Raw genomic sequence first — 55,712 nt, 5'->3', positions numbered from 1 at the left:
CGGGCCTTCAAGCGCAAGGCGCGATTCCGCGAACGTCTGCAAGACCGGGGTGGGCTCGACTGGGGCATCGCCACCGAAGATCTGTCCATCGCGCGCCACTATCGCATGCGTCCCACGGGGATCGAGAGTCAGCGCGGACTGCCGGTGGATCTCGATCTGGAACTACGCTTCCAGGACAGTCAGACCGCGATCAAGGTACTCCGGCGCCCCTCCCAGCGCACCTTCCTCGATGCCATGATGGCCGGCCAGCTTCGACTGGTGGGCGACGCCCAGGATCTTGATCGGCTGCAGCGCCTGCTCAAGCACCTGTGAGGCACACCTGATTCATACCCGGCCCACGCCTGGCCCACACCCGGTTCACACCTGGCCATAGCGGCCGGCTTCCTCGCCCAGCCAGCGCCTGATCAGTGGCCTGCTGGCCTCTGCTGCCTGCTCGAGCAGGGCATCGGCCAGTGGAGTGATGCGCGGCAACAGGTCGGCATCGCGCTCCAAGTCGGCGATCTTCATCTGGGCCAGCCCCGTCTGGCGGGTGCCCAGAACCTCTCCGGGGCCGCGAATCTCGAGGTCGCGCTCGGCGATGCGGAAGCCGTCGGTGGTCTCGCGCATGACCGCCAGGCGCTGCTTGGAAGACTCCGACAGCGGCGGATGGTAGAGCAGCACGCAGTAGCTCTCGGTACTGCCGCGCCCCACCCGGCCACGTAGCTGATGCAGCTGCGACAGCCCCAGGCGTTCGGGGTTCTCGATGATCATCAAACTGGCGTTGGGCACGTCGACACCGACCTCGATGACCGTGGTGGCGACCAGCAGGTCCAGCTCACCGCTCTTGAAGGCGGCCATCGTCTCGGCCTTCTCGGCTGCCTTCATGCGCCCGTGGACCAGGCCGACGGCCAGGCCCGGCAGAGCCTCGGTCAGCTCCTCGTGGGTCACCTCGGCGGCCTGGCAGGTCATCGCCTCGGACTCCTCGATCAGGGTGCAGACCCAGTAGGCCTGGCGGCCCTCGTCGCAGGCCGAGCGGATGCGCTGAATCACCTCGGGCCGACGTTCGTCCGGCACCACCGCGGTGGTCACCGGGGTACGCCCGGGGGGCAGCTCATCGATGACCGAGACGTCCAGATCAGCGTAGGCGCTCATCGCCAGGGTGCGCGGGATCGGGGTGGCGGTCATCACCAGCTGGTGGGGCGTCAGCCCGCCCTGTTCGCCCTTCTCGCGTAGCGCCAGACGCTGATGCACGCCAAAACGGTGCTGTTCGTCGATGATCGCCAGACCCAGGCGAGAAAACACCACATCATCCTGGAAGATGGCGTGGGTGCCGACGATCATGCGCGCTCGACCGTCGGCGATGGCGGCCTTGGTGTCCAGGCGCGCCTTGCCCTTGAGCTTGCCCGACAGCCAGGCCACGTCGATGTCCAGCGGCGCAAACCAGTCGCGGAAGGCGCGGTAGTGCTGCTCGGCCAGCAGTTCGGTGGGGGCCATGATGGCCGCCTGGCAGCCGCCGGCGATGGCCGTCAGTGCCGCCATCGCCGCCACCACGGTCTTGCCCGAACCGACGTCGCCCTGGACCAGACGCAGCATGGGCGCGGGCCGGGCCAGGTCGGCTCCGATCTCGTCGAGTACGCGGCGCTGGGCGCCGGTCAACGAAAATGGCAGCTGGGCCAGAAAGCGAGTCTTCAGGCTGCGACCGCTGGGCAGCTCCGGCGCGCCATCCGACTGAATGCGCAGGCGCACCTCGCGCAGGCTCAGCTGGTGGGCCAGCAGCTCTTCCATGGCCAAGCGGCGAGTCGCCGGGTGATGCCCGTCACTCAGTGCCTCGACGTCGCTGTCGGGGGGCGGATGGTGCAGGGTGGCGAGGCTATCGTACAGCGAGGCCAGGCCGAAGCGCTGGCGCAGGTTTTCCGGCAGGTAGTCCGGCAGCGCCTCGGGGGTCTCTTCGAGCAGCGTCATGGCCTGGTCGATCAGCGCCCGCAGACGTGCCTGGGCCAGACCCTCGGTGGTGGGGTAGATCGGTGTCAGGTGGTCTTCCACCGGCGGTTCACTGCCACCGATCAGACGATATTCCGGGTGGTAGATCTCCAGACCGGTCGCGCCGGCGCGGGCCTCGCCGAAGGCGCGCACCCGCACGCCGGGGCGAAACTGCTGCTGCTGCGCCGGCGAGAAGTGGAAGAAGCGCAGGCTGAGGATGCCGCTGCCGTCACGCAGGCGTACCAGCAGGCTGCGGCGGCGACCCCGGACCACGTCGGCGGCGGATATCTCGCCCTCGACCACCGCCTCGTGTCCCCCTCGCAGGGTGGCGATGGGGGTGATCCGGGTGCGGTCCTGGTAGCGCAACGGCAGGTGAAACAGCAGGTCCTCGATTCGCTCTACCTTGAGCCTGGCCAGCTTCAGGGCCAGCGCCTCGCCGACCCCCTTGAGCGTCGTGACCGGGTCCGCAAGCCCGCTCACGGAGTCTCCGATTCGGCGGCGCGGCAGCGCGCGATGGCCTCGGTCACCGCATCGATGGCCTTGGGCCGGGGGAAGCTGGCGCGCCAGGCGATCGCCACGGTACGGCCGGGCGGCTCGGAGAAGGGGCGACTGATCAGCATGCCGCTTTCGTAGTGGCTGGTGCCGATGGCCGAGCGTGGCAGCACCGTGATGCCGAGTCCCGACGCCACCATATGGCGGATGGTCTCGAGCGACCCACCCTCGGCGGTGAGGGTATTGTTGGGGCTGTTGAGCTTGTGACTGATCGCCGGGCAGGCCTCGAGGATCTGGTCGCGGAAGCAGTGGCCTTCGCCCAGCAACAGCAGGCGTTCGTCGAGCAGGTCTTCCTTGGCGATGGTCTCGCGCTCGGCCCAGGGATGTTCCGCTGGCAGCAGCACCTCGAAGTCTTCCTTGTAGAGCGGCTTGGTGACGACGTCGGTCTCGGTGAACGGCAGCGCTACGATGATGGCGTCGAGCTCGCCATTTCTGAGCTTGCGGCGCAATCCGCCAGTAAAGCCTTCCTCGATGTACAGCGGCATCTGGGGCGCGCCGCGGGTCAGCTCCGGGATCAGGTGCGGGAACAGGTAGGGCCCGATGGTATAGATCGCACCGATACGCAAGGGACTGGCCAACTGGTCACGGCCGGCGGTGGCCAGTTCCTTGATGGCACTGCTTTGCTCCAGTACGCGCTGGGCCTGTTCGACGATCTTTTCTCCGAGGGGCGTGACCTGTACCGTGGACTTGGAGCGCTCGAACAGGGCAACCTCCAGCTCCTCTTCCAGCTTCTTTACCGCCACCGAGAGGGTCGGCTGGGAGACGAAACAGCGCTCGGCGGCGCGGCCAAAGTGGCGCTCCTGAGCCAAGGTTACGATATAGCGGAGTTCTGTTAGAGTCATGATGGTGCCGATCGGCATCCTCTATCCGGGGTATTGATCGAGGCGCCAGACGCTGGACGCGCGGGTCTCCGGGCCGGAGCCTCATAGGGATTTTATATCAGGGGGACGCGGTAAAGGTGAAGACAACGACACTGATTGTTGGTTGTGGCGACATTGGCATAACGCTGGGACGCGAGCTGCTCGCCAGTGGACACCGGGTGATCGGCGCGCGTCGCCGGCCCGAGCGTCTGGCGGATTCGGGTATCGAAGGCGTCAAGGTCGATCTTGCCGACCCCGAAACGCTGGCTGAACTGCCCGATGCCGACATCCTGGTCTACGTGGTCAGCGCCGACCGCTTCGAGGAGGAAGCCTATCGCGGCGCCTACCCCGAGGGCCTGAAGGCGGTACTGGCGACCATGGCCACCCGTGACAAGGCGCCTCGCCACGTGTTCTTCGTGTCCTCCACCAGCGTCTACGCCCAGCGCGACGGCGAGGTGGTGGACGAGACCAGCCCGGCAGAACCCACCGGCTTCTCCGGTGTGCTGATGCGAGAGGCCGAGCAGGCGTTGATCGAACATGACCTGCCCGGCAGCGTGGTGCGTTTCTCCGGCATCTACGGCCCGGGTCGCGATCGTCTGATCCGCCAGGTGGGCGAGGGCCGCATCGCGCCGGCGTCGCCGACGATGTACTCCAACCGCATCCACCGCGATGACTGCGCCGGGGTGCTTTCCCATCTGATCGGCAAGGCGCTGGAGGGCGCCACCCTCGAGCCCCTTTACCTGGCCAGTGACACCGAGCCAGCCCCGCTCAACGAGGTAATGACCTGGCTGGCGAAACAGCTCAAGGTGGAATGTACCGAAACCATCCAGTCGCCCTTGCGGCGCAGGGCCAGCAAGCGCTGCGACTCCAGCCTGCTGATCGACAGCGGGTATCGCTTCCGTTACCCGACCTTCCGTGACGGCTATACCCAGGTGCTGAAGGAAGGCGGTTTTCTCAAGGCTGGCGTGGTGGAGTAAGGCCGGCGTCGAGCACAGGATCGATGAGTTTTTCGCAAGGTCCGACAGTGCAAGGTCCGCCAGCGTAAGGTCGGCAACGGAAATTGCCGGCCAGGTAGCAGAAAAAGCCCGCAACAAGGTTGCGGGCTTTTTCTTGCAGGCTTTGTCTTGCGGACTTTTTTTTGCGGTAGTGGCAACGCGGGGGCGATCCCTTGCCCCGTGTTATGCAAGATGAACGGGGTGTCACCGCTAAAAACGACAAAACAAGATCGTGCAGCGCACGGTTTACCCGGTAGAAGCGTATTCGCTTTCGTGTCGCGAGTGCGCCGAATGCATCGCCAGGGTCTGGCCCTTGTCGGTCACATCCCGCAAGGCTTCAGTAGGCAAGGCGCCAGTTGAGCGCATACAGCTCGAAGCCGTCGTTGGGCTCCTTGATACTGGCATTGGAGTAGTGGGTGGCACTGATCGACAGATCGCCGTAGGGGCCCATCCGTAGCCCCAGGGCGAGACGATCCTCGAACTGGAAGGAGCTCCCCAGATCCCGGTCCTCGATATGGGTATCGATAAAGGCCGAGGCACCGATGCCGCCTTCCACGAAGACGTGGTCCCAGCTATAGCGCAGCGCCGGGCGCAGGTAGAAGGCCTGGTTGTCGCTGCGGTCGTCGCCCTCGAACAGGATCACTCCGGTGCCCAGGCGCAGATCCAGCGAGGGGTGATAGCGGCTCAGGTCGAAGGTCCAGTCGTAGCCCAGGTCCAGCGCCCCGGTGCCCTCGCTGGTGGAGCCGAGGCCGAGGGTGGGGCCCGCCGTGGCGGTAGAGGCGAGTCCCATGAGCAGGCAGCAGGCCAGCGGGCGGGCGAGTGAGGTAGGCATGGCGATTCCCCTATCCTTGTTGTGTCCCCGGGTCGTGGATCCAGCTGGCCCGAGCGCTGTTCGTTATTGTCTTTTGCAAATGGCTTTCGACACTGGCATTCGCACTTGTGCAACTGTTGCGTCTTGCCCGGATATCGGTGACGCAGCTGTGCTGCAATACGCTAGTCCCGGGTCCCACCATCGTTCGTGATTCAGGTCACATTCTTCTGCATAGCCGTGAGGTTTCTGCACAGCGGAAAAGCTCTTGTCGATAGGCTTGCCCCAGGTAGATCGGTCAACAGGCAGACCCACCGGTGTACGAAAGGTGGTGTTCCTGTGCCTGGCCGGAGCCTACGCTCAAGGGTGTCACTATCGGTCCGATGGCAGAGCTACCTATACCGAGTTATCGACTGGTTGCCAGCGTGGTATATCGGCTTCCTTCGTGACTAATTGATGACTGTATTAGTTGAATTGAAGTATAAGGCCAGCAGTAATAATCTTCTGATAAAGGTTGTGCTGATTGAGTCATCGCACTACGCAGTAACGATACATGGGGTCGAAATTGCTGCGGTTGGTGGGGCAGGCCCCATAGCGTGAGCTGACACGACAGGTCGCTCTGCAGCTTGAGAAGGGAGTCAGGGGGAGAGGAAGGACCGATCCAGACGATACCGGGCCGGTGGAAGTAGCCTACGTGGTCGAGGGTCAGTTGACCGGGCGCGCAGGGGTAGCGCTGGACCCAGCGACGCAGCTTCGAGGCGGTGGTGTCATCCTGCTCACCGAGGAAGGCCAGCGTCAGGTGGAGGTTGTCGTCGGAGATGCGGCGTCCGCCCCGTTCGGCGTGCAGCCGGTCGGCCAGCCCGCCGAGGCGTTGGCGCAGCGCAGCAGGCGGCGTGAGCGCAAGAAACAGTCGCATCCCCGGATTGCCCAGGCCGGGAGCGAGGTCCGGGTCCCAGTGGCCTCGGACCCCGATCTCAGACTCTGACCTCAGGCTCTTACCATCAGTCGCCGATGACCATCACCGCCTCGGCTTCGAACTGGGCGCCCTTGGGCAGGGCCTTGACGCCGACGGCGGCACGCGCCGGGTACGGCTTGGTGAAGACCTCTTCCATCACCTTGTTGACGGTGGCGAAGTTGTCCAGGTCGACCAGGTAGAGATTGAGCTTGACGATGTCCTGCAGCGAGCCTGCGGCCTCTTCACACACCGCCTTGAGGTTGGTGAAGACCTGGCGTGCCTGGGCCTCGAAGTCGTCGGAAACCAGCTCCATGGTGGCCGGGTCCAGCGGAATCTGGCCAGACATGTAGACGGTGTTGCCGGCCTTGATGGCCTGGGCGTAGGGGCCGATGGCGGCGGGTGCCTGGTCGGTGTTGATGACAGCCTTGTTGCTCATTATTGACTCCTGATGTCGTGTCAGCGGCAAATAGCAACACCACCACCAGGGCCGTCATCGGGATGACGGCCCTGGCGTTGGGGCTCAATTGCCAAGTCGAGATATCTTGCCGATATGCGAAAGGTTACGCAGTCGTTTGATGATGCGTGCCAGATGGGTCCGATTGCGCACAGAAAGCGTCAGATTGACGATCGAGAGCCGGGCGTCACGCTCTTCGATGCCGATGCGCTCGATATTGGCGTCGGCGTCGGTGATCAGGCCGGCCAGTTCGGCCACCAGGCCGCGACGGCTTTCGACCTCGAGGCGCAGCGCCACGGGGAAGTCCTCGTCGATGGTATCCGACCAGTTGAGCGTCAGCAGCTTCTCCGGGTCGCTCTTCAATTCCTGGAGGTTACGGCACTCTGCGCGGTGGACCACGATGCCCTTGCCCACCGACAGATGGCCGATGATCGGGTCTCCCGGCAACGGGTGGCAGCAGCGGGCAAACTTGATCACCATGCCTTCGACGCCGCTGATGGTGACCCTGGAGCTGTCCTCGGCGGCCTCGCTATGGGAGATTCGCTCGCCACGGTGCAGTTCCACCAGACGACGGGCGATCACCTGGGTCATGCGATTGCCAAGGCCGATGGCTTCGAGCAGGGCGGATTCGCTCTGCAGCTCCATCTCCTTGAGCAGCCGTGCCATGACGTCTTCGCCGACGTCCTCCAGATGCACGCCGAACTCGCCCAGCGCCTTGGTCAGCAGACGGCGTCCCAGCTGTACCGCTTCGGTATGCTGCTGATGCTTGAGCGCATGGCGGATCGCCGAACGCGCCTTGGCGGTAACGACGAAATTGAGCCAGGCCAGGTTCGGCTTGCCCCCCGGAGAGGTGATGATCTCCAGCGTCTGGCCGCTCTCCAGGCGCGATGACAGCGGGGCCAGATGGCGGTCGATGCGACAGGCGATGCAGGTGTTGCCGATCTCGGTGTGCACGGCGTAGGCGAAGTCGATCACGGTGGCGCCCTGCGGCAGCTCCATGATGTCGCCTTTCGGCGTGAACACGTAGATATCATCGGGGAACAGGTCGTTCTTGACGTGTTCGATGAACTCCAGCGAATCGCCGGCATGGCGCTGCATCTCGAGCAGCCCCTTGACCCATTCCCGGGCCCTGGCGCGGCTGCCTTCGGCGATCGGGTGGGAGGTCTGCCCGGCCTTGTACAGCCAGTGGGCGGCGATACCGTTGTTGGCCATCGCCTCCATCTCCCGGGTACGGATCTGGACCTCGATGGGCATGCCGCTGTTGCCGAACAGGGTGGTATGCAGGCTCTGGTAGCCGTTGGCCTTGGGGATGGCGATGTAGTCCTTGAAGCGCCCCGGGACCGGCTTGTAGAGATTGTGCACCATGCCGAGGATGCGATAGCAGCTGTCGACGTCGTCGGCGATGATGCGAAAGCCGAACACGTCCATGATCTCGGCGAACGACTTTCGCTGGTCGCGCATCTTGCGATAGATCGACAGCAGGTGCTTCTGACGCCCGATCACCGTGCCCTTCAGCTCGTGCTCGTCGAGCCGGGTCTGCAGTGCGTTCTGGACCTGACGGATGGCCGAGCGACGGTTGCCTCTGGCGCTGGCCACGGCGCGCTTGATGCGTTCGGCACGCATCGGGTGGATGGCCTGGAACGACAGGTCCTCGAGCTCGACCCTGATGGTATTGATGCCGAGGCGGCTGGCTACCCGGGCATAGATCTCGAGGGTCTCTCGGGCGATGCGACGCTTCTTGTCCGGGCGCAGCGCGCCCAGGGTGCGCATGTTGTGCAGCCGGTCGGCCAGCTTGACGATGATCACCCGGATATCCCGGGACATCGCCATGACCATCTTCTGGAAGTTTTCCGCCTGGGCGACGGCCTTGTCCTCGAAGGTGATCTGGGTGAGCTTCGAGACGCCGTCGACCAGCTCGGCCACGGCGTCGCCGAATTGCCCCGCCAGCGCGTCCTTGGAGACCCCGGTATCCTCGATGACGTCGTGCAGCATGGCCGCCATCAGACTCTGATGGTCCATGTGCATGTTGGCGAGGATGTTGGCCACCGCCAGTGGGTGGGTCACATAGGGTTCGCCGGAGCGACGACGCTGGCCGTCGTGGGCCTGTTCGGCATAATAGAAGGCACGCCTGACCTGCTGGATTTCCTCGGCGGGCAGATAGCCTCCGAGTCGGTCAGACAGATCGTCGATCGTGAACATGTGGCGTGCCCTGACTGCGTGATGAGAAGCCCTAAGGGCGACCAGTGGCCGCCTTCGGCGCGATCATTCCTCGGAGGGCGAGGCCTGGTACTCGGGACGGAAGCGGCTGGGTGCCTCGACCGGCTCGTCCAGCACGCTGTGGTCGATCAGGCCTTCGGCGATCTCGCGCAGCGCCATGACCGTGGGCTTGTCGTTTTCCCAGGGAAGCAGCGCGTCGCGTGAGCCACGGGCCAGCTGCCGGGAGCGCTGGGTGGAAATCATCACCAGCTTGAAACGGTTCTCGACGTGTTCCAGACAATCTTCGACAGTAACTCGCGCCATTGGGCCCTTCCTGATCTGACAGACGGTGTGTCGGGCAGGTGCTGGCCTTTCGCGGTCGGCGAGACGGACTGTGCCCCCGTCGACGATTGCGCCCGGGGGTTGCACCTGCGAAGTGACAGGCTAGATTACTCGAGTCACGCCGCCTGTGACAAGACGCCAGGGCCTGGTTGCAGCGCCGAAAAGCGAACCGTGGGAGGCGTGGGTTGCCCGCGCTCCTCGGCGACTTGCCTTTGGTGACGTTCTAGTCGGACAGCAGCGCCTCGAGCAGTGGGGCATGGCGCTGGCCAAGGCGCGGTGTGGCCAGGCGCTGGCTGACCACCAGGGCGCGCAGTTCGTCCAGGGCGGTGGTGAAGTCGTCGTTGATGACCAGGAAGTCATATTCGCTGTAGTGCGACATTTCGCTGACCGCTTCACGCATGCGCGCGCTGACCACCTGATGATCGTCGGTGCCGCGGCTCGACAGACGGCGTTCGAGCTCTTCCCGCGATGGCGGCAGGATGAACACCGAGACAGCCTCTGGTAGCTGTTCACGCACCTGGCGGGCGCCTTGCCAGTCGATCTCCAGGATCACGTCCTGGCCGGCGGCCAGCAGTGTCTCCACTGCGCTGCGCGAGGTGCCGTAGCAGTTGTCGAAGACCCGGGCATGCTCGAAGAAGTCACCTTGCTCGATCATCGCCTCGAAGGTGGCCATGTCGACGAAGTGGTAGTTCACGCCGTCGACCTCGCCTGGACGCATGGGGCGGGTAGTGTGGGAGACCGAGACCTGAATGCCGTCGAGACCCTCGATCAATTCACGCACCAGGCTGGTCTTGCCGGCACCGGAAGGGGCAGAAACGATAAACAGCGTACCTTGGGACATGGGCGGGGTCTTCACTTGGAGGCCTTGGGGATCGTGCGCCGTTCGCGGGCGACTTCGCGGGCGACAAGGTGGCGAAGTATGGCACAGTTGGGCCTGGGCCTGCATCCGCCCAGGCTGACCCGCGACGTCGCTCGGTGGGGCCATCGCTCCCCCTGGACTCTCCGTGAATTCCCCCTGAACTCCCGTGAAAAAGCGCCGTGGAGAGGGAAACGGGACCGCCTGGACGTGCGGCGAGATCGAAAAAAGGCAAGCCGATGGCGGCGGGGAATCCGGGGAGCGTCATTCAGCCGGGGCGGAACAACGTCCGAGCATGGGCAAGGGAGCAAAAGACATGAAAGGAACAGCCTGGCGGGCGGCGTTGACGGGGGTGCTGATCCGGCTGGTGGCACGGCTGGTGACGGCGCCCAGGCCGATCTGGTCGGGAGTCGCGCCGGTGGCACGTCAGCGGCTGTACTTTGCCAATCACTCGAGTCATGGCGACTTCGTGCTGATCTGGACCACCCTGCCGCCGCGCCTGCGGGCGCGCACCCGCCCCGTGGCGGGTGCCGACTACTGGCTGGCGTCACGGCTGCGGCGCTTTCTGATCCACGACGTCTTCAAGGGGGTGCTGGTCGACCGTCAGCGCAAGCCCGGCCAACCTGACCCCCTGGCGGTGCTGCGTGAAGCGCTCGACGGCGGCGACTCGCTGATTCTGTTTCCCGAGGGCACCCGCAATACCGATGACAAGGGCCTTTTGCCGTTCAAGCCGGGGCTCTACCACCTGGCCTGCGACTATCCCGAGGTAGAACTGGTGCCGGTATGGATCGATAACCTCAATCGGGTGCTGCCCAAGGGCGAGGTGGTACCGCTGCCGCTGTTATGCACGCTCAACTACGGCGAGCCGCTGGCTCGGATAGAGGGCGAGGCCAAGACCGATTTTCTGGCCCGGGCCCAGCGAGCGCTGCAGGCGCTGGCGCCGGCCGGGGCCAGCGTTCCCAGCGACCCCGTGTCACCCGTCACCGCTCATCCAGGTTCTACCACCCCTGGCGCTACCACCCCTGCTAACACCACCCCAGCTAACAGCACCCCAGGCTCCGCCACCGAGGCATCTGGCCCCAGGGAGGGGGCGCCGAATGACTGATATCGTGATTCCCGCCGGTCTCGGCACCCTGCTCGCCGCCATCGTCGGGATCTTGCTGGTGGCCAGTAGCGTTGGCTTCGTACTGGCCCGCCGCTATTCGCCCGAGGGCGAAAACGAGGTGATCGAAAACCTCAACCAGCGCATCCGCTCCTGGTGGATCATGACGCTGTTGATGGGTATCGCCCTGCTCGGCGGCAGGACCGGGGTGGTGCTGCTGTTTGCCTTCGCCTCGTTTTCCGCGTTGCGCGAGTTCATCGGCCTGGTGCCGTCACGACGGGCCGATCACTGGGCCCTGGCGCTGGTGTTCTTCGTGGTGCTGCCGGTGCAGTACCTGTTCATCTGGCACCAGTACTACGGCATGTACTCGATCTTCATTCCGGTCTACGCGTTCCTGCTGTTGCCGGTGGTGGCGGCCCTGAGAGGGGATAGTCAGGGCTTTCTCGAGCGGGTCAGCGAGGTCCAGTGGGCGCTGATGGTGTGCGTCTTCTGCGTATCCCACGTGCCTGCGCTGTTGAGCCTGGAAATCCCCGGCTATGAGGGGCGCAACGTGCTGCTGATAGCCTTTCTGATCGTGGTGGTGCAGCTCAGCGATGTCCTGCAGTACGTCTGGGGCAAGCTGCTCGGGCGCCGGCGTATCGCCCCCAGGCTATCGCCCTCCAAGACCCTGGAAGGCTTCCTCGGCGGGGTGGCCAGTGCCACCCTGGTCGGGGCCGGATTGGCCTGGATGACCCCCTTTTCCATGGGCCAGGCGGCGCTGCTGGCGCTGATGATCGCGCTGCTCGGCTTCGTCGGGGGACTGGTGATGTCGGCGATCAAGCGCGATCGCGGGATCAAGGACTGGGGTCACCTGATCGAGGGACATGGCGGCTTTATCGATCGTCTGGATTCGGTGATCTTCTCGGCACCGATCTTCTTCCACGTGGTGCGCTACTTCTGGTCGGTGGCATGAGGCCCTGGTGGCGTCATAACGCAATGCATGGACTGGTGGGCTTCGTCGCCATGGGCGGTTGGGCGGCGCTGGCCAATCGGGCTTTCGGCCCGACGGAGATGGTTCAGGCGGGGCTGATTCAGGGGGCCTTGTCGGCGTTGCTGACGCTCTATCTGAAGCGCGTGGTGGAGCACCTCAATCGACGCCTCGCCGGCCCCGCTCGCTGGTGGTGTCCACCGCTGGTGGCGGTGAGCGGCTCTGCTACCCTGTTGACCGCCATTCACTGGTGGGCCGGTACCCCGGCCCTGCTGACCACGCTGGCCCTGCCACTGGCGGTGTCGTCGAGCTATGTAGTGATCTACAACCTGTTGCTGATACGCCAGCACCCCACCTCACCTCACGACAAGGATGCAACACCATGACCGAGCCCGAACGTCGCCCGTTGGCCAGTCGCCAGACGTCCTGGGCGCGCGGTATCAGCCGTCGCCTGGCGGCGAGCCGCGTCACGCCCAATCAGGTCTCTCGCGTCAGCATGCTGATGGCGCTGGTCGCCGGCGTCAGTCTGGCAGCGAGTGCCGAATTCGATGGCCTGGCGCGGGCCGGCTGGATGGTGCTGGCGGCGCTGGGGATTCAGGGGCGTCTGTTGTGCAACCTGTTCGACGGCATGATTGCCATCGAATCGGGCCAGGCGTTGCCGACCGGTGCCCTGTGGAACGAGGTGCCGGATCGAATCTCGGATGCCCTGGTGCTGGTGGGTCTGGGTCTTGCCATCGATACCCCTTCCCTCGGCTGGGCGGCGGCGGCACTGGCCATCCTGACGGCCTACGTCAGGGCCTTCGCCGACAGTCTCGGCCATCGTGGTGATTTTGGCGGGGTCATGGCCAAACCCCAGCGCATGGCCGTGGTCACAATAGCGGCACTGATCGCTGCGCTGGCGCCGTTGTGGGGCTGGCGCGATGAACCGTTGATCGTTGCCGTCTGGCTGGTCATCCTGGGCAGCGGCTGGACCGCCTGGGCAAGGGCGCGGCGCCTGCATCGTTTCCTTGCCGAAGGCGGCGCCTGAGTCCGGGGCGAACGATCAGCTCTCGCTGGCGCAGTCGGTGGCCGCGGCGCGGCGCCTGTCGCTGCGCTTCTCGGCGCGCAGGCCGATATAGAACACCACCAGGCCGCCAAGGGCGAGCCCGGCGCCGACCAGGCCACTGGAGGACCAGGGCGCACCGGCCTTGATCGTCACCCCGGCCAGATAGGCGCCCAGCGCATTGGCGCAGTTGAAGGCGGCGTGATTCATCGAGGCGGCCATGGTCTGGGCGTCGCCAGCCACGTCCATCAGGCGTGTCTGCAGCGCAGGACCCAGCGCCATGCTGGTGCCGACCAGGCCGACGAAGAGGATGCCGGTGTAGAGGTTGTCGGCGGCAAAGTAGAAGGCGCCCTGGACCACCAGGCACCACAGCAGGATGCGTGGCACCGCCTTCATCAGGTTCTTGTCTGCTGCCCGGGCACCCACCAGATTGCCGATGATGCCGCCGATGCCGAAGATCGCCAGCACCCAGGGGCCGACCATCTCGGGCATATCGGCCTGGGCGCGCAGGGTCGGTACCACATAGCTGAACACCGAGAATATGCCGCCAAAGCCGATGCTGGCCACGCCCAGGGTGTAGAGCACCCGCTGTTTGACCAGGGCGGTCAGTTCGCGCTTGGGGCTGGCCTTGACGTCATGCGGCTGGCGCGGCACGAACAGCTTGATCAGGCCCATGGTGACAAAGGCCACGACGCCCACCGCGAAGAAGGCGAACTGCCAGCCGAACCACTGGCCGGCCCAGGTGGCCAGCGGCGCGCCGATCACGATGGCGCTGGTCAGCCCCAGCATGACCCGGCTGATGGCTCGGGCGCGTTCTTCCACCGGTACCGCTGCTGCGGCCACCAGGGCGGCCACGCCGAAGTAGGCGCCGTGGGGCAGGCCGGCAAGAAAACGCAGACCGACAAAGGGCCAGAAGCTGGTCGCCAGGGCGCTGGCGATGTTGCCCACGGCGAACACCAGCATCAGGCAGATCAGCAGGGTGCGCCGAGGTACCCGCGCGGCCAGCGCGGAGATCAGCGGCGCACCGACCACTACCCCCAGGGCATAGGCGGAGATGGCGTAGCCGACGTCGGCGGCGCTGACCGACAGGTCCTGGGCGACACGCTCCATCAAGCCCATGATCACGAACTCGCTGGTACCGATGCCAAAGCCACCGAGGGCCAGGGCGAGCTCCGCCAGGCGAGGATGACGAGCTCTGAGATGGGTGATGGAGATTGCCATCGGGCCTCCTGGAAAACGAAAACGATCCCGACGGGTGTCGAGATCGTAAATTTACGACAAAAGTATAAGGCATCCGAAAGGTGGGTTCTAGCGCCGAAAACGTCAATCTTGTCGATTAGATAGGGCTAAAATGCGGGTAAGTGACGGTTGTGAGTCGTCGAGCCGGGGCGCTCTCCAGCGCCACGGCGAGCTATCGTGTTGTTAATTTTACCACTGTGAAAAAGCGCTCAGCTTTAGCGCATTTCTGTTGAAGAAGTTTCACCTATACGCAGTGTACTGTTTTTCTGTGCTCTTTTTTTGACACGACCAGCAGGCTGATCTCTTCAATATTCTCCACTGCGCTTAATGTTTGATTGAAAATCAATAGCCTGGCATGTGTGCACCGGCAAGTGACCATGCCGATGTCGACGCGTGATTGTCGTGACGAGTGATGGCGGCGAGTGAGGAACGAACTACCTTAGTAGTTCAGTACCACCCGACTAAGTCCGTTGAGCCCCATTCCTCGGCTCAGCGGCGGTCGTCGTGGCGACGCCGAAACCGATGGTTCGGCGCACGCGTTGACGGCAGGGAGTCGACATGAAGGTCGAACTGCATCAGGCAAGGAGCGGCGACGCGACGCTGACCGAGCGCGTCGAGAAAGCCGGTGGCTGGCTGGTGGAGGCTGGACGCAAACGGCTGCTGGTCGCCGCCAACGCCCGCTGGCGGGCCGTCCGCGAGGCCACCAGCCTGCATGACGCCGATGACACGATGGTGCAGGACCTGGGCCAGGGAAGGCTGCACGGTGTCTGCCAGAAGGGACGGCTGTTCCAGCAGGCCCATCCCGAGGTCCCGGTGCTGCTGGATGCGGGGCGCTATCTGGTGGTGGACCTGCCCAGGTCCGAGGCCAACAGGATCAACAAACCCCTTGAGCAAAGTGAAGCGCCCTGCTTTCGCCTGTTCCCTTTAAGCGAATCGACCCGCCTGTTTCACCAGGTTGCGCCTCGTCGCGACGCTACAGGGTCCCGGGTCGTCGACGCTGTCGTCGCGTCGGCCTCGCAGGCGCGCTACGTCGCCCTGCTGAGTCAGCTGGTGTCCTATCCGACGCGCCTATCATCGAGCGCCGAGTACGTTCAGGCGGTGGATTGGGCCGAGTCACAGCTGACGGCGGCGGGGCTGGCCGTGGATCGCCAGCAAGTATCGCTGCCTGGCGGCGCCAGCAGCATCAACCTGCTGGCGCGGCTGCCGGGGCAGGCCACCAGCCCCCGTCACTGGCTGGTGGTCGCTCACCTGGACAGCGTCAACCATCAGGGCGGTCCGTCCGCACCGGCGCCGGGCGCCGACGACAACGCCAGTGGCTCGGCGGCGCTGATGCTGATGGCGGAGGTGCTGGCCGGGCAGCGTTTCGACGATGACCTAAGCTTTGTGCTGTTCGGCGGCGAGGAGCAGGGGCTGCACGGTAGCCGCCAGTTCGTGGCGGGACTCTCCGCTGCCGAGCGGGGGCGCATCGCCGGGGTGCTCAATATGGACATGATCGGCTCGATCAACGCCACACCGGCGGCGGTACTGCTGGAAGGCGCGCCCCTCAGCCAGGACATGATCGATGGCCTGAGTGCGGCGGGAGGCCGCTTCACCGATCTCGAACTGCAGGTCTCGCTCAACCCCTTTGCCAGTGATCATGTGCCCTTTATCGACGCCGGCATCCCCGCCGTGCTGACCATCGAAGGGGCCGACGGCGCCAATGACGCCATCCATGGACCGAACGATGTCCTGGCCACGGTGGATCCGTCCTACGCCATGGAGATCGTGGCAATGAACCTGGGGTTTGTGGCCACCAGCGCCGGCCTGCACGCGGTTGACGCCCCGCCCCTGCCGGAATGCCACTGTCGTGGCGACGAGCGCCACCACCTGGGCGACCCCTGGCGCCAGCTCGAGGCCCACCATGAAGCACTGCTGGCCCAGTATCGTCGCTGGCAGGGCCAAGGCGTCTGGTCGGCGCAGCTGGACGCCGGCTGGCGTCAGGCCTGGCAGCGGTTGGAGTTGCTGCGCTCGCGCAGGGAATGGGAGCGACGGTCTCGGTCAACGGGCCGTTGAACGAGCCAGTGGCAAGGCCGCTCACCCAGCCACTCACCCAGCCAGCCATTAAGCCAGCCTGTGATCGAGTGACGCCCCGGCGAGACGAGAACAGGCAAGACAAGATCAGGTAAAGCAAGACAAGACCGATCAGGAGGATGTGATGCCAAAGGACCTGTGCGGAGACTGGATCGAGATGCGCGAGGAAGGCATCGGCGACTGCACGGTGCTGCGGCACCCGGATTCGCCGGCTGTCACCCCCTCGCGGATGCCGCGAAGGCGCCTGTGTCTGCACCAGGACGGCGCCGTCGAGCTCCACACCGGAGACGCCGCCGACCGCCTTGCCTGCGATGCCCGTGGCCAGTGGCGGCGTGATGGCGATCAACTGCACCTGACACTGCCCGGTTGGGACGGTGACTACGATATCGATGCGCTGGAGGACGATCTTCTGATCATTACCCGTCATTGAGGCCACCAACGCCGCCAATACCGTGCGTTGTGGGGCCACTTGAGGCCAGTTGCTGGCCATTGAACCCGTACTCACGACGCCGACCGGCTGGCCGGCGGGGAGGCTTGCATGTCCGATAACACCACCCATCCGGAACGGTGTCGCTGTTGTGGCACCATGGCGGTTCACCGGCGACTGCTGGACCAGGACCCCGGTTATGCCAGGCGGCGATCGCGCATCGAGGAACACGCCTTTCGTGCCATGCGCGGCACCATCGTCCAGCGTCCGGGGTGCACCCGCATCCCGGTGGTCGTCCACGTGGTCTACAACACCGACGAGCAGAACATCTCGCGGGAGCAGATCGACAGCCAGATCGAGATCCTCAATGAGGACTTTCGCAAGGCCAATGCCGACGTCTCGACGGTACCTGCGCCCTTCGCGCCGGTGGCCGCCGATGCCAGGCTATTGTTTGCGCTGGCCACCAGCGATCCCGACGGCAACCCCACCGATGGCATCACCCGCACCCGCACCGACGTCAGCGGTTTTGTCGATGACGACAAGGTCAAGGCCGACGCCAGCGGCGGCAAGGATGCCTGGCCCGCAGACGAATACCTCAATATCTGGGTCTGCCCGCTTTCCGGTGGCCTGCTCGGCTACGCCCAGTTCCCCGGCGGTCCCGCCGCCACCGACGGCGTGGTGGTGACCTACACCGGCTTCGGCAACATGGGCACCGCCCGGGCACCGTTCGACCTGGGGCGCACCACCACCCACGAGATAGGCCACTGGCTCAATCTCTTTCATATCTGGGGAGACGACGGCACCGGCTGCTCCGGCTCGGACTTTGTCGACGACACCCCCAACCAGGGTGGCGCCAACCTGGGCAAGCCGACCTTTCCCAAGGTGTCCTGCGACAACGGCCCCGATGGCGACATGTTCATGAACTACATGGACTACGTCGACGACGACACCATGGTGATGTTCACCGAGGGCCAGGTGGCACGGATGCAGGCCTGCCTGGATGGCCCCCGCAGCGCCATTGGCGAGATGGTGTCGTGCACGCCGTTGCACCCCAAGGCGCTGCCGAAGGACACCCCCAAGGAGTTCACCAAGGAACCGATCAAGGAACCGCCAAAAGAGCGGCCCAAGGATAACCCCAAGGAGTTCGTCAAGGAGCCGGTCAAGGAGAGCGTCAAGGAGGGACCGAAGGACCTGATCAAGGATGGCATCAAGGATGGGATCAAGGACGGCGGCAAAGACGGGATCAAGGACGGGATCAAGGACGGCGGCAAGGAGTTGCCCAAGGACAACCCCAAGGACTTTGGCAAGGATCCAGGCCTGGAGCCGGGCAAATGGAAGCCGCTTGACCCGCCTCCCAAGCAGATCTTCGAAGTGCCGACCAAGCAACTGGTGGAAGGCCCCGTGGGCGGCAAGCAGGCCTTCGAGAATCCGCTACCGGGGGGCTGGGGCAACCAGCCCGTCCAGCCCATGCAACCGATGCAGCCAGCCCAGCCGCTGCAGCCCTTTGTGCTGGCCACCGGTCAGGCGCCGTCGAGCGCCTCGCTCAAGCCGCCGGTGGCGGACGGCGGAGGCGAGCAGGATCAGAGCCAGGCGTTGCTTGGCGAGTACGCTCAACTGCTGGCGCAGTACGCCCAGCTCTACCAGCAGGGCATGCTCGATCAGCAGGGGATGCTGGCCTGGCAGCAGGCCTGGGCGGCCTACGTGCAGCTTGGTGGACGGTGAGCGATGACAGGACCCGCGGGCACCCTGTCGGTGCCCGCCTTTTTCGAGGGAGCCGAGCATGATCCTGATCCTGTCGTTTGCAGACAATGCCCATGTCGAGCGGGTACTGCCCCATCTTCACTCGCCGGTGGAGGTGATCGACGTCGCCGACTTCCCCCGGCGCCTGGGAATCCTGGCCTACGCAGGTGCCAGCGGTGACAGCCTTTGGCTGGAACTTGGCGACGGGCGCCGGCTGGCGCTGGACGAGGTGCGCTCGGTATGGAACCGGCGCATCCGTTCCTTTGACCTGGACCCCGGCCTGGGCGACGGCACCGAACGGCTGTTTGCCTGGTCCGAGACCCAGGAGGCGGTGCTTGGTCTGTGGTATGCCCTGGATAGCTTCTGGATGAACCATCCGCTGGCCGACGAACGCGCCCAGCGCAAGCTGACCCAGCATCGTCTGGCCCACCGGCTGGGGCTCGAGATTCCCGATACCCTGATCACCAATCGCCCGGACGCCGCTGCCGAGTTTATCGCCCGCCACGGCGACGGTGGAGTGGTACGCAAGGCCTTTCGCAATATCGTCGAGGCGCCGCGAGAGACCCTCAAGGTCGGCCAGGACGAGATGGCCAGGCTCGAGGCGGTTCGTCTGGCGCCGGTGATCTTTCAGGAATACATCCCGCTGGCGCTGGACCTGCGCGTCACCGCGGTGGCCGGCGAGATGTTCGCGACCGCCTTCAGGAGCGAGCCGCAGTACGAGGTCGACTACCGCAGTGGCGTGGGCAGCGCCGAGGTCTTCCCCTATACCCTGCCGGATGAGGTGGAGACCGGACTGCGCGCGCTGATGAGAGAGCTTGGACTGGCCTACGGCGCCATCGATCTAAGGGTCACACCCGAGGGGCGTCATGTGTTCTTCGAGGTCAATCCGGCCGGCGAGTACCTGTTCGCCAGCGAGCGCAGCGGCCAGCCGATTCCCCAGGCCATCGCCGCCGCCCTGGAGCGCGGCGGCGGCGAGTGGTGACGTCCCCGGCCGGTGGCAGCAGGGCCCCGGTCGGTGTGATCAGGGCCCCCGGCCGGCGGCCGGTATCAGGTCAGTAAGGTCCCTGGGACCCGGGGCCAGCGCTGGAGGATGAGTCTTCCTGCGAATCGGCCGCCTGCGGGCCAAGCGCAAACTCCGATGCACGCTGGCGCACCGCCTGCATCATCAGGCTGACGTCGAGCCCCACCGCCACGAAGCTGGCACCAAGGGAGAGATAGTGTCTGGCAAGCTCCGGGTCACCGGTGAGCACGCCGGCGGCCTTGCCGCTGGCAACGATGCGGGCGATGGCCTCGTCGATGGCGGCCTGGACCTCGGGATGGCCCGCGTCACCGAGATGGCCCATGGAAGCGGCCAGGTCGGCGGGCCCGACAAAGACCCCGTCGACGCCTTCCACCGCGCAGATCGCCTCGAGGTTATCCAGCGCGGTCACGCTCTCCGCCTGGACCAGCAGGCAGATCTCGTCGTTGGCTCTATGCACATAGTCAGGCCGTGCATTCCAGCGTGACGCCCGGACGATGGCGGAGGCTTCACCTCGCACCCCGTCTGGTGGGTAGCGGGTGGCGGCGACCATGGCGCGGGCCTGCTCCGGGGTGTCGATCATCGGCACCAGCAGGGTCTGGGCGCCGATGTCCAGCAGTTGCTTGATCCGCGCCGTCTCGCCGTTCACCACCCGCACCACCGGGTGGCTGGCGTAGGCGGCGACCGCCTGCAGCTGGGCGAGCATGGAGCGCACATCATTGGGGCCGTGTTCGCCGTCGATCAGCAGCCAGTCGAAGCCGGCGCTGGCGCACATCTCGGCGCAGTAGGGGTCGCCCAGCGACAGCCACAGGCCGATTCTGGCCTGGCCACTGGCCATGGCGGTCTTGAAGGGATTGCCGGCGGGGACACCCGCGCAGTGGGAAGGGATCATGGGCAGCGTCCTTGATGAGAGTCAATCGTCCAGCATCGCCTTGAGCCGGCGGAACACTCCGGGGTCCTGGCGCAGCCCGTCGTGCTCGTACTCGTTGGTGATCCAGTAGGTTAGCCGCGGGATCGCCTCGGCGGTGGCCAGCGACAGCTCGGCGTCCACGTACATGTCATCGAAGTAGATCAGCGCCGCCACCGGCACCCGGTTGGCGGCGAGCTGTCTGGCGTCGTAGAAGGGGCTGGCCAGAGGTCGCCGGGCCAGCTGGTGTACCGCCCCACGGAAGGGCTTGAGGGCACGGATCTCGTCGAACATCCAGGGGTAGATCATCTCGCCGGTCAGCCTGAGCGGGCGATGACGCTCGTCGAACTGTGGCCCCTGCTGGCGCTCGGCGGCCCAGTCGCACAGGCGCTCAGGGTTGGCGTAGATGTTCTCGTGGATGGCGCCGAACAGCGGATTCTCGTCGAAGCCGGTCAGCGTCATCACCTCCACCAGGAAGTGATGGTTGAGCGCGCTTCGCGTGTCGTCGCTGAAGGCCTCCTCGAGCAGCCAGTGCAGCTGCTCGGCGCCGTCACCCATGCCCAGCATCAGTCCCAGGCTCTGGAAGCGGCGCACGCTCAGTCGGTCGCCGTCGGGCAGGCGGACATCGTGGTCCAGCAGATGGTCGGCGATGGCGTCGATCCGCTCGCGATCATCGGGAAAGCGCGCCAGATACGCCTCAAGCTTGCGCTCCACTCGACGGTGGGTGCGCCGATAGACCTCGTCGGGGTCGGCGTCGAGCGCCGGCAAGCCGCCGGTGATATAGCAGCGGCTCAGTCCCTGGGGCGCGTAGGACAGGTAGGTCAGGGTCAGAAAGCCGCCGTAGCTCTGGCCCAGCGTGGTCCAGGGGACACCCTGGTAGCGGGTCTTGCGCAGGTGCTCGAAGTCCGCGACCACCGCATGGGCGTCGAAGCAGGCCAGGTAGTCACCGCCGGCCTCGTCACTGTCGAAGGCGGCCATGGTGGCCTCGGTGATGCGCGAACTGCGCCCGGTGCCACGCTGGTCGGGCAGGATCACCCGATAGTGCTTGAGCGCCTCATGCAGCCATCCCGGTCCATTGGCGGTGGGGCGTGGCGACTTGCCGCCGGGGCCACCCTGCAGGAACAGCAACAGCGGTAGCTCCTCGTCGACACGGTCTGACGCGCAGACCTCGCGGTAGAACAGGCTCAGGGTCTCGCCGCTGTCCGGGAGGGACCAGTCCAGCGGCACCTCGAGGCGATGGTCGCTGATGGAAAGGCCCGGGATGGCGTGGTCGGAAGGCATGCCTACATCCTGTATCGAAAGAGTGACGAGAGAGCGTCGAAAGAGTGCCGAAAGAGACAAGGTCGGCCAGCTTCTTGTTGCCAGCGCTGGCCGACCCTGGCGGTAGCTCAGTCCGCGCCGCGCATGGCCCGGCGAATGAACGGCAGGCAGGCCGCCAGCAGCAGGGCGCTGACACCACCGATAGCCGCCATGGCAATAAAGTAGCCGACTTCGGTGTCCTCGGTATAGAAGGCGCCGAGCTTGCCGCCGGCGGCGAAGCCGAGCGCCAGCGAGAGAAAGAACAGCGCCATCATCTGGGTCTGGAAGGCCCGCGGCGCGAGCTTGGTGGTCACCGACAGCCCGATCGGCGACAGGCACAGCTCCGAGGCGGTGAAGCCCAGCAGCAACAGCACCAGCATGGCCAGCGGCATGCTCGCCCCTTCGCTGCCGAGAAACGGCAGGTAGCCGAGGAAGGTGGCGCCGATGATCGCCATGGCGATCACGAACTTGCCGGCCGACGACGGCTGGCGCTTGCCCAGCGTCGTCCACAGCCAGGCGAACACCCCCGAGAACAGGATGATGGTCAGCGCCTGCACCGACACCAGCCAGCCCACCGGGATCTCCCAGCCGAACAGGCTGCGATCCACGCGCTGATCGAAGAAGGCGGTGATCACGGTGTAGGACTGGCTGTAAAGCGCCCAGTAGGCGGCACTGGTCAGAAACAGCGGAATGAACGCCAGCACCCGGCTGCGCTCCTCGGGACTTACGTGGGTGGAGCGCAGGATCACCGCAAAGTAGCAGAGCGCCGCTACAGCGATGATGCCAAGCATCACCCCGGACAGATTGTCGGCACGGATCCAGCCCGCCAGGGCCGCGCCGACCACTAGGGCGAGCACCACCAGGGCGATACCCAGGTAGCGCTTGAGGGTCGCCGGCGCGATGGGGTCCGGCGCGGCCTTCTGATCATCGGGCAGCCCCTTGCGTCCCGCCGTGTACTGGGCCAGACCGATCGCCATGCCCACGGCGGCGATGCCGAAGCCATAGTGGAAGCCGGCGTTCTGCTGCAGCAGACCGGTCAGCAGCGGGCCGACAAAGCCGCCGATATTGATACCCAGATAGAAGATCGAGAAGCCGGCGTCGCGCCGGGGGCTGCCGGGCTCGTACAGGGACCCCACCAGCGCCGAGCAGGTGGCCTTGACCCCGCCGCTGCCCAGCGCCACCAGGATCAGGCCGGCGGTGACGCCGTAGACACCGGGCAGGATGGCCAGGGCGATATGCCCGAGCATGACCACGATGCCCGAATAGAACAGGGTGCGTTCGGCGCCGAACACCCGGTCGGCGAACCAGCCGCCGAGGATGGTGGCCAGATAGACCGAACTGCCGTAGGCACCGACGATACCGATGGCCACCGACTGGTCGATCGCCAGGCCCCCGCGGCTGGCCTCGTAGTACAGGTAGATCAACAGGATCGCCTGCATGCCATAGAACGAAAAGCGCTCCCACACCTCCATGCCGAACAGGGTGGCGAGAGGCCAGGGATGGCCGAAGAAGCGGCGTTTGCCGCTGTCGCCGTGCTGGCGGGCGGCGGCCTCGGTGGTTTTCATCGGGAGCTCCTGCTTTGACGAGAAAATCGGAACGAAAAATACATTTTCCGCCCATGAAAACCCTAAAGCGTTGCGAATTACAGGGCAAAACCCATGTCCGCGATCGGAAAGGCCACGACGAAAAACGACAAGCGGGAGCGAGGACGTTGGCTCGCAGAAAAGCGGGATCTACTGCTGGATAGCCGGCCCATACCCCACCATTGGCTAAGACTTCTCCGAAAAGTGCCTGCGCTCGGTGATACGGCGTTAAAAATCGGCTGGTGCGCCAGCCCGGTCAAAATGCTCATTTACACCCCGTAAACTGCGCTTTCTCACCGATTTTTGCCTTGTCTAACCATCGCTCGCCGGCTTTTCGTACAAAGTCTAGTTGCCATTTGCGCTGCGAGTACGGTTGTGCTTTATTGTTCACATCGCACGCAGAATTGCGTGCAATCCTGACAAGGCCGTCAGACGGTCGATAACAACACCAACAATCAGGGTCGTCACTTGTTTGGCGACCTCAGGAGAAACGGGATGCTCCCGCAGCGTGATCTGGTCGGCTACGCCGATACTCCCCCCACCGGGGCCTGGCCCAACGGCGCCCGCCTGGCGGTCAATATCGTGGTCAACTACGAGGAGGGCTCTGAAAGGTCCTTCGCCATGGGCGACGACGACCAGGAGTCGATGACCGAGTGGGGGAGTTACGTAACTCCCGCCGGCACCCGTAATCTGGCGATGGAGTCGATGTACGAGTACGGCTCGCGGGTCGGCATCTGGCGCATCCTCGACATCCTGCGCGAGGCCGACGTGCGTTCGACCTTCTTTGCCTGCGCGGTGGCGCTGGAGCAGAACCCCCGCGTTGCCCGTGTCGCCAGCGCCGATGGCCACGAATTCTGCAGCCATGGCTATCGCTGGGAGGAGGTCTTTCGCCTCAGCGAAGACGAGGAACGCGAGCATATCCGCCTGGCCATCGAGTCGATCACCGCCACCACCGGCAAGCGCCCGGTGGGCTGGTACTGCCGCTACGGACCCAGCGTGCGCACCCGGCGCCTTTTGGTGGAAGAGGGTGGCTTCCTCTACGACTCCGATGCCTACAACGACGACGTACCCTACTTCACCGAGGTGGCGGGCAGTCGTCAGCTGGTGGTGCCCTACACCACCGACATGAATGACTTCCGCTTCTGGCTTTCTCCTGGGCTTACCTCGGGGCGCGAGTTTCTCGACAACCTCAAGGAAGGCTTCGACGTGCTGTTCGAGGAGTCGGCCCGCGGCCCCAGGATGATGTCCGTCGGCCTGCATCCGCGCATGGTCGGGCGCCCCGGCAAGATTCGCGCGCTCAAGGACTTTATCGCCTACGCCCAGGCCCACGAGGGCGTATGGTTCGCCACCCGTGAAGAGATCGCCCGGGCCTGGCTTGCCCGGGAAGGTGAAGCGACCGGCGTCGTCTGACGTCGCCGATGAACCCCGTGTTTTCTGCTGTACCCGCAACAACGACAATAACCAGAGGAAATATCCCATGAGCCTTTCCTACAAGACCTTCTCCAAGCGTTCCCTGGTGCTGGCCACCGCCCTTTCCGCCGGCCTGGCAGCAGGCGGCGTGATGGCAGAGACCCTCAAGGTCGGTGCCAACATCGGCAACCTGCCCTGGGAGTTCCAGGACGACAGCGGTGACTACGTTGGCTTCGAGATCGACCTGGTCAACGAGGTCGGCAGCCGCCTGGGTTACGACGAGGTCGAGATCAGCAACATTCCGTTCAATGGCCTGTTCTCGGCGGTACAGTCCGGGCGCATCGACGTGGCGGTGTCCTCCATCACCATCACCGACGAGCGTCTGGAGTCGGTGTCCTTCGCCCAGCCCTACTACGACAGCGACCAGTCCCTGGCGACCCACACCAGCAAGGGCATCAGCGGGCTCGAGGATCTGGACGGCAAGGTGGTCGGCGTCGATACCGGCTCCACCGGCGACATCTGGACCAGCGAGAACCAGGAGCAGTACGGCATCAAGGAAATCCGTCGTTATGAAGGCCTGCAGCCGGCCATGCTGGACCTGTCCAGCGGCCGCCTGGACGCCTACATCTCCGACATTCCGGCGGTGCAGTACTACGTGCGTGACAAGCCCAGCCTCGAGGTGGTCAGCCGCATCCCCAGCGGTGAGCAGTACTCGATGATGTTTGCCAAGGACGCCGAGCTTGCCACCAAGGCCAGCGAAGTGATCAGCGAACTCAAGCAGGAAGGCTTTGTCGCCGAGCTGCACGAGACCTGGTTCGGCACCGCTCCGGATGCCGGCACCAGCACCGTCGAAGTGCGCGATATGCCTTCCGCCCAGTAAACCTGGCCCAGCAAGTCCCGTGGCCGCGGCGGTGACCGCCGCGGCCAGCGTATTACCCTCGATCGTGGAGACGATCCATGGACCTGGTCCAGACATTCTTCAACTGGGAGGTGCTGGTGCGCACCTTCCCGATGCTCCTGCAGGGGCTCGGCATGACCCTGATGCTGGGCTTTCTGAGCATCCTGCTGGGGCTGATCGGCGGGCTGGGGCTGGCGCTGTTGCGCCTCTACGGCCCCAAGCCGCTGCGTTTTCTCACCATCGCCTACATCGACGTCTTTCGCTCACTGCCGGTGCTGGTGTGGCTGGTCATCGTCTACTACGCGCTGCCGTTCGTCGGCATCACCCTGTCACCGTTCGCCGCGGCCTGTACCGCCCTGACCATGATCTCCAGCGCCTACGCCGCCGAGATCTACCGCGCCGGTATCGAGGCGGTGCCACGGGGCCAGTTCGAGGCCGCCCAGTCGATCGGCCTTAGCCAGTATCGGGTGATGTGCGACGTGGTCCTGCCCCAGGCGATCCGGCTGATCATTCCGCCGCTGACCAGCAACTGCATCAACGTGATGAAGGACACCGCCCTGGCCTCGGTGGTGGCCATGCCCGACCTGCTCAAGCAGGCCACCCAGGCCCAGGCGCTGGCGGCCAACCCGACACCGCTGATCGGCGCGGCGCTACTCTACCTGGCGGTGCTGCTGCCACTGGTGCGCCTGGTCGGTCTGCTCGAGAAACGCTTCGCCCAGGGCCGGGCCTGACAGGAGAACTGCCATGATCAATGAAACCCGGACAACCCAGGGCACTACCCAGGGCACTACCCTTCCCCCGCTCGAGGCTGGTCTGCCCGAGGCGCCCAGAGCGATCATCTCGCTCGAAGGGGTCAACAAGTACTACGGCGACTTCCACGCCCTCAAGAACATCGACCTCAAGGTACGCGAAGGCGAGGTGGTGGCGATCCTGGGCCCGTCGGGCTCCGGCAAGTCAACGCTGATCCGCTGCATCAATCATCTGGAGGCCTACAGCGCCGGTGACATCTACGTCGACAGCGTGCGGGTCCAGCCCGGCCCCGAGCTGATCGAAGTGCGCAAGGACGTCGGCATGGTGTTCCAGAGCTTCAACCTGTTTCCCAACATGACGGTGCTGGAGAACGTGACCCTGGGACCGATCCGGGTGCGTGGCATGAGCCCGGGGGATGCCCAGGCGCGGGCCAAGGAGTTGCTGGAAAAGGTCGGCATCGCCGAGCAGATGTACAAGTATCCAAGCGCCCTGTCCGGCGGTCAGCAGCAGCGGGTCGGCATCGCCCGGGCGCTGGCCAATGAACCGCGCGTGTTGCTGTTCGATGAGCCCACCTCGGCGCTGGACCCGGAGATGGTCGGCGAGGTGCTCGACGTCATCAAGACCCTGGCCGGCACCGGCGTGACCATGCTGCTGGTGACCCACGAGATGGGCTTCGCCCGCCATGTCGCCGACCGGGTGATCTTTATGGAGGCCGGCCAGATCGTCGAGGAAGGCGCTCCCGAACAGATCTTCTCGGCGCCGCAGGAAGACCGAACCCGCGCCTTTTTCCAGTCGGTGCTGGCTCACTGAGTCGTGGCGCCTGTTCGACGGCTGGCTCGGCGCTTGTTTCGCTCCTGCCTTGTCTCTCGACGTCCATGTATCGCCTCTCGACCCCTATTCAAGGACTTCCCATGTCACTCGATTCATCCTCAGACGCTCGCCTTGATCTGACACACGTCAGAGCCCAGTTTCCCTCGCTTGAAAGCGACTGGGTGTTCATGGACAACGCCGGCGGTGCCCAGGTGCCGAAGATGGTGGTGGAGCGCATCAGCGACTACCTGCTGGGCGACAACGTGCAGCTCGGCGCGAGCTACGCCCCCAGCCAGAATTCCAAGGCCAAGGTCGACGCCGGCCGTCAGGCGGTGGCGACGCTGGTCAATGCACGCCACGTGGAAGAGCTGGTGTTCGGCCCCAGTTCGACCATCCAGTTCCGCCTGCTGGCCGACGCCATGGCCAGCCAGTTTGCCCCGGGTGACGAGATCATCGTCACCAACACCGACCACGAGAGCCACGTCGGCCCCTGGATGCGCCTCGAGCAGCGCGGCGTCAAGCTGCGCTTCTGGAACTGCAATCCCGAGACCCTGGAGCTGGAGCTGGATACCCTGGCGGAACTGCTCAACGAGCGCACCCGCCTGGTCTGCGTGACCCACGTCTCCAACCTGCTCGGCACCATCAATCCGATCAAGCGGATCGCCGCCATGGCCCACGACGCCGGTGCTCGCATCTGTGTCGATGGGGTGGCCTTCGCCCCCCACCGGGCCATCGACGTCCAGGACTGGGATGTCGACTACTACGGCTTCAGTCTGTACAAGGTATTTGGCCCCCATCACGCGGTGCTCTATGTGAAAAAGGAGTGCCTGCTGGAGTTGGATAATATCTACCATCACTTCTTCACGCGTGAGCAGATTCCAGGAAAGATGGAGCCTGGAAACCCCAACTACGAGCTGACCTACGCTGTCACCGGTATCCTGGATTATCTGACCTCGCTGACGGGCGATAATGGTGAAGGTGACAAGCGGAAAAAGCTGGAAACATCCTTCGATGCCATCGCCAAGCATGAAGCAATATTGAGCAAGAAACTGCTCGATTATCTCTCTGGAAAAGAAGGCGTTCGCATCATCGGAAGGCGGGATGCCGATATCGAACATCGCGTCGCGACCATCAGCTTTACCGTGGAAGGGCATCAGTCTGACGAGATCGTGCGCAAGATCGACGAGGCCAAGGTAGGAATCCGCTACGGCGACTTCTACGCCCGCCGCCTGACCGAGGACCTCGGTCTGATGGACATCCAGGGCGTGGTGCGGGTGTCCATGGTGCACTACAACACCGAGGCCGAGGTGGATCGACTGATCGAGGCGCTGGACGCAGCGCTCTGAGGGTGTGGGCCAGAAGCTGGCAATGACGTCGTGGAAATGCAGAAAAGGGGCTTCTGGCCCCTTTTTTGCTACGCATGTCCCAGGCTCAGGGCCGGCCTTGTCTCCTGCTTACGCGGGTTTTTCGGTCTGGCCGGCCCTTTAGCCCAGCGGATCGTCGATGTCGATATCGTAGATGTTGGCCTCGGCGCGGCGGCGCTCGGACAGGTCCAGGCTGTAGAAGATGTGGCGACAGTGCTCCATCATCGACGCGGCGGCGCCCTCGGCGTCGCGCTTCTCGATCAGATCGACCAGGGTCTGGTGCTCATGGGTCAGGCACAGCACGCCGGTGGAGCGTTCGTAGAGCGACTGGATGATGCAGAAGCGTCGAATGATCGGGCGCACGATGGCGATCAGCTCGTCATTGCCGGTCAGCTCCGCCAGCATCAGGTGAAAGTCGCCGGAGATGCGATTGACGCTGGGCTGGTGCTCCTCGAACACCTGATGCTCCAGCGCCAGGTGGCGGCGCAGGGTGGCGATACCCTCGGCGTCGATGCGCTCGCAGGCGATCCGCGCTACCGCGCCCTCGATATGCAGCCGCGTCTCGAAGATATCGTAGGCTTCCTTCACCGATGGCAGCGAGACGAAGGCGCCCCGGTGCATCTCGAAGCGTACCAGGCGTTCCGCCGTCAACCGATTTAGTGCGCGACGTACCCGGCTACGCGGCGTCTTGAAGGCGCTGGCGAGCTTGGCCTCGTTCAAACGCTCGCCGGGACGCAGACGCTTGTCGATCAGGGCGTCGACGATGCGATCATAGACGAGTTCCTCGGCCAGGGCTTCCGGCTTGGATGGTGCAGCGGAGGTGGCGTCACTCGTCATGGCATTGTCTCGCCAGAAGGCTCGCCCATCATCAGGGAAAAATCACCGGGATGGTTGAGCATTGTGAAAGGTGAAATAGCGTCAATTTACGGCCGTCGTTCAAGGGACAGATTATCACGATGTCACTCGAACGGTAACGTTGGATCGACCAAAGTTCAGGCGCCCAGTGTGCTGCATTTTTGCCATCCGGTCAGCCAGGGCGTACTACTATGAGCAAGCTTCTCGATAACTCCGGACGAACCAGGAAGGATCGGGTAGCGTCCCTTGCCTCGTTCTGGCGCCCGGCTGGGGGTGAGGTTTGCTGTTCCGCTGCCACCAAGGAACGATCAGATGCAGACATTGAAGCCTTCCATCAAGGCGAGCGTGGCGGTATTTGACGACGCCCTGATGAGTCAGGTGCGCGCTCGCTTTCACCACGTCGACCGCTGCCCCTACACCGGCCCCCGGATATTCTTCGAAAACGCCGGCGGATCTCTGACGCTCAAGGCCGTGGTGGCACGCATGGCCGAGGTCGCCGCACTACCGGACAACGAGCATCGCGACAATGACGCTTCCTGGGCTATTTCGCGCATGGTCGATGACGGCCGCCACGCAATGGCCAGCCTGCTGGGGGTAGAGGATGGCATTGTGTTTGGCGGCGAGACCGGCACCGAGTGCCTGTTCCGGGTGATTCGCGCCGCCGCCAATGCCGCGCCAGCGGGGGGCGACATCGTTGCTTGTGAGCTCGAGCATCCCGCCACCTTTGATGCCACCGCGCAGTGGGCGAGGCGCACCGGCAGGCAGCGGCTGACGGTGCCCTTCGATCCGCATCAGGGGCGCGCCACCGCCGAGGACTATGCCCGCGTCGTGACGCCGGAGACCCGTGTGGCCACCATTTTGCACACCAGCCCGGTGACCGGCATGACCCAGGACGTGGCCGCCATCGCCGAGGCGATTCGCGCCATCGCACCGGACTGCTACAACATCGTCGACGGCATCCAGCATGCCCCCCATGGTGCGTTGGCGGTATCGCACTACGGCGTCGATGCCTACGCGGTGTCGCTGTACAAGGTGTTCTGCCCGTTCAACGACGGCTACGCCTGGGTCTCGCCGCGACTGGGTTGCGTCGATCACGATCGCCTGGCGGGCAAGCCGGACGACGCCTGGGAGCTGGGTAGCCGCGATCCTGCCGCCTGGGCCGGCGCCCGCGAGATGGTCCGCTATCTCGAGTGGTTGGGAGGACATTTCACTGACAAGAGCGAGCGCCGGCAGCGGCTGCTGGCCGCCGGCCAGGCCATGCACGATCAGGAGGCCGCGCTGATGCGTCGGCTGATCGACGGAGCCGATGGTGTCACCGGACTCAGGGACCTGCCCGGAGTGACCCTGATCGGCGAGGCGGATTCGCCCTGGCGGGAAGGCGCGGTCTCGTTTTGCGTGAAGGACCGAGACGCACTGGAGATCGTCGCCGAGCTTGGCGAGCGTGGCATTCGCGTCCACGCCCGCAAGGACGACGCCTACTCCGGCAATATCCTGCGCCCGCTGGGCTTGCCCTCGGTCACCCGGGTGTCATTGGCCCACTACAACACCCTGGAGGAAGTGGACGCCTGTCTGGCGGCGCTGAAGGACGTCCTCGGAGCCTGAATCTAGCGGCCCCGCCGAATTGCCCACCTGGGGCGCCGCTTGTCAGACCTGGCTTGCCAGGACACCGTGTTCAGGCGATGGCTTCGACGCGCACTCGCCGAAGACGCGCTTGGCGCAGCACTGGCAGACGTCTGGATTCAGTGACGGAGCAATCGAGGTGATGGCCGCCTCGGTGGTCTCGAAGAAGCGCGCTTCGCCGATTCTCTTCAGATCCCCGCGGCGGCGCAGCTCGTCCATCACCGTACCCTTGAGCGAGCTGATCATCAGCTCGCCCCCCTGGTCCGTCAGGCGACGGACCTCCTGCAGCAGCATCTCCACGCCCGCCGTATCGATGAAGTTGATGCCCTTGCCGATGATCAGCGCACGGGAGCCCGGCTCTGCGGTGAAGGCGCGAAGACGACGTTGCACGTGGTCGGTGGCACCGAAGAACAGCGAGCCGTCGATGCGCAGTATCTTGAGCTGTGGGCACTGCTCGAGCTGGTAGCGCCTGACGTTGCGGATGAGTCGCCGGGGATGATCCTGGCGCGGCGCCACTTCAAGGACGGTGGGACGCGAGGTGCGCTTTAAATAGAGCACCAGTGACAGCAGCACGCCGATATAGATGGCGAACTCCAGTGCCACCAGCAGGGTAGCGGAGACGGTGGCGACCAGCACCATCGCCTCGTGGCGACTGACGCGTACCAGATGGACGATGTGCGGGACGTCGATCAGGTTCCAGGCGATCAACAGGATACCGCCGGCCATGGCGGGTAGCGGCAGGTAGGCGGTGATGCCCGGGGCGAAGACCAGGATCAGCGACAGCAGCAGGGCGGCGAACACCGAGGCCAGCGGGGTGCGGGCGCCTGCGTCATAGTTGGCACCGGAGCGGGTGAAGGAGCCCGAACTGGCGTAGCAGGAGAAGAAGCCGCCCACGATATTGGACAGGCCCTGGCCGATGAATTCCTGATTGCCGTCGATCACCTGACGCGAGCGCAGGGCAATGGCGCGGGCGATGGATACCGCTTCGATCAGCCCCAGCAGGGCGATGGCGAAGGCGCCGGAGGTCAGCACACGCAGACTGTCCGGCGTCAGTTCGGGCAGCGTAACGGGTGGCAGGGTCCCGGGCAGGGTGCCGACCAGCGCCACACCGTGGGCGGCGCCATCCATCAACCAGCAGGCCAGGCTGCCGGCGGCCAGGCCCAGCAGCAGGTGAGGACTACGACGATGGAGGCGTCGTGCTACCAGCGAGGTGATCAGCGAGATCAGCCCGATGGCCAATGCGTAGAGGTTGATATCCGGCAGCGCCCGGAACAGCGCTGACAGCTCGGCCAGGAATCCCTGAGCGTCGATGGACACGCCAAGCAGGTGCTCCATCTGACTGGTGGCGATCAGGATGGCCGCACCAGAGGTGAAGCCGATGACCACCGTGTGGGAGATGAAACTCACCAGATTGCCGAGGCGCAAGAGCCCCATGGCCAGCTGGATTAGCCCGACCAGGAGCGTGATGGTCAGCGCCGCTCCCAGGTATTGGTCGGGTGTCAGCGTGCCGAGGCTGCCGATCACGCTGGCCAGCACGATGGAGAGCGCCGCGGTGGGGCCTGAGATCATATGCCAGGAACTGCCGAACAGCGCCGCCACCGTGGCCGCGACGATCGCCGTGTAGAGCCCGACCTCCGGTGGCAGCCCGGCGATGAAGGCATAGGCCACGCCCTGTGGCAGTACCAGGATGGCGCCGGTAAGGCCCGCCATCATGTCCGCCGACAGGGTGCGGCGGTCGAGGCCTCGTCCCCAGCGCAGGAAGGGCAGATAACGCTTGGGGGACGACGCCATGGCGGAACCTCAGGTGGGCAGAAGTAGGGGGTCGGGCAAGCCTAGAGAAATGCGGGTATCCTGAAAAACAAAATTTTTTGTGCTTCACGAACAAAAAAACCGCATAGGTGAGCCGTGGATACCCAACTGCTGAAGACCTTTCTCGAGGTCAGCCGGCTGCGCAATTTCGGCAAGGCCGCCGAGAGCCTCTGTGTCTCGCCGTCGACGGTCAGCGCACGCATTCGTCAACTCGAGGCGCAGCTGGGGTTGTCGCTGTTCAGCCGCGGCCATCACCACATCGGTTTGACCCCCGCCGGTGAGCGTATGGAGCGTCACGCCCGCTTTCTGCTCGACGCCTGGGAGCGAGCCTACGAGGACACCGCCCTGAGCGAGCGGCACCAGCGGCGTCTGGTGGTGGCGGGGGTCGCCAGCCTCTGGGATATCTTCCTGCAGGACTGGCTCGCCACCATCTACCGCGCCTACCCGACCCTGGGCGTTCGCGCCGAAGAGAGCACCCCGCTGCGGGTGGTCGAGAAACTGGAGCGCAACATGATCGACGTCGGTTTCCTCTACGACACCCCGCGCATCAGTGGCGTCGGGGTCGAGGAGGTGGCGACCATCCCGCTGGTGATGGTCTCCAGCCAGCCGGATAGACGCGCCGAGCAGGCGGTGGGCGAAGGCTACATCCGGGTCGAGTGGGGCACGGCGTTTGCCAGCATCCACGAGAGCAGCTTTCCGCAGCGCCAACTGGCGCGAGGCAGGGTCAACAGCGGTCGAATCGCCCTCGGCCTGCTGCTCGAGTGTGGCGGCGCCGCCTACCTGCCCCAGGACATCGTCGCCCCCTGGTGTGACCGGCAGCGGCTGTTCGTGGTCAAGGGCGCGCCCGTCATCGAGCTAAAGGCCTATGTGGCCTACCACTGGCACGGCGAGCACCGCGAATTGATCGGCGAGTTGATCGAGCATCTGGGGTGAAGAAACTTCAGTGAGCCGGCGGCCTTCTCGGCCCTTAAGGTCAAGACAGCAAAGCGCAAGGCTATCGTCCGCCGGCAACGAGCCACGTCTTCTCTCAAGGACTGAATGCGCTGAGTCGCTCTGGGTTCTGCTTCACGTGGACGACGGCAGAGCCTGGGTGAGACAAGGCTTGCTGAATCACGTCCTCGACCTGAGAGTCTTCGCTGATGGTCCAGCCACGGACGCCAAAGGATTCGGCCCAGGCGGCAAAGTCAGGGCTGGTGAGAGAGGTCCCTACTGGCCTTCCGGGGAAGATCTTTTCCTGGAAGCTGCGGATCGTTCCGTACAGTGAATTGTCGGCAATGATGATCTTGATGTTGGCGCCATAGTGCACCGCTGTAGCCAGCTCGTTGCAGGTCATCAAGGCGCCGCCATCCCCGAGGAAGGCGACAGCCGTACGGTCTTTGTTGTGCAGTCCCGCCGCAACAGCGTAAGGGACGCCGCTACCCATGGCCCCGGACGCACTGCCCAGGAGTCGCTGCCCAGGGCGCAGTACCAGGTAGCGATGGACCCAGGTCGCGAAATTGCCAGAGTCGAGGCAGAAGGTGGCATCTGCACAGGACAGCCGGTTGACGGCGTCCACGACGCCGCCAAAGTCGACGCCCTTTTCACTAGACCGGGGAGCAGGTGTGTAGGCGGCCAGCGAACGATAGTTCTCTCTCAGCTGTGCAACCCACGCCCCACGCCCGTCGGAGGGCTTGGGCGCTTCGCTTGCCGCCATGGCAGCAAGAAAGCGTTCACTGTCCGCGACGATACCGAGATGAGGTGAGATGTTGCGGCCGATGTGATCTGCACAGGGATAGACCTGAATGACGTCCTGGTCCGGCACCGGCGCCTTGGGAAAGCGGAAGCCCTGGGTGGTGATGTCGCCCAGGCGAGTTCCCACAGCCAGAATCAGGTCGGCCTGCTGCAAACTCTCCGACAGGCTGGCAGGCATGGTAAATCCGACCTGGCCGACCCAATGCTCGTGTTCGTTGGTCATTACCTCTTGCTGCTTGAAGGTCCCCAGTACGGGCAAGTTCCAGCGTTCGGCGACTTGCTCTAGTGCCTGGCGGGCTCCCTTGGTGTTGATCTGGCCCCCGGCCAGCAAAAGGGGACGCTTGGCTTCGGCCAGACGCTGCCGAACAAGATCCAGCTGCGCAAGGGAAGGTTCCGGTCGGGAAGAGGCTGCGTGAGGGATGATGTCGGAGGCCACGCGGTCCTGCAGCATATCCTCCGGAAGCACGATCACCACTGGTCCCGGTGACCCCGACATTGCCAGGTTCCAGGCGCGGGCAACGGTATCCACCACGCGGTCGCCTTCACGGATCTCGAAGACCGCCTTGGCGATATCCCCGAAGGTCTGACGGTATTCAACTTCCTGAAATGCGGCCCGATCCGACTCCTGCCGGGTAACATGACCGACGAATACCAGCAGCGGTACGCCATCCTGCTGTGCTGCATGCAGTGAGATGGCGGCATTCATGGTCCCAGGCCCCCGGCTGGTAAACAGGATGCCGGGGCGCTCCGCCAATCTGGCGTCTGCCACCGCCATGAAGCCCGCGCCGCCCTCGTGGCGGCATGAAATGACGCCAATGTCTCGATGCTCGTACATGGCATCGAGGGCTGACAGATAGCTCTCGCCTGGGACACAGAACACCCTGTCTGCACCAAGAGTAGAGAGCTGGTTGACCAACGCCTCCGCTGCAGATATTTCCATGTTGTCGCCTTTGTCGTTATCACTGCTGAAAGCCTGGTGGCGGCGTTGTCATCGCCACCACCAGGCTACTGGCCCAAGGTTGGTGCCAGGGCGTTAGAAGGAAATGTTCTCGGCCACCTTTTCGAGAGCTTCCTGGTTGGCTGTCAGGAACTCCTGATATTCCTCGCCAGCAAGGAAATTCGGTTCTGACCCCAGTTCTGTAATGAGCTTTTCTCTCAGCTCTTCGTTTTCGAGAGCTTTCTCGAACGCATCCGCCAGGATATCGATACGTTCCTGTGGTGTGCCCTGTGGCGCAAAAATCCCTCGGCTGGTCGCCGACTCCATCTGGATGCCCATCTCGTTGAACGTCGGGATGTCCTTCAGCGCCTCGCCACTCAGGCGTTCAGAATGCGCCACGCCAAGTGGGCGAAAGGTGCCGTCTGCATAGAACGATGAACAGCAAGCGGCATTGGTAATGGTGAAGTCGATTTCCTCCGCCATCAGCGCTGACATCTGCTCGGTAGTATCCGGATAGCTGATGAGTTTCACATCGTCGAGGTCAATGTCCATCGCATCGAACATTTGCATCCAGAAGAAATGGTCAGTTGAGGTCGGGATCATGCTGAACTTGACCTCGCCCGGATGATCCTCGATATATTGAGGGATCTCGCTGGCGTCTTGAACGGGGTGGCCAGGGTAGGTGGTGGGCATGTTGAATGTCTGGGTGACCCTAGCTACCGGAGAAAACGCGTCGTAGGAGTAGTCCACCATCCCGGCAATATAGGAAAGAGCAATATTGTCATGCCCACCTAGGATAGTGTAGCCGTCCGGATCCGAGTCCTTGACGTTTCGAGAACCGAGGGTGGCGCCGGCACCTGTCATGTTGACGGGAACAATCGATACGCCAAGCTCCTTTTCCGCCTCACGTGCAATTTGACGGAAGATGATGTCGGTTGGACCGCCGGCACCGTAGGGAATCACCAGGCGAATGTCGCGCTCGGGATAGTCGTCTGCGACAGCGGAAAACGAAACCATGGATGCCGTGGCGGCGATGGCGCTAGCGAGGGCAAGGGCTAGATGTTTCTTATGATACATGGATCGACTCCAGTCTTGTGGTTGTGGTTTTTTCAACTTGCTTTTGATGAAGACGCTTTTATGTTGCCTTGCTGTCACTGGATTGTGACTTCATCTTTTTGTTCTGCATGATGGAAAGTACGATCGAGGCGATGGATAGCGCGATGAAGAGAGCAGAAAGCGGACGAGTAAGGAAGGTGAGAAGGTTGCTATCCAGCTCGAGTGCCCGAAAGAGCTGCTGCTCCAGGTTTTGTCCGAGGACGACGCCCAGAATGAGTGGCGCAAGGGGTACGTCCGCCTTCCAGAGCAGATAACCGAAGATGCCAAAGCCGAACAGAACCCAGATATCAAAAAGGTTGTTGTTCAAGGCATAGGCGCCGATGGCGCAGAGCATCAGTACAATGGGCACGAGTATCTGCTGTGGAATCAGGGCAATACGTGCAAACCAGCGAACCAGCAGCAACTGGCAGAGAACCATCGCGACGGCAGCCATCAGCAGGCTGACGTAAACGGCGCCGACCAGCACCGGATTTTGCTCAAACATCAGGGGGCCCGGGGTAATACCATGCAGAATCAGCACCCCCATCATGATCGCCATGGGAAGATCACCGGGAATACCCAACGCCAGGGTGGGAACGAAGGCCCCACCGGCCACGGCGCTGTTGGACGCCTCCGATGCGATGATGCCTGCCGGGACCCCGGTACCAAACTTCTGAGGCTGAGACGAGAATTTCTTGGCCTGATCGTAGCTGATGAAGTTGGCGACTGTTCCGCCAGTTCCAGGGAGAGCACCGACAAAACTCCCGATAAGTGACGAGCGAACCGTATTCACCTTATGGCTAAAAATATCCTTTACGATGGTCCTGTATGGGATGCTTACGCTGACAGGGATTTCGTTCTCTTTCGTTGAGTTACCATTATTTGTTTTTTCGATATTCTCCATCAGTTGCGAGAAGGCAAAAATGCCAATCATGACGGGAAGTATCTCGAAACCAGAGCTCAGTAGTGTCGAATCAAAGTCGAAACGGATGTTGCTGTTTCTGTCATAGCCAACGGTTGTGATGAAAAGGCCCAGTGCGGCGGCTAGCATCCCCTTAAGTAGCCGGCCATTGGAGAGGCCTGCGACGAGAGTGAGAGCGAAGAGGATAAGGGTGGAAATTTCCCAGGGGCGGAAGTTCATGCTGAACTTGGCCAGCAGCGGTCCAAATAATACCAATACCGCAACGCTGATGACCGTACCGATGAACGAAGCCAGGACGCCAACACCCAGGGCCCGGCCAGGCTCACCTTTCAGCGCCATCGGATAGCCATCATAAACCGTAGTTATCGAAGAAGGTGTTCCAGGTATCCCCAGCATGACCCCGGAAACCAGGCCTCCTGAATATCCACCGACGAAAACGCCGACCATGATGGATACGCCACTGACAGGATCCATGGCGAAGGTGAAGGGGAATACCACCAGGATGGCCATGGTGACGGTAAAGCCGGGGATGCTTCCCCCGATGATACCGAACAAGACTCCAATGAAGATCAGCAGCAGCACGGATGGGCTGGCAACGAGCGAAAGCGCATGAGTAAAGAACTCGGCCATGATGTGTTCCTTATTGTTTGACTCAAGGCAACCAGATGCCGAGACCAAGTTGAAAGACTGCGTAGATCGAAAGGGCCACTGTCGGGCTGATCAATAGATTCATCGCGACCTTTCGCCGAGAGCCAACACCGAGGAGCAGTGCCATGGAGCCGGCGAGAAAAGCGATCGTTGATACCAGGTATCCGGCATAGGGGAGAACGGCAGCGTAGAGCCCAAAGAAGGCGAAGAGCAGCAATACTTTGTGATTGCGCTTGATCCACTCGCTGGCGCTCAGGTGGTTCAGGGGCCGTGTCTCGGCAATTTTGGTAAAGAGGGATCGCAGCAGGATCAACAGGGCGAGTACGGCAATGACGCCCAGCAAGAGGCGAGGAAAGAGTGCAGAGCCGTAGGGCTGCCAGCTGGTAGGGGGACGAATATTGCCTGACTCGGCGTACATGATGCCGCACAAGGCGAGCATGGCGACCGCAAGGACGCGGTCTCTGGTGACGATGGTCATACAGGCACTCTCCAGAACTCGTGCGGATATCAGGCCGAACGGATGTGGTCGTCTTGACCAGGGGCGACACAAGCAGCTGAGCCGTGAAGCCTTCGGTGACAGCAAGGCAAGCGTCGGGAGGCTGTGTCCGGGAGGTGTCTTGGCCCACCGGATACACACGGCACGGAGGAGGGGCGCCTGGCACCCGGAAGAGTTTTCGACTGCTTACAGGCTGGCATCGCGAATGGCGCGGCGATGCTCGCAGTAGCGTTATGGTCACCAGGCCTGGAGAGCCAGGGTCTGGAAGGCAAGGCGTACATCATGTCGTTACACCGTGGTTTGTATTGTTGGTGTGACAGCGATGGCTGAGTGGAGCCGTGGCGCGACGCAGTGCTTATCGACGATTTTTAGTATTTGTCTCGTTGTTTTTCTCAAAAATCGATTATTTGGCTAGAGTAGCCAGACCCGGGAAGGCGCGTCAACTGTCGGCGCGCAATTTGCCCGGCGGCGTGGGGTGGGAAGACGCCTCAGGAGGCGCGACGAGATTCGAGGCGAACGCAAGGACCTGACACCTGGAACGCAACGCAAGTCGATACGCGCCATGGAGCGACGTCCGCAGCGACGGGCTCGCTTGCGGTCTGTGGACTCAGGGGGGGGCTCTTGCTGGCGCCAGGAAGAGTAGAGCTGAGAGCAGCAGTCTGCTTGGCGCCAAGAGGCCTTTCGGACGGTACGAAGGCGGGTTTATGACTGCGGTTAAAATGAGAAATTTATAAACCCGAGAGGTAAGCATGATTGGAGCACGACTGAAGCGTGCCCGTGCGGCCGCAGGTCTTTCCATGCTGGCCCTGGGCAACGCACCGACGTCAGCGCCAACATGATCAAGAAGTACGAGCATGCATGCCTGGCTCCGGCATGCTGACAAAGCTGTCCAAGGAGCTTGGCGTGCGCACGGAGTACTTGTTTCGCCCGGTGAAGACCGAGCTGGGTGAGGTGGAGTACCGCGAGCGCTTGTCGATGCCGGCCAACATGCTGATTGAATTGGAAAACTTTGGGTGAAAAAAGCGAAAAGCCCCGGTGAAACCACCGAGGCTGTAGCGCCGACCGGGAACTCCCAATCCACTTGATTCACAGTCAAGTGGATTCGCTAGCCAGGGTCAATACGTCTTCTGTGCTGAATGCTCGACTGGCCTTGGCGGATACAGCGGCCCTCACTCAATATTCTGAATCTGAAGATGTAATTTGATGTATTTTTTATTTATAAAACAGTTGGTTAGTTTTATTTTGTGCATAGTTTTTTATTTGTTCCTACCCATCTTACTCCCCATCTGGTAGGAGAGAGACAGTCCTAGCTGAGAGCAAATGCAAACCTACCACAATCAGCTCAAGGTGACGCTCTCGCAGGGGGCTTCGTGCGTGCGATGAAATGTCCACCACCTCTGGGCTGGTATTGAGAGTAATGTCAGCAGCGTAGTGGTGAAAATGCCGCTACTGACCTTGGGGGCGTGCATGATGTCCTGTTCAAGGCTTCCCAGACACCGTTCGCTGCGGGGAACCTTCTTCTTGTTCTGTTGCTGAGCCTGAGCGACAGAAATCTGCTTCATCGGTTGGCTTTGGTCAGACAGTGGCAAGAAAGCCAGGTTTTACCCTGCGGTTGACTCTCCGTCAGCTGCGGAGGTGTTTACGCAGCGCTTCCCTAGCCCCACAGCTACTCACTCTGCGACGGAAATGGGGCTCCCTCGCTTTCTTCCGCCTGATGACGTCGTTGCTCCGGCGTCCATAACGTCTTGAGATAGTTCACCACGGAGCGGATCTCGGCGGGGGTCAGGACATTCTCGAAGGCCGGCATCGTCAGTCGCTCGGTCTTGTTCCAGGGGTCGCGCCATCCCTCGGCGATGATCCGGTAGAGCATCGCATCGGAGTGTTTCCAGGTATGCCCCTCCGGCCCGTGAGGGGGAGCGGGCAATTCGCCCTGGGCATTCTGGTGCTCCCAGTTCGGCTGGCCCTCGCCCTCGCTGCCGTGGCAGCTGGCACAGTACTGCTGGTAGATCCTTTCTCCCTCTTCCAGCCGAGAGGTATCGCGCGAAGAGGGGCCACCCCCCGCCATGGCCTGCCCGGCGGCACTCATCAGCAGCCACGTTGTGACGAGGATCCAGAGCTTACGCATCGGGGGGTGTCCAGGTTTGGCCCTGATCTTCGCTGCGCATGAGCTCCCCCTCGCGATCCAGGGCATAGAGCGTTCCCTGCGGCGCAAGCGTAAGCGTGACGAACGTCGGGCCATCACCCTTTACTTGCTGCCACTCCTGGCCGCCATTGTCGCTGCGCCACAGGCCTTGCTCCGTGGCCACATAGACGTGTTCGGGATCGTCGAGCTTGTAGGCCAGATCATAGACTCTGCCGGCATCGAGCTCCCCGGTCGGTCGCCAGCCGCAGAAGCAATCCATCGACAGGCGAACCGCATCGTCGGACACCGCATAGAGCCAGCCAGTCTGCATGCTCCCCTCCATATCGGAGTGGATGAGCCGGCGAACGGGTTGGGCAGGACCGCTATCCATCTTCTTCCAGGTCGTGCCGGCATCCTCACTCTGGTAGAGGCCGTCGTCGGCAATCACCACATAGAGTGTCTCGGGCTGATGGCGGTGCACGTCCAAGGCGGTAACGTCCTGGTTAGGCAAGCCATCGTTGAGTTCCTGCCAGGTTTCTCCATGATCGGTGCTGCGCTGCACCCCGATCGAGGGGCCGGCGATATAGAGGGCATGTTCGGCTGTTGCCGATACCGTTACCAACCGTCCCTCCGCTACTTCGTCGGGCAAGGGAATCATCGTCCAGGCCGCTCGGCCATCCGTGCTTTCGAAAAGCTGGTTGGCCTGGACCTTGAGCAGCCGTTCGCCTGTTTGGTCATAACTCAGCGACGGCAATGCCTCCTCGGCGGCCCCGGCCATACTGACGAAGCTCAGACTGGCCATGACCCAGCTCGTCAGTGACAGGGCACGCCAGAAGCGACTCGTGATCTTGTTCATTGCAATATTTCCTCGAATAATGGCTAGCCGATGCTGCCTAGCGCCGGGAAGGTGCGCAATAACCAATAGGACAGCTCGGTCAGTTTGCCGGTGATCATCAAGATGCCCATCAGGATCATGATCAGCCCGGCCGCCAGATGCGTGACCCGGCCCCAGCGGCGCAGAAATTTCTGGTGTTGCAGGAAGCGATCGAGTGACACCGCCGTCAACAGAAAGGGCACCCCCAGGCCCAGCGAATAGATGCCGAGCAACGCCATTCCGCTCGGGGCATTGGCCGTCGAGGCGCTGACGGTCAGAATGGCGCCCAGGATCGGGCCGATACAGGGGGTCCAGCCGAACGCGAACGCCACACCCAGCAGATAAGCCGCACTGGGCCCCCCGCCCGCTTCCTTAAGCCTGCCGATAAATCGCCATTCTCGCTGTAACCAATGCAGCGGAATGAGCCCGGTCATGAAGGCACCGAACAGGATGACGATGATACCACCGACCAGGTTGGCTTCCTGGCGGTAGACCAGCAGCAGGCGACCGATGGCCGTGGCACTGGCACCCAGCATCAGGAATACCGTGGAGAACCCGAGCACGAACCATATTGACTGGGTCAATACCCGGAGCCGCTCCCGCCGGTCCGCTTCCCGTATCTGCCCCAGCGAGCGCCCGGCCACGAAGGAGAGATAGCTAGGCACGAGCGGCAAGACACAGGGCGAAGCGAACGAGGTCAGGCCCGCCAGAAAGGCCGTGGCCAGGCCGATATTGGCAACTTCCCACATCCCCCCTTAATCCCGTGGCTAGGCTTGGAGCTTGGAGTCGGGGCGCTCGGATGGCACCTGGTGATCCGCTGCTTGGCGATTGGCAGATGCCGTCTCCGTGGTTACCGCGGTAGAGGCTTCCACGTTGGCTTGGACGTCAGGGGCTTCGCCCGGCTCGGTAGCCTTGCCTTTCTTGTCCTTGCATTTCAGCATACACATTGCTCCACACATGACTAGGCAAGGCAACAGGGTCACCAGGATAGGGGCGATGCCCAGCAGGACCAGTTGATCCCAGCCCATGGCAAGACCACCAGCCACCGCCACAGCGCCCAGCAGCATCCAGCGGCGTGGGCCTGTTACCAGGCCTTTCAGTCCGGCTTTCTCTTGGCCCTTTTGGGGCTTGTCGTCACAGCAACTCATGGCGCGTCCTCCTGGGTGGTTTCTATGGTTTCGGCAAGAAAGTCGATCATTTCAGGGGTATCCCACTCGGCCTCCCCGACCAGGCGTCCGATCTCCCTGCCCTGGCGGTCGAGCAGAAGCGTCGTGGGAATACCCACGGCACTGAGGTTCGCGCTGGCCATGCCGGTTGGATCGACGTAGGGAGCGAGATGCTCGATCCCCACCTCCTGATAGAATTCGTTGACGACCTCGATGCCTTTGCGATCGATCGAGAGTGCGACGACCTCGAAATCCGTACCACCCAATTCAGCCTGGAGGGCATCCAGGGTGGGCATTTCCTCGCGGCAAGGGCCACACCATGTCGCCCAGATGTTGAGCAGGATCAGCTTTCCTCCGAAAGTGGTCAGCGTCAGCGGGGTACCGTCGCCAGCCTCGAAGCTAATTTCCGACACCTCGCGTGGGCTTTCCCAGAGAAGAAACCCATTCGGCCCCACACGTTTGGGTGGTTCGGCGACGGCCAAAGAGGTGATCATTCCCCACAATGCCACCGCTACCCAACTGGTCCCGATCAGTTGTCTCATGACCAAGGCTCACCTTCAGTGGGTGGCGTAAACTTCAGGGGTATCGGTCGGCTGAAAGGCCAGGGTGTAAACCTCCAGTGGGCCCTGTTTCTCGCCCGACATCCCCGGTGAGCCAAGTGGCATTCCGGGTACGCTCAGGCCTTTGATGAAAGGTTTCTCTTCGAGTACCTGGGTGACGCTTTCCACGGGTACGTGGCCCTCGAAGACATAGTTGTCGATGAGCGTGGTATGGCAACCCTGCAGTTTCTCGGAAACATCGTGTTCGGCTTTCATCTTCGCGAGATCGTGAGTATCGATTGTCTCCACTTCGAACCCGTTTCGTTCGAGATACTTGGCATATTCGGCGCAACAGCCACAGTTGGGGTTCTTGTAGAGGGTTGCCGACGTCTCGGCTGCCAACCCTGTCAGGGGGAAGGTCAATAGAGAAGCGATGGTCAGCGCTTTCCAGTGTTTCATACGCTAAGGCTCCATAGAGTTCACGAGAACGTTCGGCAGCTAGGCCGGCTATACTCTCGCGGCATTAATCGAAGGTGTTGACGACAGTATGGCGAATGCGATCCCACACACCGGTGGATAATGTCTCTGGTCCTTCTGCCAACACCTTTACATAGTAAACTAGGTGCTCCGGATCGAATTTGAGCCCATGAAAGCGGGCCCGTATCCGTCCTGATTGGTCGATGACATGAGTCACAACGCCATGCGCCTGGACGCCCTCGGCCACATCGTCGAATTTCAGACCGTAGGCTTCCGCGACCTGGCGTGTGGTGTCGACAAACTCATTTTCGCTTCGATAAAGAAACCGCCAGTTGGCGGGGTCCAGATCGAAATTTTCACCGTAGGCCCGCATGTTGTTGTGCGTGCCGGCAAAGTCCTCACTGTCGGTAGCGATGGTGATAAATTCAACATCATATCGTAGGCCGGTATCGTTGACTCGCTCTTGCACCTCGGCAATCAGGTTCATATGCACCGGGCAGGCTTCTTGATAGCGCGAGTGGATGATATTGAGCACCACGACGCTTTGTTCCAAGTCGGAAGACGACACGCCATTGCTGTCTGTATTATTCAACGAAAATTCCGGCGATGGCTGGTCGATGAATTGGGCGTAACGTTCCCACTCTTGCAGCTCTTCCTCGGTATCTTCGAGGGAATGGGAAAAGACAGGAGAACTGGGCATCAATGCCAAGACGAGTAGTGGTGTATACAGTTCTTTTTCACGTACCGTCCTCCCTTCGCGTTACCCAGTTCTAACGAAGGCTGCTCCTATGCGGAGCAGCCCCGGCCAGTGCCACTTCAGGTGTTGCTGTCGGTTTCATGGCCTTGTTGCATATTTTCCATCATGGCATTGCAGTTTTTCATCATGGTATTCATTTCACGCATCATTCCCATCATGTCGTGCATGCTGCCCTCCTGCATCATGTCGCCCTCCATTGGCGTCTGCTGATTCTCTTCCTGCGCAAGAAGCGAGCCGGCTCCGAAGCTGCTGGCGACGATGATGGCGGCAGTCAAGATTGCTGTGTGACGTTTCCGCATGACACTTCTCCTCAATCTTTCTGGGAATCACCTTTCCACCAGCAAGGCTGATAGAAGGCCTGGCTTGGATTTCTACCTGGCAGCAGCGCTGCTTGCTGGAAAGATATCCTTAAAGCAAACTTCAAGGTCAAGACTTTATTTTTTGCGTTCCCGCTTTATGCAGCAGGCCACCAGTTGAACGCTACAGCCATACCTTGACCTTTGGGCGGCCTCACGGTTGTAGGCTGTCTGAAAACGGGCAGGTGAGGAAAAGACAATGCGAGTCACTGAACTGGCTCGGGCTGGTGGGGTCACTGCGGAAACGGTACGCCACTACACCCGTGAGGGGTTGTTACGACCGCAACGGGACTCGCGCAACGGCTATCAACTCTATGACGAGAAGGCACTGGGTCGCCTGCGTCTCATTAATTGCCTTCGCTCTTTGGGAGTCGGTCTCCCAGACATCAAGCAGATATTGACCTGGGCGGAGCACGACATGCCTCCGGTTAGCGATACGTACGCTCCCCTGGCTGAACAAGGGCGCTACATTCGCTCGCGGATCCATGAACTCCAGGCGATAGCGCGATGGTTGGAAAGCATCGACCATGATGATGGTTCCGAGGCCCCTAGCCTGAAGCAACTGATCGAATCGCTGGGATCGGCACAACCGGCTATCGTGACGGATGGCCCGTGCGGTTGCCATTAGTGATGCGACGGCGCCATGCTGGCCATATCGTCCATGCCGGTCATGGAGTGCAGATGCCAGAGTTGCCAGACGGCAAACGCGATGATCAGCAACGCCGCCAGCGTGCGGGTCGCTGGATGGCGAATCCATAGCGAGATGCGCCGGGCAGCCATACCGGTCGCCAGGACGACGGGGAGGGTGCCAAGCCCGAAGGCCCCCATCATCGCCGCGGCGCGTAGCGGCTCGGCTACGGCCAGACTCCAGGCCAGCATTGAATAGATCAGCCCGCAGGGCATCCAGCCCCAGATCGAGCCCAGCGCGAAGGCCTGGGGTACCTTCACGACGGGCATCAAGCCTCGACCTAGCGGTTCGATACGCCACCACAGGGAGCGACCCAGGGCTTCGATACGTAGCAACCCCTTCCACCAGTTGGCGATATACAGCGCCATCAGAATCAGCATGACCGCCGCCAGGATACGCAGCACCAGGGCGATGCCGTCCAGGGCATGATTGAGCACGGAGCCGAGTAGCGCCACCAGAGCGCCGGCGATCATGTAACTGCTGATGCGGCCCAGGTTGTAGCCGAGCAGCAGGCCGGCCAGGCGTCCCGGCTGCCGCATGCTGGAGGGCACGGCAAAGGTCAGGGCACTCATGATCCCGCCACACATGCCGATGCAGTGCGCCCCTCCGAGCAGGCCGAAGACGAAGGCCGCCGCCAGCGGCGGCAGGCTGAGGTCGGTGGGATCCAATCAAGGCGCTCCTTCTTCGCTATTCCCAGTATCACGAGGAGGAGAATCGAAGGCTGCCGGAGGGGGAACCGTACAGCGCGTCGAGCTCGACCAGCTCGGGCGGATAGCAGAGTCCCAGGTCGGAACACCCCTGAAAGGTCACCGTGATGGCCAGCGGCTCGGCAGCGGTGTCGCTCGCCTCGATGGGCGCACTGAATACCACCTGGTCATAGAACACCTCGATTTCCCCCAGAGACGCGTGCACCATGGGTTCGCCGGGGGGAATTGCCAGCTCACCGAAACTGACGCCCGGAGAGCGACTTTCCAGTGCAAACCGATGGCGGTGGAGGTAATAGTCCTCGGCAATGACGAAACCGACGTAGAGCCGCCTATCGTCTCGCCAGGCGCTGGCCCGGAAGGCTTCTTTAGTCGCCAGGAATTCCCGTTGAGCCGAGGTACCGAAGGGGGAGCTCTTGCCACTGCCCGCGGGAAACTCTCCACGGGCCGCTACCGGTGTGGCGACGAACAGCAGCACCAGCAGAAAGGTGAAGGCCGTGTTCATGAGGCCGTCGCCGTTTTCGCCCTATCCACTGGCTGACGCATTGACCAGACAACCAGAGCCAGCCCCGCGATGAGCATCGGCAGGGTCAACAGCTGCCCCATGGTCAGCCAGCCGAAGGCGACGAACCCAAGGTGAGGATCGGGCAGGCGCACGAACTCCACGCCGAAGCGGAAGGTGCCATAAAGCACCAGGAACAACCCCGAGATGAGCCCTCGCTGGCGCGGTCGGCGCGACAACCACCACAGCACGGCAAACAGTACTACCCCTTCCAGGGCGAACTCGTAGAGCGCTGAAGGGTGGCGCGGCTCCGGCCCCAGCCCCATCATGGGAGGGAAGACCATCGCCCAAGGGATATCGCTGACCCTTCCCGGCAACTCGTGATTGATGAAGTTGCCGAGGCGCCCGGCACCCAGGCCGATCGGCACTAGCGGGGCGATGAAATCGGTCAACTGAAAGAAGGCCAGGCGGTGCTTGCGGGCAAACAGCCATGCCGCGAGCAACACACCGGCCAGGCCGCCATGAAAGCTCATGCCGCCGTCCCAGATTCTGAAGAGCCACAGTGGGTTGGCCAGCAGTTGCTCGAGCCCATAGAACAGCGCATAGCCCAGGCGGCCACCCAAGATGATCCCCACGGCAGCGTAAAAAATCAGATCGCCGATATCATCGTGACTCAAACCCAGGCGATGGGCTCGACGACGCCCTAGCCACCAGGCGGCGACCAGCCCGACTACGTACATCAGGCCGTACCAGTGAATCTGTACTGGCCCCAGAGAAATGGCCACGGGATCAATCTGAGGATATTGCAGCATAAGCCTTCCTTATCTGACCGTTACCGGCCGCGTTATCAATAAAAGTAACTTTCAGCACGCTCGATGACTCATTGCTGCCATTTTTCTATCTCCTGAATAACTTTCTCAACATCCTCGGGAGTGATATAGCCCGTATGCTTATAGCGGATAATGCCCTCGGTATCGACGAGGAAAGTCTCTGGCACACCATAGACACCTAGCTCGAACCCAAGATCGCCATCCGGATCAAAAATATTGACTTCGAAAGGTCGTCCAAAATGGTCAAGAAACTCCAGCCCCTTGGCACGGGTGTCCTTGTAGTTGATGCCAATCAAGCGCACACCACGTTCGGCCAGTGTCAGCAACTGGGGCATCTCTTCCTTACAGGTTGGACACCACTCCGCCCAGACATTGACCAGCGTGACCTCACCCTTGAGGAGGGACTCGTCAACACGGCGTGAGGGGGCTTCCAGAGTTGTCAGGGTAAAGGGTGGGAAATGCTTGGCCAGTAGAGCCGAATCGCGAGCGAAAGGATTCATTTCCAAACCACGATAGAGGAAGAACCCCAGTCCCAGGAAAACCAACAGAGGAATAAGCAGTAACAGTCGCCGTTTCACGTATGCGTCTCACAGGATGTCAGCTGTCATGGTTCATGTATTCCGAGCCCAGACGAGTTTTGCCAGGATCGGCAGGAGCGTGATGCCACTGATCAGAATCAACGCGACCGCGAGGCCGTGGGAGTCGGTAGCTATGAGTATCTCCCCGAACATGACGATCAAGTACGCCGTCGGAAGTACGCCAGCCAGCGTGGCAATCAAGAAACGCCAGAAGGCCAGCGGTGTCAGGCCTGCCGCGTAGCTGACGGCATCAAACGAAATGAATGGCACCAATCGCGATGCGAATACGACGAGCATCAACCCCGTCTGAGAGCGTTCTCTGCCCAGCCAGTCGAGGATGGGGCGAGTACGCGACCAGCGATGGATCACCTCATAGCCGAGCAGGCGAGCGATGCCGAAAGCGAGCAACGCGCCGGCCTCGGCACCGATGACCACATACGCCGTCCCCCATAGAGGGCCGTAGATCGCACCGGCCACTATGGCTATCGGCCCACTGGGTATCGGGCTCATGACAATGGCCGCTATCATCATGGCGATAATGGTCAATGGCCCCCAGACCCCCAACTGGCCAACCCACTCACGCAGGACCTGCTTATTGGTGAGCGTCGATAAGGCACCGGTCTCCATCAGGATCCAATAGAGGATCACCAAGCCAATCAGCACAGAAGCTCCCAATATGAGCCTGTGTTTTACACCGAGCGTGCTTGCCATACTCATCTCAGTTGTGTGAGATGACATCTCATGTCACCCCTGTGCCGTTATGGCGCGTCATTCGACACCCAATATGTCGCGAAGCCGGTCGGTCGACACCGCACCATTGATGCGCTGCACATTACCTTCATCATCGCGGTAATAGCTGGTCGGCGTTCCCGTGGCGCCGGCCTCGCGCATGAGCTGGGCATGCCGCCTAAGAAGCGCTCGACTCTCCTCCGACGGCACCACCGGACTGATGCCGCCATTGCGGAAGTTCAATTCATGGGTTTCGAGGGCTTTGGTTGGGGCATTCGACTCAAGGATCGCGGCCGCCTTGCGGAGACTGCCCTCTGACAGAACGCCGACCAGCACATGACGAAGCTGAAGTTCACCTTGATCGATTAGAGGTCGTGAGCTCTTCCACAGTGCATTGCAGTAGGGACAATTGGGGTCGGTCAGCGTATACACGATATGTGATGCATCATCATCCCCTTCCGGAATGAAGCGAGTGTCCTCGAACGCGCTCCAGGTAGCTTCCAGCATCGGTTCCAGCACCAGAGCTTGAAGCTGGTTTTCCATTACAGCGTTGCCCTGAGGATCAATTAAGGTACCGATGATAGCGTGGTCGGAAGTGGAGGGAATATAAGCCGCCACGGGCTCATTATCATAGGACAAGGCATAACCTTGTATATCGTCCGGGGCATTAAAGGTTCCATGGAATTTGAGTCCTTGATCCAATAATGTCGTAATCGATGCGGGCAGGGGAGCTCCAGTATCGGCTGCACTAATGGCCTGGTGGCCTTCAAGGGAATCGCCCCCCGCTTCCTCCGCCAGAGCGGGAAGCGTAATGAGACCGAACAGCCCTGCAATAACAAGGCAATAAGTGGAATAGATGATTTTCTTCATGAACGGTCTCTTTGTCGCTCTCTGATCAACCCCGGAATCGTGCCTGCTTGTAGCGATGGGCTGTCAGCTATCACGCTTCTTTCCGAAGAACAGATACTTGGCGAGCGCGGCGACGCCAAACACCAGCGCGATAATCAGCAGGATGGAAATGAGCCCCATCCCTGCCATCCCCCACGTGCATGCTTCGCTTCCCATCATCTTGGTCTCCTATTAAATTTTGCTACTCAGACTTGGCGGGCCCGAACCGCCTGGGGTTCACCGCCCGTCACCGGCGAAGCGTCATCGATATCCGGCGTGAAGCGGCGTAGCCGCAACGAGTTGGTCAACACGAAGACGCTGGAGACGCTCATGGCGGCTGCCGCCAGCATGGGGCTGAGCAATACGCCGATGAACGGATAGAGCACGCCCGCCGCCACGGGGATCAGCGCCACGTTGTAGCCATAGGCCCAGACGAAATTCCCGATGATGGTCCGGTGGGTGCGCTTGGAGAGTGCCACGGCATTGACGATGCCCCGCAGGTCGCCACGCATCAGCACGATATCACCGGCCTCGATGGCGATATCCGTCCCGGTACCGATGGCGATGCCCACGTCTGCCTGCGCCAACGCCGGCGCATCGTTGATCCCGTCGCCCACGAAGGCGACCTTACCGCCCTCGGCCTGTAGTCGCTTGATCTCGTCTGCCTTCTGGTCAGGCAGCACCTCGGCGAGTACGCGCTGAATGCCGACCTGTCGGGCGATGGCGTCGGCGGTGGCGCGGTTGTCGCCGGTGAGCATCGCCACTTCCAGCCCCAGCGCCTTGAGTGCTGAAATGGCTTCGGCCGAGCCCTCCTTGAGCGGATCGGCCACCGCGATGACCGCGGCGAGTCGGCCGTCCACCGCGGCATAGAGGGGGCTCTTGGCATCCTCGGCAAGCGCCTTGGCGCGCTCTTCCGCCTTGCCGAGCCCAATCCCGAGCCGGTTCATGTAGCGATCGGCCCCTACGTAAAGCCGGTGACCGGCGACGTCGGCTTCGATGCCGTAGCCCGGCTCGGCGCTGAAATGGCTGACGGCCGGCAGCTCGAGTCCACGCGCCTGGGCGCCGCGCACGATGGCATCGGCGATGGGGTGCTCGCTCTGGGCTTCCACTGCCGCGACCAGTCGCAGCACCTCATTCTCGTGCCCCTCGATCACTTCGAAGTCGGTCAGCTCGGGGCGACCCTGAGTCAGGGTGCCGGTCTTGTCCAGCACGACGGTATCCATCTTGGCCAGCGTCTCGAGCGCCGCGCCCTTGCGAAACAGCACCCCCATCTCGGCCCCCTTGCCGCTACTGACCATGATCGCAGTCGGGGTGGCCAGGCCCATCGCGCAGGGGCAGGCGATCAGCAGCACACTCACCGTGGTGACGAAGGCGAAGGACAGCGCCGGGGCCGGCCCGACGGCGAACCACACCCCGAAGGTGATCAGGGCGATGGCGATGACCACGGGCACGAAGACACCGGCGATCTTGTCGGCCAACTGCTGGATCGGGGGTTTCTCGGCCTGTGCCGCTTCCACCATCTTGACGATCTGTGACAGCACGGTGTCGGCACCGACCCGAGTGGCGCGGAAGGTAAGCGCGCCGTTCTTGTTGATGGTGCCGCCGACGACTTCGGCATCCTGCTGCTTGGCAACCGGTACCGGTTCGCCACTGATCATCGACTCGTCGACGAAGGAATGGCCTTCTTCAACGATGCCATCCACCGGGATACGCTCGCCCGGGCGGGCCAGGATGCGATCGCCGGGCACGACGGCCTCGATCGGCACCTCGACCGCTTCGCCATCGCGGATGACGCGGGCGGTTTTCGCCTGCAACTGCAGGAGCTTCTTGATCGCCTCGGAGGTACGGCCTTTGGCGATGTGCTCGAAGTAGCGTCCCAACAGGATCAGCGTCACGATCACCGCCGCCGCCTCGAAGTAGCTCACGGCGGTATCAGCCGGGAAAAAGCCGGGTACCAGCAGAGCGGCGACCGAATAGAAGTAGGCGGCGCTCGAGCCGATCATGACCAGACTGTTCATGCCCGGGTTGAGATGTCGAAGTTCGGCATAACCACCGCGATAGAAGCGCGCCCCGGCATAGAACTGCACGGGCGTGGTCAGCAGCCACTCGACGCCCATCCAGCCGCGATGCGGCATCAGACTCGCCAAGAGCGCATCAAAGTCGGGAATCACTTTTCCCATGGCGATGATGACCACCGGGATGGTGAGCACTGCCGCGAGAATGACCCGGTGGAGAAGCTGTCGTCCCTCGCGATCCTCGTCGTCCGCCTGCTGCTGCGACTCGGTTTCCTGCGGTTCATAGCCCGCCTCGCGGATGGCATGCTGAATGCGTGCCAGCGATACGGTCCCCGGCAGGAAACGGACGAAGGCCTTCTGGGTGGCGAGATTGACACTCACCTCCACCATGCCGGGCAGCTTGCCGAGCGCTCGTTCTATCCGCGAGACGCAGGATCCGCAGCTCATGCCGGCGACGGGAATCTCGAGGCTCTCCACCACCGGCTGATAGCCCGCCGTTACGATAGCGTCGAGCAGGCTGGCCGTCGTGGAGCCTCCCTCTATCTGGATCGCCGCCTTCTGTGTGGCCAGGTTCACCTGAGCGTTAATCACGCCCGGCTGCTGGCCGAGGGCCCGCTCAACCCGTCCGACGCAGGACGCACAGGACATGCCCCGAATCTCGATATCGACGTTTTCCGCCATTGCGGTCTCCCCCAACTTGGTTCTTCATCAGCCCAGCGTGCGCGCTTCGGGACTCCTGCGTTACACTGCCAGAAGCGACGAGGCCGCTCATTCGTCCCTATCGGCGATGGCGTCGACGATGGGGCAGCCTTCCTGCATCGGTCCTTCGCCTGTACATTCTTCAAGCGTTTTGGACAGCACAGCCTCGATTTGCGAGAGATGCTTGATCTGCTCGCGAATCTTGTGCAGCTTCTCGCCGGCGATGCGCTTGGCCTGTGCCCGGTCGCCGTTGGCATCCTGGAGGATCAACAGCTCACGGATCTCGTCGAGCGTAAAGCCCCACTGCTTGGCATGGACGATGAATTGCAACCGGGCCACGGCATCCAGGGGATAACGCCGATAGTTGGCTTCCGTCCGTGGGGGGGCGGGCATGAGCTTCTCTTTCTCGTAATATCGGATCGCCTGACTGGCGATCCCACTACGTTCGGCAAGCTCACCGATACTGAGGGTTTGCATGGCTTCACCTCTCGCACTGTGAATCGGAGCTTCTAGCCGCCCGACTGGGCCGGGCAGCCTGAGTCACGAGTCGTGACTTCGACTAGTCCGGTTGGCGCACGACCCGCAGATAGGGTGTCTTGGCATCCCAGCCGTCGGGGAAGTGTTGTCTGGCGTCGTCATCCGTGAGCGATGGCAAGATGATGACATCGTCACCGGTTTGCCAGTCGACGGGCGTTGCAACCTTGTGCTTGTCGGTTAGCTGAAGCGAGTCGATGACCCGCAGGATTTCGTCGACGTTGCGCCCGGTGCTGGGCGGATAGGTCAAGGTCAGGCGAATTTTCTTGTCGGAATCGATAATGAAGACGGTACGCACCGTCACCTTGGGGTCGGCTTTCGGGTGGATCATTCCATACAGCGTCGCCACCACCTGGTCTTCGTCCGCCAGTAGGGGATAGTTCAGGGCCGCGCCCTGGGTCTGCTCGATATCCTTCGCCCAGTCGTGGTGAGAAGCGAGGGGGTCGACCGATACCCCCACCAGCTTGACGCCACGCGCGGCGAACTCGTCCTTTCGCCTGGCAAACGCGCCAAGTTCCGTGGTACAGACTGGCGTATAATCGGCGGGGTGCGAGAACAGTACGGCCCAGTCCTTGCCCAGCCACTGATGAAAGCCAAGCGTGCCTTCGGTGGATTCGATCGTGAAATCGGGAGCTATCTCCCCTAGCTGTAGGGTCATCTCACTATCCTTATCTATGGTAAGTGTCGGATGATGCACTACGCACGATAACCTTTAAGTCAACTTTAAGGTCAAGGGCTTTCGAGGAAAGGAGTCTATTCTTTTACGTTATATCAAAAGGCATTAACTCATGGATGACTTTGAGGTAGGCGCAACCCTTAGAATTCTCTGCCTAACCATGTCCGAAGTAGGCGGCCGGCCCCAGGCTGCTTCGCGCCCAGCACCTTGCCCCCCCCAGGAAGCGTAACGCCTTGGAATCTCTCTCTTCTATCGGTCTGATTGGCGCCTTCGCCGGCGGGTTGGTTTCCTTCTTCTCGCCCTGCACCTTGCCGCTGTTGCCGGCCTACCTGTCGGTGGTCACGGGCGGGAGTGCCGGCAAGGCCGATAGACGCCTGGAGGCATTGATCCTCAGTGCCTTCTTCGTCTTCGGCTTCAGCATCGTGTTCATCCTGTTGGGACTCGGCGCCAGTGGTATCGGCCAGCTGATGCGGGGGTATCGCCAGGAATTCAACTGGGTCGCCGGCTCGGCGGTGATCGTGCTGGGCCTGTTCATGACCGGTGTGTTCCGGTTGCCGCTGTTCCAGCGCACCCTTCAGTTCACACCGAACGTCCAGGGTGGCTCCCCGCTGTCGGCGACGGTGTTCGGGATCTCCTTTGCCATCGGCTGGACGCCCTGTATCGGCCCCATCCTGGGCGCCATCCTGATGGCCACCTCCAGCGCCGCCAGTGCCCAGGCCGGCATGCTCTATCTCAGCGCCTACTCGGCGGGCCTGGCGCTGCCTTTTCTCGCCAGCACCCTGCTGATCAATCGATTCGCCCTGCATCGGCAAAGTCTGGGTAGGTGGAGCGCCTATGCTCGCCCAGTCGCCGGCACGATCGTTATCCTGATGGGCATCGCCATCGTCTCGGGCACCATGACGCGGCTTTCCAGCATCATGGTCGACTGGTTTCCCTCGCTGGCGACACTGGGATAGTCGGGTCGGCGGCGGTGGCAAGGTGTAACCTGTTCATATCAGCGAGGAGAAACGCCACCGACCACGCAACAGAAACCTTTTGTACAATGGAGGGTTCTTCATGGAAAAAGACCCCGTTTGTGGCATGAGCGTCGATCCCGCCTCGACGGAGAGCGTCGAGCATCGCGGTGAGCGTTACTATTTCTGTAGCAAGCAGTGCGACGAGCACTTTCGCGAGGATCCAGGCGCCGTGCTTGCCGCCACCTCGGCGGCTGCGTCGAAGCCCAGTGGCAAGGCCAATTATTTCTGCCCCATGTGTTCTGGCGTAGAGAGCGAGGAGCCGGGGGAGTGTCCCAAGTGCGGCATGGCGCTGGAACCCGTCAAGCCGCAACCGTCGTCGAGGGTCCAGTATACCTGCCCCATGCATCCGGAGGTGCGGCAGGATGAGCCCGGCGACTGCCCCAAGTGTGGCATGGCACTCGAGCTCACCCGCGTTTCCGGAGAGGAACGCAGCTTCGAGTTTCTCGAGATGTTCCGACGCTTCTGGGTGGGCGGCCTGCTGACGCTGCCGGTGTTGTTCGTCGCCATGGGCAGCGTGCTGCCCGGTATCGGCCCTTGGGTGGATGAGGTGCTGCCCGCCGGCAGTGGTCACTGGATCGAACTGATCTTTGCCACGCCCGTGGTGCTATGGGCCGGATGGCCATTCTTCCTGCGTGGTTGGAAGTCCCTCGTCACACGCAACCTCAGCATGTTCACGCTGATCGCCCTCGGTGTGGGGGCGGCCTATGGCTACAGTGTCGTCGCCACGCTCGCCCCTGGGATATTCCCGGCCACTTTCCGTGACGCCGATGGCTCGGTCGGCGTGTATTTCGAGGCGGCGGCGGTGATCGTCGTGCTGATCCTGCTCGGTCAAGTGATCGAGGCCCG

Annotated in this window: 56 protein-coding genes and 1 pseudogene (2 of these 57 cut by a window edge); 21 read left to right on the top strand and 36 right to left on the bottom strand. The window is 62.6% G+C overall.

Going from position 1 to position 55,712, the window contains the following annotated elements; translation table 11 throughout:
• Positions 1–312, top strand: the 3' portion of a protein-coding gene (locus NKF27_RS20830; protein WP_045991653.1) for a hypothetical protein. The gene continues 45 nt to the left of window position 1, outside the view; 312 of the gene's 357 nt are visible here — the last part of the coding sequence; its start codon lies off the left edge, out of view; it ends in the stop codon at positions 310–312.
• A gap of 45 nt (positions 313–357) precedes the next feature.
• Here NKF27_RS20830 and recG read toward each other — a convergent pair whose 3' ends face one another.
• A complete protein-coding gene (gene recG, locus NKF27_RS20825) occupies positions 358–2,439 on the bottom strand; it encodes an ATP-dependent DNA helicase RecG (RefSeq protein ID WP_253554745.1) in 2,082 nt (693 codons plus the stop codon).
• The gene (locus NKF27_RS20820; RefSeq protein ID WP_253556529.1) at positions 2,436–3,353 is read right to left on the bottom strand and encodes a hydrogen peroxide-inducible genes activator; all 918 of its coding nucleotides are present in this window, start codon (positions 3,351–3,353) and stop codon (positions 2,436–2,438) included. The genes recG and NKF27_RS20820 overlap by 4 nt, the downstream gene beginning before the upstream one ends.
• 116 nt (positions 3,354–3,469) lie before the next feature.
• On the opposite strand from NKF27_RS20820, the gene NKF27_RS20815 reads away from it, so the two are divergent.
• A complete protein-coding gene (locus tag NKF27_RS20815) occupies positions 3,470–4,348 on the top strand; it encodes an SDR family oxidoreductase (RefSeq protein WP_253554743.1) in 879 nt (292 codons plus the stop codon).
• 355 nt (positions 4,349–4,703) lie between these two features.
• Here NKF27_RS20815 and NKF27_RS20810 read toward each other — a convergent pair whose 3' ends face one another.
• The 6 genes from NKF27_RS20810 to gmk form a co-directional block, all read right to left on the bottom strand.
• Positions 4,704–5,198 (bottom strand): acyloxyacyl hydrolase, encoded by a 495-nt coding sequence (locus NKF27_RS20810; protein WP_253554741.1) that lies wholly within the window; start codon positions 5,196–5,198, stop codon positions 4,704–4,706.
• A 382-nt stretch (positions 5,199–5,580) separates the two neighbouring features.
• Positions 5,581–6,090 carry an RNA 2',3'-cyclic phosphodiesterase gene (gene thpR, locus NKF27_RS20805; RefSeq protein WP_253554738.1) on the bottom strand — a complete coding sequence of 170 codons (510 nt, stop codon included), beginning with the start codon at positions 6,088–6,090 and terminating at the stop codon, positions 5,581–5,583.
• Between the two features lie 85 nt (positions 6,091–6,175).
• Entirely contained in the window at positions 6,176–6,565 is a 390-nt protein-coding gene (locus NKF27_RS20800; RefSeq protein ID WP_108131980.1) for a RidA family protein, read from the bottom strand.
• Between the two features lie 84 nt (positions 6,566–6,649).
• The gene (locus NKF27_RS20795) at positions 6,650–8,782 is read right to left on the bottom strand and encodes a bifunctional (p)ppGpp synthetase/guanosine-3',5'-bis(diphosphate) 3'-pyrophosphohydrolase (RefSeq protein ID WP_253554734.1); all 2,133 of its coding nucleotides are present in this window, start codon (positions 8,780–8,782) and stop codon (positions 6,650–6,652) included.
• A gap of 63 nt (positions 8,783–8,845) precedes the next feature.
• On the bottom strand, positions 8,846–9,103 hold the full coding sequence (rpoZ, locus tag NKF27_RS20790) for a DNA-directed RNA polymerase subunit omega (protein WP_045991658.1): 258 nt from the start codon (positions 9,101–9,103) through the stop codon (positions 8,846–8,848).
• A gap of 241 nt (positions 9,104–9,344) precedes the next feature.
• Positions 9,345–9,962 (bottom strand): guanylate kinase, encoded by a 618-nt coding sequence (gmk, locus tag NKF27_RS20785; protein WP_253554733.1) that lies wholly within the window; start codon positions 9,960–9,962, stop codon positions 9,345–9,347.
• Between the two features lie 331 nt (positions 9,963–10,293).
• Here gmk and NKF27_RS20780 point away from each other — a divergent pair, with 331 nt between their 5' ends.
• From NKF27_RS20780 to NKF27_RS20765, 4 genes are read left to right on the top strand one after another with little or no spacing between them, the layout of a single operon-like run.
• Positions 10,294–11,082 carry a 1-acyl-sn-glycerol-3-phosphate acyltransferase gene (locus NKF27_RS20780; protein WP_253554731.1) on the top strand — a complete coding sequence of 263 codons (789 nt, stop codon included), beginning with the start codon at positions 10,294–10,296 and terminating at the stop codon, positions 11,080–11,082.
• The gene (locus NKF27_RS20775) at positions 11,075–12,031 is read left to right on the top strand and encodes a phosphatidate cytidylyltransferase (protein WP_108449559.1); all 957 of its coding nucleotides are present in this window, start codon (positions 11,075–11,077) and stop codon (positions 12,029–12,031) included. Before NKF27_RS20780 ends, NKF27_RS20775 begins: the two co-directional genes overlap by 8 nt.
• A gap of 23 nt (positions 12,032–12,054) precedes the next feature.
• On the top strand, positions 12,055–12,432 hold the full coding sequence (locus NKF27_RS20770; protein WP_253554730.1) for a hypothetical protein: 378 nt from the start codon (positions 12,055–12,057) through the stop codon (positions 12,430–12,432).
• Entirely contained in the window at positions 12,429–13,073 is a 645-nt protein-coding gene (locus NKF27_RS20765; RefSeq protein WP_253554728.1) for a CDP-alcohol phosphatidyltransferase family protein, read from the top strand. Before NKF27_RS20770 ends, NKF27_RS20765 begins: the two co-directional genes overlap by 4 nt.
• A gap of 15 nt (positions 13,074–13,088) precedes the next feature.
• Here the strand turns inward: NKF27_RS20765 and NKF27_RS20760 are convergent, their stop codons facing one another.
• Positions 13,089–14,309 (bottom strand): MFS transporter, encoded by a 1,221-nt coding sequence (locus NKF27_RS20760; protein ID WP_253554726.1) that lies wholly within the window; start codon positions 14,307–14,309, stop codon positions 13,089–13,091.
• A 576-nt stretch (positions 14,310–14,885) separates the two neighbouring features.
• Here NKF27_RS20760 and NKF27_RS20755 point away from each other — a divergent pair.
• The 4 genes from NKF27_RS20755 (at position 14,886) to NKF27_RS20740 (ending at position 19,546) form a co-directional block, all read left to right on the top strand.
• Positions 14,886–16,379: a M28 family metallopeptidase gene (locus NKF27_RS20755; protein WP_253554724.1), complete on the top strand. Its 1,494-nt coding sequence runs from the start codon at positions 14,886–14,888 to the stop codon at positions 16,377–16,379.
• 142 nt (positions 16,380–16,521) lie between these two features.
• Positions 16,522–16,827 (top strand): hypothetical protein, encoded by a 306-nt coding sequence (locus tag NKF27_RS20750; protein WP_045991662.1) that lies wholly within the window; start codon positions 16,522–16,524, stop codon positions 16,825–16,827.
• A gap of 108 nt (positions 16,828–16,935) precedes the next feature.
• Complete coding sequence (locus NKF27_RS20745) at positions 16,936–18,546, top strand: M43 family zinc metalloprotease (protein ID WP_253554722.1); 1,611 nt, start codon at positions 16,936–16,938, stop codon at positions 18,544–18,546.
• Positions 18,547–18,604: 58 nt separating this feature from the next.
• Entirely contained in the window at positions 18,605–19,546 is a 942-nt protein-coding gene (locus tag NKF27_RS20740) for a RimK family alpha-L-glutamate ligase (protein ID WP_253554720.1), read from the top strand.
• 70 nt (positions 19,547–19,616) lie between these two features.
• On the opposite strand, the gene hpaI is transcribed toward NKF27_RS20740, so the two are convergent.
• The 3 genes from hpaI to NKF27_RS20725 form a co-directional block, all read right to left on the bottom strand.
• Positions 19,617–20,474, bottom strand: coding sequence for a 4-hydroxy-2-oxoheptanedioate aldolase (gene hpaI / locus NKF27_RS20735; protein ID WP_253554718.1), 858 nt, complete (start codon positions 20,472–20,474; stop codon positions 19,617–19,619).
• A 21-nt stretch (positions 20,475–20,495) separates the two neighbouring features.
• Entirely contained in the window at positions 20,496–21,770 is a 1,275-nt protein-coding gene (locus NKF27_RS20730; protein WP_253554715.1) for an alpha/beta fold hydrolase, read from the bottom strand.
• Positions 21,771–21,877: 107 nt separating this feature from the next.
• Positions 21,878–23,353 (bottom strand): peptide MFS transporter, encoded by a 1,476-nt coding sequence (locus NKF27_RS20725; RefSeq protein ID WP_253554712.1) that lies wholly within the window; start codon positions 23,351–23,353, stop codon positions 21,878–21,880.
• Positions 23,354–23,866: 513 nt separating this feature from the next.
• On the opposite strand from NKF27_RS20725, the gene NKF27_RS20720 reads away from it, so the two are divergent.
• The 5 genes from NKF27_RS20720 to NKF27_RS20700 all read left to right on the top strand — a co-directional run bounded on the left by NKF27_RS20720 (position 23,867) and on the right by NKF27_RS20700 (position 28,585).
• The gene (locus NKF27_RS20720) at positions 23,867–24,781 is read left to right on the top strand and encodes an allantoinase PuuE (RefSeq protein WP_108131988.1); all 915 of its coding nucleotides are present in this window, start codon (positions 23,867–23,869) and stop codon (positions 24,779–24,781) included.
• A 67-nt stretch (positions 24,782–24,848) separates the two neighbouring features.
• Positions 24,849–25,661: a transporter substrate-binding domain-containing protein gene (locus tag NKF27_RS20715; RefSeq protein ID WP_253554709.1), complete on the top strand. Its 813-nt coding sequence runs from the start codon at positions 24,849–24,851 to the stop codon at positions 25,659–25,661.
• Positions 25,662–25,738: 77 nt separating this feature from the next.
• Entirely contained in the window at positions 25,739–26,410 is a 672-nt protein-coding gene (locus NKF27_RS20710) for an amino acid ABC transporter permease (RefSeq protein WP_108131989.1), read from the top strand.
• Positions 26,411–26,423: 13 nt separating this feature from the next.
• On the top strand, positions 26,424–27,239 hold the full coding sequence (locus NKF27_RS20705; protein ID WP_108131990.1) for an amino acid ABC transporter ATP-binding protein: 816 nt from the start codon (positions 26,424–26,426) through the stop codon (positions 27,237–27,239).
• 101 nt (positions 27,240–27,340) lie between these two features.
• Entirely contained in the window at positions 27,341–28,585 is a 1,245-nt protein-coding gene (locus NKF27_RS20700; RefSeq protein ID WP_253554706.1) for a cysteine desulfurase-like protein, read from the top strand.
• Positions 28,586–28,723: 138 nt separating this feature from the next.
• On the opposite strand, the gene NKF27_RS20695 is transcribed toward NKF27_RS20700, so the two are convergent.
• On the bottom strand, positions 28,724–29,440 hold the full coding sequence (locus NKF27_RS20695; RefSeq protein ID WP_108131992.1) for a GntR family transcriptional regulator: 717 nt from the start codon (positions 29,438–29,440) through the stop codon (positions 28,724–28,726).
• Between the two features lie 330 nt (positions 29,441–29,770).
• On the opposite strand from NKF27_RS20695, the gene NKF27_RS20690 reads away from it, so the two are divergent.
• Positions 29,771–31,060 carry an aminotransferase class V-fold PLP-dependent enzyme gene (locus NKF27_RS20690; protein WP_253554704.1) on the top strand — a complete coding sequence of 430 codons (1,290 nt, stop codon included), beginning with the start codon at positions 29,771–29,773 and terminating at the stop codon, positions 31,058–31,060.
• A 42-nt stretch (positions 31,061–31,102) separates the two neighbouring features.
• On the opposite strand, the gene NKF27_RS20685 is transcribed toward NKF27_RS20690, so the two are convergent.
• Positions 31,103–32,869, bottom strand: a complete 1,767-nt coding sequence (locus NKF27_RS20685) for a SulP family inorganic anion transporter (RefSeq protein ID WP_253554703.1) — start codon at positions 32,867–32,869, stop codon at positions 31,103–31,105.
• A 114-nt stretch (positions 32,870–32,983) separates the two neighbouring features.
• On the opposite strand from NKF27_RS20685, the gene NKF27_RS20680 reads away from it, so the two are divergent.
• Positions 32,984–33,820, top strand: a complete 837-nt coding sequence (locus tag NKF27_RS20680; RefSeq protein ID WP_253554701.1) for a LysR family transcriptional regulator — start codon at positions 32,984–32,986, stop codon at positions 33,818–33,820.
• A 94-nt stretch (positions 33,821–33,914) separates the two neighbouring features.
• Here NKF27_RS20680 and NKF27_RS20675 read toward each other — a convergent pair whose 3' ends face one another.
• The 4 genes from NKF27_RS20675 to NKF27_RS20660 all read right to left on the bottom strand — a co-directional run bounded on the left by NKF27_RS20675 (position 33,915) and on the right by NKF27_RS20660 (position 38,698).
• Positions 33,915–35,558: a thiamine pyrophosphate-dependent enzyme gene (locus NKF27_RS20675; protein ID WP_301271173.1), complete on the bottom strand. Its 1,644-nt coding sequence runs from the start codon at positions 35,556–35,558 to the stop codon at positions 33,915–33,917.
• A 93-nt stretch (positions 35,559–35,651) separates the two neighbouring features.
• Positions 35,652–36,632 carry a tripartite tricarboxylate transporter substrate binding protein gene (locus NKF27_RS20670; protein ID WP_253554698.1) on the bottom strand — a complete coding sequence of 327 codons (981 nt, stop codon included), beginning with the start codon at positions 36,630–36,632 and terminating at the stop codon, positions 35,652–35,654.
• Positions 36,633–36,690: 58 nt separating this feature from the next.
• Positions 36,691–38,202 (bottom strand): tripartite tricarboxylate transporter permease, encoded by a 1,512-nt coding sequence (locus tag NKF27_RS20665; protein ID WP_253554697.1) that lies wholly within the window; start codon positions 38,200–38,202, stop codon positions 36,691–36,693.
• A gap of 22 nt (positions 38,203–38,224) precedes the next feature.
• Positions 38,225–38,698, bottom strand: a complete 474-nt coding sequence (locus NKF27_RS20660) for a tripartite tricarboxylate transporter TctB family protein (protein ID WP_253554696.1) — start codon at positions 38,696–38,698, stop codon at positions 38,225–38,227.
• A gap of 891 nt (positions 38,699–39,589) precedes the next feature.
• On the opposite strand from NKF27_RS20660, the gene NKF27_RS20655 reads away from it, so the two are divergent.
• On the top strand, positions 39,590–39,733 hold the full coding sequence (locus NKF27_RS20655; protein ID WP_253554695.1) for a hypothetical protein: 144 nt from the start codon (positions 39,590–39,592) through the stop codon (positions 39,731–39,733).
• Between the two features lie 649 nt (positions 39,734–40,382).
• Here NKF27_RS20655 and NKF27_RS20650 read toward each other — a convergent pair.
• The 8 genes from NKF27_RS20650 to NKF27_RS20615 form a co-directional block, all read right to left on the bottom strand.
• On the bottom strand, positions 40,383–40,802 hold the full coding sequence (locus NKF27_RS20650; protein WP_231498565.1) for a cytochrome c: 420 nt from the start codon (positions 40,800–40,802) through the stop codon (positions 40,383–40,385).
• Positions 40,803–40,833: 31 nt separating this feature from the next.
• On the bottom strand, positions 40,834–41,694 hold the full coding sequence (locus NKF27_RS20645; RefSeq protein WP_253554693.1) for a YCF48-related protein: 861 nt from the start codon (positions 41,692–41,694) through the stop codon (positions 40,834–40,836).
• 23 nt (positions 41,695–41,717) lie between these two features.
• Positions 41,718–42,461, bottom strand: a complete 744-nt coding sequence (locus NKF27_RS20640) for a cytochrome c biogenesis CcdA family protein (RefSeq protein ID WP_045991676.1) — start codon at positions 42,459–42,461, stop codon at positions 41,718–41,720.
• Positions 42,462–42,479: 18 nt separating this feature from the next.
• A complete protein-coding gene (locus tag NKF27_RS20635) occupies positions 42,480–42,860 on the bottom strand; it encodes a hypothetical protein (RefSeq protein WP_185696437.1) in 381 nt (126 codons plus the stop codon).
• The gene (locus NKF27_RS20630) at positions 42,857–43,420 is read right to left on the bottom strand and encodes a TlpA disulfide reductase family protein (protein WP_071211088.1); all 564 of its coding nucleotides are present in this window, start codon (positions 43,418–43,420) and stop codon (positions 42,857–42,859) included. The genes NKF27_RS20635 and NKF27_RS20630 overlap by 4 nt, the downstream gene beginning before the upstream one ends.
• Positions 43,421–43,435: 15 nt before the next feature.
• Positions 43,436–43,876: a DUF411 domain-containing protein gene (locus tag NKF27_RS20625; RefSeq protein WP_035414165.1), complete on the bottom strand. Its 441-nt coding sequence runs from the start codon at positions 43,874–43,876 to the stop codon at positions 43,436–43,438.
• 64 nt (positions 43,877–43,940) lie between these two features.
• A complete protein-coding gene (locus NKF27_RS20620) occupies positions 43,941–44,594 on the bottom strand; it encodes a redoxin domain-containing protein (protein ID WP_253556526.1) in 654 nt (217 codons plus the stop codon).
• Positions 44,595–44,710: 116 nt separating this feature from the next.
• A complete protein-coding gene (locus NKF27_RS20615; RefSeq protein ID WP_045991679.1) occupies positions 44,711–44,950 on the bottom strand; it encodes a hypothetical protein in 240 nt (79 codons plus the stop codon).
• A gap of 256 nt (positions 44,951–45,206) precedes the next feature.
• On the opposite strand from NKF27_RS20615, the gene NKF27_RS20610 reads away from it, so the two are divergent.
• Entirely contained in the window at positions 45,207–45,635 is a 429-nt protein-coding gene (locus tag NKF27_RS20610) for a MerR family transcriptional regulator (protein ID WP_083970235.1), read from the top strand.
• Here NKF27_RS20610 and NKF27_RS20605 read toward each other — a convergent pair.
• From NKF27_RS20605 to NKF27_RS20565, 10 genes are all read right to left on the bottom strand, one after another.
• Positions 45,632–46,363: a sulfite exporter TauE/SafE family protein gene (locus NKF27_RS20605; protein ID WP_108450074.1), complete on the bottom strand. Its 732-nt coding sequence runs from the start codon at positions 46,361–46,363 to the stop codon at positions 45,632–45,634. The genes NKF27_RS20610 and NKF27_RS20605 overlap by 4 nt on opposite strands.
• Before the next feature lie 31 nt (positions 46,364–46,394).
• A complete protein-coding gene (locus NKF27_RS20600; RefSeq protein WP_240184315.1) occupies positions 46,395–46,904 on the bottom strand; it encodes a protein-disulfide reductase DsbD N-terminal domain-containing protein in 510 nt (169 codons plus the stop codon).
• Positions 46,901–47,713 carry a prolipoprotein diacylglyceryl transferase gene (gene lgt / locus NKF27_RS20595; protein ID WP_253554691.1) on the bottom strand — a complete coding sequence of 271 codons (813 nt, stop codon included), beginning with the start codon at positions 47,711–47,713 and terminating at the stop codon, positions 46,901–46,903. The genes NKF27_RS20600 and lgt overlap by 4 nt, the downstream gene beginning before the upstream one ends.
• A 68-nt stretch (positions 47,714–47,781) precedes the next feature.
• Entirely contained in the window at positions 47,782–48,309 is a 528-nt protein-coding gene (locus tag NKF27_RS20590; protein ID WP_035414173.1) for a DsbE family thiol:disulfide interchange protein, read from the bottom strand.
• A gap of 33 nt (positions 48,310–48,342) precedes the next feature.
• Positions 48,343–49,020 (bottom strand): TVP38/TMEM64 family protein, encoded by a 678-nt coding sequence (locus tag NKF27_RS20585; RefSeq protein WP_253554690.1) that lies wholly within the window; start codon positions 49,018–49,020, stop codon positions 48,343–48,345.
• A gap of 57 nt (positions 49,021–49,077) precedes the next feature.
• Positions 49,078–49,908 (bottom strand): thiol:disulfide interchange protein DsbG, encoded by an 831-nt coding sequence (gene dsbG / locus NKF27_RS20580; protein ID WP_253554689.1) that lies wholly within the window; start codon positions 49,906–49,908, stop codon positions 49,078–49,080.
• A 63-nt stretch (positions 49,909–49,971) separates the two neighbouring features.
• Entirely contained in the window at positions 49,972–50,106 is a 135-nt protein-coding gene (locus NKF27_RS21205) for a hypothetical protein (protein ID WP_275886765.1), read from the bottom strand.
• Between the two features lie 26 nt (positions 50,107–50,132).
• Entirely contained in the window at positions 50,133–52,622 is a 2,490-nt protein-coding gene (locus tag NKF27_RS20575) for a heavy metal translocating P-type ATPase (RefSeq protein WP_253554688.1), read from the bottom strand.
• 87 nt (positions 52,623–52,709) lie between these two features.
• The gene (locus tag NKF27_RS20570) at positions 52,710–53,117 is read right to left on the bottom strand and encodes a heavy metal-responsive transcriptional regulator (protein ID WP_045991689.1); all 408 of its coding nucleotides are present in this window, start codon (positions 53,115–53,117) and stop codon (positions 52,710–52,712) included.
• An 82-nt stretch (positions 53,118–53,199) separates the two neighbouring features.
• The gene (locus NKF27_RS20565; protein WP_045991690.1) at positions 53,200–53,832 is read right to left on the bottom strand and encodes a peroxiredoxin; all 633 of its coding nucleotides are present in this window, start codon (positions 53,830–53,832) and stop codon (positions 53,200–53,202) included.
• 251 nt (positions 53,833–54,083) lie between these two features.
• Between NKF27_RS20565 and NKF27_RS20560 the strand changes: the two genes are divergently transcribed.
• A complete protein-coding gene (locus tag NKF27_RS20560; RefSeq protein WP_124804560.1) occupies positions 54,084–54,806 on the top strand; it encodes a cytochrome c biogenesis CcdA family protein in 723 nt (240 codons plus the stop codon).
• A 100-nt stretch (positions 54,807–54,906) separates the two neighbouring features.
• Positions 54,907–55,712: pseudogene (locus NKF27_RS20555) on the top strand (heavy metal translocating P-type ATPase) (it continues 1,594 nt past the right edge of the window).

This window comes from Halomonas sp. DN3 (assembly GCF_024137905.1).
GTDB lineage: Bacteria > Pseudomonadota > Gammaproteobacteria > Pseudomonadales > Halomonadaceae > Halomonas > Halomonas litopenaei.
The sequence above is the reverse complement of the archived record's forward strand: the minus strand, read 5'-3'. Positions and strand labels throughout refer to the sequence as shown.

Excerpts from the sequence above, each read along its gene's own strand:
- NKF27_RS20820 (WP_253556529.1), bottom strand. The coding sequence starts at position 3,353 with ATGACTCTAACAGAACTCCGCTATATCGTAACCTTGGCTCAGGAGCGC.
- NKF27_RS20810 (WP_253554741.1), bottom strand. The coding sequence starts at position 5,198 with ATGCCTACCTCACTCGCCCGCCCGCTGGCCTGCTGCCTGCTCATGGGA.
- thpR (WP_253554738.1), bottom strand. The coding sequence starts at position 6,090 with ATGCGACTGTTTCTTGCGCTCACGCCGCCTGCTGCGCTGCGCCAACGC.
- NKF27_RS20800 (WP_108131980.1), bottom strand. The coding sequence starts at position 6,565 with ATGAGCAACAAGGCTGTCATCAACACCGACCAGGCACCCGCCGCCATC.
- NKF27_RS20795 (WP_253554734.1), bottom strand. The coding sequence starts at position 8,782 with ATGTTCACGATCGACGATCTGTCTGACCGACTCGGAGGCTATCTGCCC.
- rpoZ (WP_045991658.1), bottom strand. The coding sequence starts at position 9,103 with ATGGCGCGAGTTACTGTCGAAGATTGTCTGGAACACGTCGAGAACCGT.
- gmk (WP_253554733.1), bottom strand. The coding sequence starts at position 9,962 with ATGTCCCAAGGTACGCTGTTTATCGTTTCTGCCCCTTCCGGTGCCGGC.
- NKF27_RS20780 (WP_253554731.1), top strand. The coding sequence starts at position 10,294 with ATGAAAGGAACAGCCTGGCGGGCGGCGTTGACGGGGGTGCTGATCCGG.
- NKF27_RS20775 (WP_108449559.1), top strand. The coding sequence starts at position 11,075 with ATGACTGATATCGTGATTCCCGCCGGTCTCGGCACCCTGCTCGCCGCC.
- NKF27_RS20770 (WP_253554730.1), top strand. The coding sequence starts at position 12,055 with ATGCATGGACTGGTGGGCTTCGTCGCCATGGGCGGTTGGGCGGCGCTG.
- NKF27_RS20765 (WP_253554728.1), top strand. The coding sequence starts at position 12,429 with ATGACCGAGCCCGAACGTCGCCCGTTGGCCAGTCGCCAGACGTCCTGG.
- NKF27_RS20760 (WP_253554726.1), bottom strand. The coding sequence starts at position 14,309 with ATGGCAATCTCCATCACCCATCTCAGAGCTCGTCATCCTCGCCTGGCG.
- NKF27_RS20755 (WP_253554724.1), top strand. The coding sequence starts at position 14,886 with ATGAAGGTCGAACTGCATCAGGCAAGGAGCGGCGACGCGACGCTGACC.
- NKF27_RS20750 (WP_045991662.1), top strand. The coding sequence starts at position 16,522 with ATGCCAAAGGACCTGTGCGGAGACTGGATCGAGATGCGCGAGGAAGGC.
- NKF27_RS20745 (WP_253554722.1), top strand. The coding sequence starts at position 16,936 with ATGTCCGATAACACCACCCATCCGGAACGGTGTCGCTGTTGTGGCACC.
- NKF27_RS20740 (WP_253554720.1), top strand. The coding sequence starts at position 18,605 with ATGATCCTGATCCTGTCGTTTGCAGACAATGCCCATGTCGAGCGGGTA.
- hpaI (WP_253554718.1), bottom strand. The coding sequence starts at position 20,474 with ATGATCCCTTCCCACTGCGCGGGTGTCCCCGCCGGCAATCCCTTCAAG.
- NKF27_RS20730 (WP_253554715.1), bottom strand. The coding sequence starts at position 21,770 with ATGCCTTCCGACCACGCCATCCCGGGCCTTTCCATCAGCGACCATCGC.
- NKF27_RS20725 (WP_253554712.1), bottom strand. The coding sequence starts at position 23,353 with ATGAAAACCACCGAGGCCGCCGCCCGCCAGCACGGCGACAGCGGCAAA.
- NKF27_RS20720 (WP_108131988.1), top strand. The coding sequence starts at position 23,867 with ATGCTCCCGCAGCGTGATCTGGTCGGCTACGCCGATACTCCCCCCACC.
- NKF27_RS20715 (WP_253554709.1), top strand. The coding sequence starts at position 24,849 with ATGAGCCTTTCCTACAAGACCTTCTCCAAGCGTTCCCTGGTGCTGGCC.
- NKF27_RS20710 (WP_108131989.1), top strand. The coding sequence starts at position 25,739 with ATGGACCTGGTCCAGACATTCTTCAACTGGGAGGTGCTGGTGCGCACC.
- NKF27_RS20705 (WP_108131990.1), top strand. The coding sequence starts at position 26,424 with ATGATCAATGAAACCCGGACAACCCAGGGCACTACCCAGGGCACTACC.
- NKF27_RS20700 (WP_253554706.1), top strand. The coding sequence starts at position 27,341 with ATGTCACTCGATTCATCCTCAGACGCTCGCCTTGATCTGACACACGTC.
- NKF27_RS20695 (WP_108131992.1), bottom strand. The coding sequence starts at position 29,440 with ATGACGAGTGACGCCACCTCCGCTGCACCATCCAAGCCGGAAGCCCTG.
- NKF27_RS20690 (WP_253554704.1), top strand. The coding sequence starts at position 29,771 with ATGCAGACATTGAAGCCTTCCATCAAGGCGAGCGTGGCGGTATTTGAC.
- NKF27_RS20685 (WP_253554703.1), bottom strand. The coding sequence starts at position 32,869 with ATGGCGTCGTCCCCCAAGCGTTATCTGCCCTTCCTGCGCTGGGGACGA.
- NKF27_RS20675 (WP_301271173.1), bottom strand. The coding sequence starts at position 35,558 with ATGGAAATATCTGCAGCGGAGGCGTTGGTCAACCAGCTCTCTACTCTT.
- NKF27_RS20670 (WP_253554698.1), bottom strand. The coding sequence starts at position 36,632 with ATGTATCATAAGAAACATCTAGCCCTTGCCCTCGCTAGCGCCATCGCC.
- NKF27_RS20665 (WP_253554697.1), bottom strand. The coding sequence starts at position 38,202 with ATGGCCGAGTTCTTTACTCATGCGCTTTCGCTCGTTGCCAGCCCATCC.
- NKF27_RS20660 (WP_253554696.1), bottom strand. The coding sequence starts at position 38,698 with ATGACCATCGTCACCAGAGACCGCGTCCTTGCGGTCGCCATGCTCGCC.
- NKF27_RS20655 (WP_253554695.1), top strand. The coding sequence starts at position 39,590 with ATGCTGACAAAGCTGTCCAAGGAGCTTGGCGTGCGCACGGAGTACTTG.
- NKF27_RS20650 (WP_231498565.1), bottom strand. The coding sequence starts at position 40,802 with ATGAGTGCCGCCGGGCAGGCCATGGCGGGGGGTGGCCCCTCTTCGCGC.
- NKF27_RS20645 (WP_253554693.1), bottom strand. The coding sequence starts at position 41,694 with ATGAACAAGATCACGAGTCGCTTCTGGCGTGCCCTGTCACTGACGAGC.
- NKF27_RS20640 (WP_045991676.1), bottom strand. The coding sequence starts at position 42,461 with ATGTGGGAAGTTGCCAATATCGGCCTGGCCACGGCCTTTCTGGCGGGC.
- NKF27_RS20635 (WP_185696437.1), bottom strand. The coding sequence starts at position 42,860 with ATGAGTTGCTGTGACGACAAGCCCCAAAAGGGCCAAGAGAAAGCCGGA.
- NKF27_RS20630 (WP_071211088.1), bottom strand. The coding sequence starts at position 43,420 with ATGAGACAACTGATCGGGACCAGTTGGGTAGCGGTGGCATTGTGGGGA.
- NKF27_RS20625 (WP_035414165.1), bottom strand. The coding sequence starts at position 43,876 with ATGAAACACTGGAAAGCGCTGACCATCGCTTCTCTATTGACCTTCCCC.
- NKF27_RS20620 (WP_253556526.1), bottom strand. The coding sequence starts at position 44,594 with ATGCCCAGTTCTCCTGTCTTTTCCCATTCCCTCGAAGATACCGAGGAA.
- NKF27_RS20615 (WP_045991679.1), bottom strand. The coding sequence starts at position 44,950 with ATGCGGAAACGTCACACAGCAATCTTGACTGCCGCCATCATCGTCGCC.
- NKF27_RS20610 (WP_083970235.1), top strand. The coding sequence starts at position 45,207 with ATGCGAGTCACTGAACTGGCTCGGGCTGGTGGGGTCACTGCGGAAACG.
- NKF27_RS20600 (WP_240184315.1), bottom strand. The coding sequence starts at position 46,904 with ATGAACACGGCCTTCACCTTTCTGCTGGTGCTGCTGTTCGTCGCCACA.
- lgt (WP_253554691.1), bottom strand. The coding sequence starts at position 47,713 with ATGCTGCAATATCCTCAGATTGATCCCGTGGCCATTTCTCTGGGGCCA.
- NKF27_RS20585 (WP_253554690.1), bottom strand. The coding sequence starts at position 49,020 with ATGGCAAGCACGCTCGGTGTAAAACACAGGCTCATATTGGGAGCTTCT.
- dsbG (WP_253554689.1), bottom strand. The coding sequence starts at position 49,908 with ATGAAGAAAATCATCTATTCCACTTATTGCCTTGTTATTGCAGGGCTG.
- NKF27_RS21205 (WP_275886765.1), bottom strand. The coding sequence starts at position 50,106 with ATGATGGGAAGCGAAGCATGCACGTGGGGGATGGCAGGGATGGGGCTC.
- NKF27_RS20575 (WP_253554688.1), bottom strand. The coding sequence starts at position 52,622 with ATGGCGGAAAACGTCGATATCGAGATTCGGGGCATGTCCTGTGCGTCC.
- NKF27_RS20570 (WP_045991689.1), bottom strand. The coding sequence starts at position 53,117 with ATGCAAACCCTCAGTATCGGTGAGCTTGCCGAACGTAGTGGGATCGCC.
- NKF27_RS20565 (WP_045991690.1), bottom strand. The coding sequence starts at position 53,832 with ATGACCCTACAGCTAGGGGAGATAGCTCCCGATTTCACGATCGAATCC.